General features: G+C 62.0%; 51 protein-coding genes and 1 riboswitch (2 of these 52 running past the window's edge). Of the genes, 18 read left to right on the top strand and 33 right to left on the bottom strand.

Annotation, left to right across the window (positions count from 1 at the left end; all coding sequences use genetic code 11):
• Positions 1-470, bottom strand: the 5' portion of a protein-coding gene (locus tag U5A58_RS22280; protein ID WP_321963038.1) for an aminoglycoside phosphotransferase family protein. Its footprint begins 604 nt before the window's first position; the window shows 470 of its 1,074 coding nt (coding positions 1-470); the start codon lies at positions 468-470; its stop codon lies off the left edge, out of view.
• A gap of 247 nt (positions 471-717) precedes the next feature.
• Here U5A58_RS22280 and U5A58_RS22275 point away from each other — a divergent pair, with 247 nt between their 5' ends.
• From U5A58_RS22275 to rsmA, 4 genes are all read left to right on the top strand, one after another.
• Complete coding sequence (locus U5A58_RS22275; RefSeq protein WP_321963037.1) at positions 718-3,102, top strand: LPS-assembly protein LptD; 2,385 nt, start codon at positions 718-720, stop codon at positions 3,100-3,102.
• Between the two features lie 101 nt (positions 3,103-3,203).
• A complete protein-coding gene (locus U5A58_RS22270) occupies positions 3,204-4,571 on the top strand; it encodes a peptidylprolyl isomerase (protein WP_321963036.1) in 1,368 nt (455 codons plus the stop codon).
• 22 nt (positions 4,572-4,593) lie between these two features.
• A complete protein-coding gene (gene pdxA, locus U5A58_RS22265; protein WP_321963035.1) occupies positions 4,594-5,616 on the top strand; it encodes a 4-hydroxythreonine-4-phosphate dehydrogenase PdxA in 1,023 nt (340 codons plus the stop codon).
• A 15-nt stretch (positions 5,617-5,631) separates the two neighbouring features.
• Positions 5,632-6,459, top strand: a complete 828-nt coding sequence (gene rsmA / locus U5A58_RS22260) for a 16S rRNA (adenine(1518)-N(6)/adenine(1519)-N(6))-dimethyltransferase RsmA (RefSeq protein ID WP_321963034.1) — start codon at positions 5,632-5,634, stop codon at positions 6,457-6,459.
• Positions 6,460-6,537: 78 nt separating this feature from the next.
• Here the strand turns inward: rsmA and panE are convergent, their stop codons facing one another.
• Positions 6,538-7,488 carry a 2-dehydropantoate 2-reductase gene (gene panE / locus U5A58_RS22255; protein ID WP_321963033.1) on the bottom strand — a complete coding sequence of 317 codons (951 nt, stop codon included), beginning with the start codon at positions 7,486-7,488 and terminating at the stop codon, positions 6,538-6,540.
• Between the two features lie 155 nt (positions 7,489-7,643).
• On the opposite strand from panE, the gene gloA reads away from it, so the two are divergent.
• Positions 7,644-8,027 carry a lactoylglutathione lyase gene (gloA, locus tag U5A58_RS22250; protein ID WP_321963032.1) on the top strand — a complete coding sequence of 128 codons (384 nt, stop codon included), beginning with the start codon at positions 7,644-7,646 and terminating at the stop codon, positions 8,025-8,027.
• A 293-nt stretch (positions 8,028-8,320) separates the two neighbouring features.
• Here the strand turns inward: gloA and U5A58_RS22245 are convergent, their stop codons facing one another.
• Positions 8,321-9,568 carry an SGNH/GDSL hydrolase family protein gene (locus tag U5A58_RS22245; protein WP_321963031.1) on the bottom strand — a complete coding sequence of 416 codons (1,248 nt, stop codon included), beginning with the start codon at positions 9,566-9,568 and terminating at the stop codon, positions 8,321-8,323.
• A 254-nt stretch (positions 9,569-9,822) separates the two neighbouring features.
• Here U5A58_RS22245 and U5A58_RS22240 point away from each other — a divergent pair, with 254 nt between their 5' ends.
• The 3 genes from U5A58_RS22240 (at position 9,823) to U5A58_RS22230 (ending at position 13,882) form a co-directional block, all read left to right on the top strand.
• Positions 9,823-11,004 carry an acyltransferase gene (locus tag U5A58_RS22240; RefSeq protein ID WP_321963030.1) on the top strand — a complete coding sequence of 394 codons (1,182 nt, stop codon included), beginning with the start codon at positions 9,823-9,825 and terminating at the stop codon, positions 11,002-11,004.
• A 388-nt stretch (positions 11,005-11,392) separates the two neighbouring features.
• Positions 11,393-12,616: an EpsG family protein gene (locus U5A58_RS22235; RefSeq protein WP_321963029.1), complete on the top strand. Its 1,224-nt coding sequence runs from the start codon at positions 11,393-11,395 to the stop codon at positions 12,614-12,616.
• A 21-nt stretch (positions 12,617-12,637) separates the two neighbouring features.
• Positions 12,638-13,882, top strand: coding sequence for a sialidase family protein (locus tag U5A58_RS22230; RefSeq protein ID WP_321963028.1), 1,245 nt, complete (start codon positions 12,638-12,640; stop codon positions 13,880-13,882).
• Positions 13,883-14,055: 173 nt separating this feature from the next.
• Here the strand turns inward: U5A58_RS22230 and U5A58_RS22225 are convergent, their stop codons facing one another.
• From U5A58_RS22225 to U5A58_RS22120, 22 genes are all read right to left on the bottom strand, one after another.
• Positions 14,056-14,991: a KpsF/GutQ family sugar-phosphate isomerase gene (locus tag U5A58_RS22225; RefSeq protein WP_321963027.1), complete on the bottom strand. Its 936-nt coding sequence runs from the start codon at positions 14,989-14,991 to the stop codon at positions 14,056-14,058.
• Between the two features lie 108 nt (positions 14,992-15,099).
• The gene (kdsA, locus tag U5A58_RS22220) at positions 15,100-15,945 is read right to left on the bottom strand and encodes a 3-deoxy-8-phosphooctulonate synthase (protein WP_321963026.1); all 846 of its coding nucleotides are present in this window, start codon (positions 15,943-15,945) and stop codon (positions 15,100-15,102) included.
• A 71-nt stretch (positions 15,946-16,016) separates the two neighbouring features.
• Positions 16,017-17,048, bottom strand: a complete 1,032-nt coding sequence (locus tag U5A58_RS22215) for a glycosyltransferase family 4 protein (RefSeq protein WP_321963058.1) — start codon at positions 17,046-17,048, stop codon at positions 16,017-16,019.
• Positions 17,049-17,196: 148 nt separating this feature from the next.
• Positions 17,197-18,156, bottom strand: coding sequence for a glycosyltransferase (locus tag U5A58_RS22210; protein WP_321963025.1), 960 nt, complete (start codon positions 18,154-18,156; stop codon positions 17,197-17,199).
• 127 nt (positions 18,157-18,283) lie between these two features.
• Positions 18,284-19,513, bottom strand: a complete 1,230-nt coding sequence (locus U5A58_RS22205) for a capsular biosynthesis protein (RefSeq protein WP_321963024.1) — start codon at positions 19,511-19,513, stop codon at positions 18,284-18,286.
• A complete protein-coding gene (locus tag U5A58_RS22200; protein ID WP_321963023.1) occupies positions 19,510-20,739 on the bottom strand; it encodes an oligosaccharide flippase family protein in 1,230 nt (409 codons plus the stop codon). Before U5A58_RS22200 ends, U5A58_RS22205 begins: the two co-directional genes overlap by 4 nt.
• Positions 20,740-20,769: 30 nt before the next feature.
• A complete protein-coding gene (locus U5A58_RS22195) occupies positions 20,770-22,995 on the bottom strand; it encodes a polysaccharide biosynthesis tyrosine autokinase (protein WP_321963022.1) in 2,226 nt (741 codons plus the stop codon).
• Positions 22,996-23,046: 51 nt separating this feature from the next.
• Entirely contained in the window at positions 23,047-23,475 is a 429-nt protein-coding gene (locus tag U5A58_RS22190; protein ID WP_321963021.1) for a low molecular weight protein-tyrosine-phosphatase, read from the bottom strand.
• Positions 23,472-24,617: a polysaccharide biosynthesis/export family protein gene (locus tag U5A58_RS22185; RefSeq protein WP_321963020.1), complete on the bottom strand. Its 1,146-nt coding sequence runs from the start codon at positions 24,615-24,617 to the stop codon at positions 23,472-23,474. The genes U5A58_RS22190 and U5A58_RS22185 overlap by 4 nt, the downstream gene beginning before the upstream one ends.
• Positions 24,618-24,763: 146 nt before the next feature.
• On the bottom strand, positions 24,764-25,834 hold the full coding sequence (locus tag U5A58_RS22180) for a sugar transferase (protein WP_321963057.1): 1,071 nt from the start codon (positions 25,832-25,834) through the stop codon (positions 24,764-24,766).
• 671 nt (positions 25,835-26,505) lie between these two features.
• The gene (locus tag U5A58_RS22175) at positions 26,506-27,405 is read right to left on the bottom strand and encodes a SprT family zinc-dependent metalloprotease (protein ID WP_321963019.1); all 900 of its coding nucleotides are present in this window, start codon (positions 27,403-27,405) and stop codon (positions 26,506-26,508) included.
• A gap of 178 nt (positions 27,406-27,583) precedes the next feature.
• Complete coding sequence (locus tag U5A58_RS22170) at positions 27,584-28,345, bottom strand: lysophospholipid acyltransferase family protein (protein WP_321963018.1); 762 nt, start codon at positions 28,343-28,345, stop codon at positions 27,584-27,586.
• Positions 28,346-28,386: 41 nt separating this feature from the next.
• Positions 28,387-28,950 carry a D-glycero-beta-D-manno-heptose 1,7-bisphosphate 7-phosphatase gene (gene gmhB, locus U5A58_RS22165; protein WP_321913700.1) on the bottom strand — a complete coding sequence of 188 codons (564 nt, stop codon included), beginning with the start codon at positions 28,948-28,950 and terminating at the stop codon, positions 28,387-28,389.
• Positions 28,951-28,980: 30 nt separating this feature from the next.
• Positions 28,981-31,080 carry a glycine--tRNA ligase subunit beta gene (glyS, locus tag U5A58_RS22160; protein WP_321963017.1) on the bottom strand — a complete coding sequence of 700 codons (2,100 nt, stop codon included), beginning with the start codon at positions 31,078-31,080 and terminating at the stop codon, positions 28,981-28,983.
• Between the two features lie 16 nt (positions 31,081-31,096).
• Positions 31,097-32,104 (bottom strand): glycine--tRNA ligase subunit alpha, encoded by a 1,008-nt coding sequence (gene glyQ, locus U5A58_RS22155; RefSeq protein ID WP_321913702.1) that lies wholly within the window; start codon positions 32,102-32,104, stop codon positions 31,097-31,099.
• A gap of 251 nt (positions 32,105-32,355) precedes the next feature.
• Positions 32,356-34,044, bottom strand: coding sequence for an apolipoprotein N-acyltransferase (lnt, locus tag U5A58_RS22150; RefSeq protein WP_321963016.1), 1,689 nt, complete (start codon positions 34,042-34,044; stop codon positions 32,356-32,358).
• Between the two features lie 209 nt (positions 34,045-34,253).
• Entirely contained in the window at positions 34,254-35,147 is an 894-nt protein-coding gene (locus tag U5A58_RS22145; RefSeq protein WP_321963015.1) for an HlyC/CorC family transporter, read from the bottom strand.
• A 180-nt stretch (positions 35,148-35,327) separates the two neighbouring features.
• Positions 35,328-36,017 (bottom strand): gamma-glutamylcyclotransferase, encoded by a 690-nt coding sequence (locus tag U5A58_RS22140; protein ID WP_321963014.1) that lies wholly within the window; start codon positions 36,015-36,017, stop codon positions 35,328-35,330.
• Positions 36,018-36,026: 9 nt separating this feature from the next.
• Positions 36,027-36,488 carry an rRNA maturation RNase YbeY gene (gene ybeY, locus U5A58_RS22135; protein ID WP_321963013.1) on the bottom strand — a complete coding sequence of 154 codons (462 nt, stop codon included), beginning with the start codon at positions 36,486-36,488 and terminating at the stop codon, positions 36,027-36,029.
• A gap of 35 nt (positions 36,489-36,523) precedes the next feature.
• Complete coding sequence (locus tag U5A58_RS22130) at positions 36,524-37,654, bottom strand: PhoH family protein (RefSeq protein WP_321913707.1); 1,131 nt, start codon at positions 37,652-37,654, stop codon at positions 36,524-36,526.
• A gap of 56 nt (positions 37,655-37,710) precedes the next feature.
• A complete protein-coding gene (gene miaB, locus U5A58_RS22125) occupies positions 37,711-39,084 on the bottom strand; it encodes a tRNA (N6-isopentenyl adenosine(37)-C2)-methylthiotransferase MiaB (protein WP_321963012.1) in 1,374 nt (457 codons plus the stop codon).
• Positions 39,085-39,365: 281 nt separating this feature from the next.
• Positions 39,366-40,337 carry a LysR family transcriptional regulator gene (locus U5A58_RS22120; protein WP_321963011.1) on the bottom strand — a complete coding sequence of 324 codons (972 nt, stop codon included), beginning with the start codon at positions 40,335-40,337 and terminating at the stop codon, positions 39,366-39,368.
• A 115-nt stretch (positions 40,338-40,452) separates the two neighbouring features.
• Between U5A58_RS22120 and U5A58_RS22115 the strand changes: the two genes are divergently transcribed.
• From U5A58_RS22115 to ribB, 4 genes are all read left to right on the top strand, one after another.
• Positions 40,453-40,869, top strand: coding sequence for a VOC family protein (locus tag U5A58_RS22115; RefSeq protein ID WP_321963010.1), 417 nt, complete (start codon positions 40,453-40,455; stop codon positions 40,867-40,869).
• 58 nt (positions 40,870-40,927) lie between these two features.
• Positions 40,928-42,115, top strand: a complete 1,188-nt coding sequence (locus tag U5A58_RS22110) for an MFS transporter (protein WP_321963009.1) — start codon at positions 40,928-40,930, stop codon at positions 42,113-42,115.
• A 188-nt stretch (positions 42,116-42,303) separates the two neighbouring features.
• Positions 42,304-43,005 carry an XRE family transcriptional regulator gene (locus U5A58_RS22105; protein ID WP_321963008.1) on the top strand — a complete coding sequence of 234 codons (702 nt, stop codon included), beginning with the start codon at positions 42,304-42,306 and terminating at the stop codon, positions 43,003-43,005.
• Between the two features lie 70 nt (positions 43,006-43,075).
• A riboswitch (FMN riboswitch) is annotated at positions 43,076-43,249 on the top strand.
• 165 nt (positions 43,250-43,414) lie between these two features.
• On the top strand, positions 43,415-44,134 hold the full coding sequence (ribB, locus tag U5A58_RS22100; RefSeq protein ID WP_321963007.1) for a 3,4-dihydroxy-2-butanone-4-phosphate synthase: 720 nt from the start codon (positions 43,415-43,417) through the stop codon (positions 44,132-44,134).
• A 92-nt stretch (positions 44,135-44,226) separates the two neighbouring features.
• On the opposite strand, the gene U5A58_RS22095 is transcribed toward ribB, so the two are convergent.
• The gene (locus tag U5A58_RS22095; RefSeq protein WP_321963006.1) at positions 44,227-44,913 is read right to left on the bottom strand and encodes an HAD family hydrolase; all 687 of its coding nucleotides are present in this window, start codon (positions 44,911-44,913) and stop codon (positions 44,227-44,229) included.
• A 199-nt stretch (positions 44,914-45,112) separates the two neighbouring features.
• Between U5A58_RS22095 and U5A58_RS22090 the strand changes: the two genes are divergently transcribed.
• Complete coding sequence (locus tag U5A58_RS22090) at positions 45,113-45,490, top strand: hypothetical protein (RefSeq protein ID WP_321963005.1); 378 nt, start codon at positions 45,113-45,115, stop codon at positions 45,488-45,490.
• A 293-nt stretch (positions 45,491-45,783) separates the two neighbouring features.
• On the opposite strand, the gene U5A58_RS22085 is transcribed toward U5A58_RS22090, so the two are convergent.
• A complete protein-coding gene (locus U5A58_RS22085) occupies positions 45,784-45,981 on the bottom strand; it encodes a hypothetical protein (RefSeq protein ID WP_028205977.1) in 198 nt (65 codons plus the stop codon).
• A 651-nt stretch (positions 45,982-46,632) separates the two neighbouring features.
• Here U5A58_RS22085 and U5A58_RS22080 point away from each other — a divergent pair.
• Entirely contained in the window at positions 46,633-47,466 is an 834-nt protein-coding gene (locus U5A58_RS22080) for a ferritin-like domain-containing protein (protein WP_415774274.1), read from the top strand.
• A gap of 66 nt (positions 47,467-47,532) precedes the next feature.
• On the opposite strand, the gene U5A58_RS22075 is transcribed toward U5A58_RS22080, so the two are convergent.
• The 4 genes from U5A58_RS22075 to U5A58_RS22060 all read right to left on the bottom strand — a co-directional run bounded on the left by U5A58_RS22075 (position 47,533) and on the right by U5A58_RS22060 (position 52,462).
• Positions 47,533-49,182, bottom strand: coding sequence for a DEAD/DEAH box helicase (locus U5A58_RS22075; RefSeq protein ID WP_321963004.1), 1,650 nt, complete (start codon positions 49,180-49,182; stop codon positions 47,533-47,535).
• 257 nt (positions 49,183-49,439) lie between these two features.
• Entirely contained in the window at positions 49,440-50,060 is a 621-nt protein-coding gene (trhA, locus tag U5A58_RS22070; RefSeq protein WP_321913716.1) for a PAQR family membrane homeostasis protein TrhA, read from the bottom strand.
• Between the two features lie 316 nt (positions 50,061-50,376).
• Positions 50,377-51,672 carry a cytochrome c gene (locus U5A58_RS22065; RefSeq protein WP_321913717.1) on the bottom strand — a complete coding sequence of 432 codons (1,296 nt, stop codon included), beginning with the start codon at positions 51,670-51,672 and terminating at the stop codon, positions 50,377-50,379.
• Between the two features lie 22 nt (positions 51,673-51,694).
• Positions 51,695-52,462 (bottom strand): c-type cytochrome, encoded by a 768-nt coding sequence (locus tag U5A58_RS22060; protein ID WP_321913718.1) that lies wholly within the window; start codon positions 52,460-52,462, stop codon positions 51,695-51,697.
• Between the two features lie 642 nt (positions 52,463-53,104).
• On the opposite strand from U5A58_RS22060, the gene U5A58_RS22055 reads away from it, so the two are divergent.
• Positions 53,105-54,031 carry a copper resistance D family protein gene (locus U5A58_RS22055; RefSeq protein WP_321963003.1) on the top strand — a complete coding sequence of 309 codons (927 nt, stop codon included), beginning with the start codon at positions 53,105-53,107 and terminating at the stop codon, positions 54,029-54,031.
• A 28-nt stretch (positions 54,032-54,059) separates the two neighbouring features.
• Here U5A58_RS22055 and U5A58_RS22050 read toward each other — a convergent pair whose 3' ends face one another.
• The gene (locus U5A58_RS22050) at positions 54,060-54,359 is read right to left on the bottom strand and encodes a hypothetical protein (protein WP_321963002.1); all 300 of its coding nucleotides are present in this window, start codon (positions 54,357-54,359) and stop codon (positions 54,060-54,062) included.
• Here U5A58_RS22050 and U5A58_RS22045 point away from each other — a divergent pair.
• On the top strand, positions 54,358-54,594 hold the full coding sequence (locus U5A58_RS22045; RefSeq protein ID WP_321963001.1) for a hypothetical protein: 237 nt from the start codon (positions 54,358-54,360) through the stop codon (positions 54,592-54,594). The genes U5A58_RS22050 and U5A58_RS22045 overlap by 2 nt on opposite strands.
• Positions 54,595-54,642: 48 nt before the next feature.
• On the opposite strand, the gene dgoD is transcribed toward U5A58_RS22045, so the two are convergent.
• Positions 54,643-55,791, bottom strand: a complete 1,149-nt coding sequence (gene dgoD / locus U5A58_RS22040; protein WP_158758581.1) for a galactonate dehydratase — start codon at positions 55,789-55,791, stop codon at positions 54,643-54,645.
• A gap of 100 nt (positions 55,792-55,891) precedes the next feature.
• On the opposite strand from dgoD, the gene U5A58_RS22035 reads away from it, so the two are divergent.
• Positions 55,892-56,605, top strand: coding sequence for a FadR/GntR family transcriptional regulator (locus U5A58_RS22035; protein ID WP_321935170.1), 714 nt, complete (start codon positions 55,892-55,894; stop codon positions 56,603-56,605).
• Between the two features lie 162 nt (positions 56,606-56,767).
• A protein-coding gene (locus tag U5A58_RS22030) for a sensor domain-containing diguanylate cyclase (RefSeq protein WP_321913721.1) crosses the window boundary here: on the top strand, positions 56,768-57,671 show its 5' portion. The gene runs 113 nt beyond the window's last position; the window shows 904 of its 1,017 coding nt (coding positions 1-904); the start codon lies at positions 56,768-56,770; its stop codon lies off the right edge, out of view.

Here is a 57,671-nt window from a genome sequence, read left to right as displayed (position 1 = left end):
TCCGGCAGCACGCCTGGCCGCGAGCTCGACTGCCAGCGGATCAACGCTTCGATAGCGTCGCGCATCAGCTCGCGCGAGCGTGTGCCGGGGCCGGCTTCCTGCAGCGCTTTCAGGTAGGGCGCGGTGCCGAGATCGGTCACGAGCATGAAGCCCGCGTCGAAATCGACCTCGAGCACGCGCGGTACGTGGACGCCGGCGGCCTCGAGCATCTGCGCGATCTGGGCGAATTCGCGGCTTTTTTCGGGCGGCGGTGCGTCGACGGCGATCAGCGTCGCGCCGTGCGCGCCCGCGCTCGCGAGCCGGAAATAGCGCCGAAAGCTCGCGTCCGCCGAGGCGGGGGCGAGCGTTGCGAGGTCGAGGGCGTACTGCCCGGCGTGGCTGCCGAGCCAGGCGGCGAGCAGGTCGCGGCGAGTGTCGGTCGCGGATGCGGCAGGTGAGGCGGCGGGAGAATGCGCGGCGGAAAAGGTCATGAAAGCCAGAGGCAAAATCAGTGGATCAACGTCTTGCCATATAATACCCCACGACTTTTTTGACGCGACTCGCGCCAAAGCCCGCATGACGGTTCGCTCGCCGCATTCATCGTCGCTCCAGGGTTCGATGAATTGTAATTAATTGTTTGCAGCCCCGGCCTCGATCCGGTTTATCGGGAGGCGGGTGCCCAGGCGGGCCACCATCAAGCAGAGGGCAGGCGGCCGGGCCGATTCGCCAAAACCATACATGCCGCCCAGACAGTTTTTCCAGACGATCTCCCTTAGTGACGACGGCGTGCCGGGTAAGCGGCGGCTCATCGCGGCACTCCTGGCCGTACCGGGTCTGGTGCCCGCGCTCGCGCACGCCCAGCTCTCGGGCGCGGCCGCGCAGCCCCAGCAGCTGGACGGCCCGTGGAGCCTGCGGCTCGCGCCGCAACTCGAGGATCACCCCAACGCGTCGGGCCAGCACCCGGCAACGTTCGTGCTCGGCGATTCGACGACCGGCACGATCGACACCGATCTCGCAGTGAAGGGCGCCGCAGAACTGCGCCAGGGTACGAACGTGGTGAAGGGCGACGCCCTGCACTACGACCAGGACACCGACATGGCCAATGCGTACGGCAATGTCGTGGTCGTGCAGAACGGCACGACGTTCACGGGGCCCGAGGCGCATTTGAAGGTCGAGGCGAACGAGGGCTTCATGCCCGCGCCGAAGTACCACTTCACGCTCACGGGCGGCTCGGGCAGCGCCGCGCGCGCCGACCTGCTGGACAGCGAGCGCTCGGTGCTCACGACCGGCACCTACACCGCGTGCCACTGCTCGACCAATCCGGCCTGGTACATCAAGGGCAGCGAGTTCGATTTCGACACCGGCAGCGACGAGGGCGTCGCGCACAACGCCGTGCTGTTCTTCCAGGACGTGCCGATCTTCGCGAGCCCGTGGCTGTCGTTCCCGCTTACGGGCGACCGCCGCAGCGGCCTGTTGCCGCCCACGTTCTCGGTCAGCTCGACGAACGGCTACGAAATCTCGCTGCCGTATTACTTCAACATCGCGCCGAACCGCGACTTCACGTTCACGCCGGAGATCATCTCGAAGCGTGGCGTGTTCCTGCAGGGCAACTACCGGTATCTCTCGACGAATTACTCGGGATCGATCACCGGCACCTTCCTGCCGGACGACGCGATCACGAAGACGAACCGCTACGCGCTGTTCATCCAGCACAACCAGAACTTCGGCAACGGGTTCGGCGGGTACGTCTACTACAACAAGGTCTCGGACAATACCTATCCGTCGGACCTGTCGTCGCCGGCCAACCAGTTCCTGAACGGTACGCAGACGCTGTACCAGCAGGAAGCCGGCCTCACGTACAACAACGGACCGTGGTCCGTGCTCGGCCGCTACCAGCACTGGCAGGTGGTCGAGTCGTCGACGCCGCCGTACGGCCGCGAGCCGCAGTTGAACGTGAAGTACGCGAAGTACAACGTCGGCGGCTTCGACTACGGCATGGAAGCCGACTATTCGCGCTTCCGCATCACGGAAGACAACGCGACCGAAGGCGACCGCGTCGTCTTCAATCCGTACCTGTCGTATTCCTTGATGGGGCCGGGTTACTTCGTCACGCCGAAGGTTCAGTGGCACTTCGCGTCGTACAACCTGAGCAACATCGGCCCGGCGGGCACGACCTTCGGTTCGCCCGTCGGCACGCCGAAGAGCTTCACCGAATCGATCCCGACCTTCAGCTTCGACACGGGCCTCGTGTTCGACCGCTCGGTCCACCTGTTCGGCCAGGACTACATCCAGACGCTGGAACCGCGGCTGTACTACGTGTACACGCCGTACCACAACCAGCAGTTCGCGCCCCTTTTCGATACCGCAGAGTCGGACTTCGGCCTCGCGGAAATCTTCACGCCGAACACCTTCGTCGGCAACGACCGGATTGCCGACGCGAACCGCATTACGGCCGCGCTCACCACGCGCTTCATCGACCCGGCTTCGGGCGACGAGCGCGCGCGCTTCGTGATCGCGCAGCAGTACTACTTCCAGGATCAGCGCGTCACGCTGAACTCCGGCGAAAGCACGAGTCAGGCGACGCATTCGGACCTGATTGCGGGTGCTGCGCTGAAAATCGGGGCTGGTTTCGCTTCGGAAACGGCGTTCCAATATAATGCCGACAACAACCAGCTCACGAAGGCGAGCATCGGTTTCGGGTACAGCCCGGGAACGAGCCGCGTGCTGAACGTGGCCTACCGCTACACGCGGGCGAACACCACGCTGGACTTCCAGCCGATCAATCAGGTTCTGATCTCGGCTCAATGGCCGTTCTCGCACCGGGTGTACGCCGTGGGCCGCTTCAACTACGATCTGAACGGCCATCGGATCGTCGACGGCCTGGTCGGCATGCAGTACGACGCCGACTGCTGGGTGCTCGGGATCGGCCTGCAGCGTTACGCGAACGGGCTCAATACGTCGGGTACGCCGAATTCGTCAACGCGGTTTCTCGCGCAGCTCACGCTCAAGGGACTCTCGAACGTCGACAACGGGCTGGTGGCGGCGTTCAGGACGGCAGTGCCGGGGTACACGCAGCTGCCGGCCCAGTCGCCGCCGGATTCGCGCTTCACTGATTATCAATAACGCGTGATCCGGAGCGCATTGTTTGCACAAGGCGCCTCGGGGCAACGCGGTGTCGGTTGCATAGAGACGGGCGAAGCGTGCCCGCCAACATTGGAGTATCTGTGGGAATCATGAAAAAGCTTCGCCTGGCAGCGTACGCTGCGAGTCTCTTCGCCGTCGCAGGCGTGTTGCCGGCCGCGCCGGCGCAAGCTCAAGGTCTCCCGGCTGGCAACGGCCAGACGGTCGACACGATCGCCGCAGTCGTCAATGACGGCGTGATCACGCAGCGCGAGCTAGACAGCCGCGCCGAACTCATTTCGCATCGCCTTCAGCAGCAAAACGCGCCGGTTCCGCCCGCGGACCAGTTGCGCGCGCAGGTGCTCAACCAGATGGTGCTCGAGCGCATCCAGCTCCAGAAGGCCAAGGAAGACGGTATCACTGTCGACGACGCCTCCGTGCAACGCACGCTCGAGCGTCTTGCGCAGGCCAACGGCATGGATCTCGCCACCTATCGCGCGCGCATCGAGGCGGCTGGCGTGCCCTGGACCACGTTCATGAAGGACGCGCGCACCGAACTCACGCTCTCGAAGCTGCGCGAGAAGGAAGTGGACAGCAGGGTCACCGTGTCCGACGCCGAAGTCGCGAACTACATCGCGAGCCAGCGCGGACCGAACGCAGGCCAGTCGAGCGATCTGCACTTCCAGCACATTTTCATCAAGGCGCCGCTGAACGCCTCGGAAACCGACATCGAAGCCGCGCAGGCGAAGGCCAACGCGCTGCTCAAGGAAGCCCAGTCGGGTAGCAAGTTCGAGAGCCTCGCGAAGTCGAATTCGCAGGCGAGCGACGCAAGCAAGGGCGGCGACATGGGCTTTCTGGCGCAGTCGAAGCTGCCGCCCGAGTTCGTGACGGCCGCTTCCACGCTGCGTCCGGGCGAAGTGAACCCCACGGTGATCCGCACCAACGACGGCTTTGAGATCGTCCGCCTCGTCGAGCGCCGCCAGGGCCAGGGCACCGCCGCCGACGCGCCCAAGCTCGTGCAAACGCACGTGCGCCACATCCTGCTGCGTGTGGGCGACGGCATGTCCGAGCCCCAGGCGCGCCAGAAGCTGCTCGAAATCCGCCAGGAACTCGCGGCAGGCGGTGACTTCGCCAAGTTCGCGCGCACTTACTCGCAGGACGGCTCGGCCTCACAGGGCGGCGATCTCGGCTGGATCAGCCCGGGCGAAACCGTGCCTGAATTCGAGCGCGCCATGAACACGCTGCAGGACGGCCAGTTGAGCGAGCCGATTCGCACCGAGTACGGCTACCACTTGATCCAGGTGCTGGGCCGCCGCGACGCCGAAGGCTCGATCGCGCAGCAAATGGAACTCGCGCGCCAGGCCATCGGCCAGCGCAAAGCGGAGCAGGCTTACGCCGACTGGCTGCGGCAGCTGCGCGACAGCGCCTACGTCAGCTACAAGATCGCGGGCATGACGCCGCCGCACAACTAAGCAGTCACCCAGGGATCGAGCCATGAACGCCTCCGCATCGTCGTCGCCGGCTCCGCGGAGGGCGGGGCCGATCCGCATCGCCATCACCACGGGTGAGCCGGCCGGCGTCGGCCCCGAACTGACCGCCGCTGCACTCGCGGGCGCGTCGGCCCACTGGCCCGACGCGCAGTTCATCGTGCTAGGCGACAGCGCGTTGCTCGAAGCGCGCGCGAAGGCCGCAAGCGTAGACTGGGCCGCCGTGCTGGCGCACCAGCCTGTGCAGGTCGAGCATATCGCGCTCGCGACGCCAGCCAAGCCCGGCAAGCTCGACGCCGCCAACGGCCGCTATGTTCTCGCGCTGCTCGACCGCGCGATCGACGGCGCACTGGCGGGCGAATTCGACGCGATCGTTACCGCGCCGCTGCAAAAGAGCACCATCAACGACGCCGGTGTGCCCTTTACCGGCCACACCGAATATCTCGCCGAACGCACGCATACGCCGCGTGTGGTCATGATGCTGGCGGGCACCGGCGCGCGCCCGTTGCGCGTGGCGCTCGCCACGACGCATTTGCCGCTCAAGGACGTTTCCGCGGCGCTCACGGTCGAGGGGCTCGTTGAAACACTTGGCATCATCGATCATGACCTGCGTCATCATTTCGGTGTGCCGCTGCCGCGGATTCTGGTGACCGGCCTCAACCCGCATGCGGGTGAGAATGGCTACCTGGGGCGCGAGGAAATCGACACGATCTCCCCGGCGCTGGCCGCCGCCGCCGCGCAGGGCATCGACGCGCGCGGCCCGTATCCCGCCGACACGCTGTTCCAGCCGCGCTACCTGAAGGATGCGGACTGCGTGCTGGCGATGTTCCACGACCAGGGCCTGCCGGTCCTGAAATACGCGACGTTCGGCGAAGGCATCAACGTCACGCTCGGCCTGCCGATCGTGCGCACCTCGGTTGATCATGGCACTGCGCTCGACCTCGCCGGCACTGGCCGCGCGGACGCAGGCAGCCTGATCGCCGCCCTCGACACCGCCGTTTCGATGGCGCGCCACCGGCGCGCTGTCTGATTGAATCCAGAGAAGATGTCCAACAGCAGCAGACAGCACCAGGGCCACTTCGCGCGCAAGCGCTTCGGCCAGAACTTCCTCGTCGACACGGGCGTGATCGACTCGATCGTCGACGTCATTCGCCCGCAGCGCGGCGAGCGCATGGTCGAGATCGGGCCCGGTTTGGGCGCGCTCACCGAGCCGCTCATCGAGCGCCTCGCCACGCCCGAATCGCCGCTGCACGCGGTCGAGCTGGACCGTGACCTGATTGCGCGCCTCACGAAGAAGTTCGGCCCGCTGCTCGAACTGCACGCGGGTGACGCGCTCGCGTTCGACTTCGGCTCGCTCGCAGCGCCGGGCGAGAAGCCCTCGCTGCGCATTGTCGGCAATCTGCCGTACAACATTTCGAGCCCGCTGCTGTTTCACCTGACCACGTTTGCAGGGCGCGTGATCGACCAGCACTTCATGCTGCAGAACGAAGTGGTCGAGCGCATGGTGGCGGAGCCCGGCAGCAAGGCGTTCGGCCGTCTCACGGTGATGCTCCAGTACCGCTACGTGATCGACAAGCTGATCGACGTGCCGCCCGAATCGTTCCAGCCGCCGCCCAAGGTGGATTCAGCGATCGTGCGCATGATTCCCTACGCCCCGCACGAACTGCCGAAGGTGAACGATGCGCTGCTCGGCGAACTCGTGACGGCCGCTTTCTCGCAGCGCCGCAAGATGCTGCGCAATACGCTCAGCGACTACCGCGAACGCCTCGACTTCGACGCGCTCGGCTTCGATCTGGCGCGCCGCGCCGAGGAAGTGCCCGTTGAGGAATATGTGAGTCTCGCGCAGGCGCTGGAAGGGGCAGGCGGCGCTTGATGAGCGCGCGATGCGCCGCCTTGCCGGTGCGTTAGCCGTTTTTCAGACTGCTTCTCAGGCCGCTTTTCGGGCCGTTTTTCAGGCCGCCTCGCTGTGCTGCGCCTCGTAGGCCTTGAGCTGGCTATAGACGACACGCAGCACCGATAGCTCGTTCGATGCGTGCTGCACCGCGCCGCCGCGCCGGATCAGGTCGCCGAGCACGTGATCGGCCTCGATGCGCGAACCGTTCTGCACGTCGCGCAACATCGAGGCGGTGAGCGACGAACCCTTGGCGAACAGCATCGAGCGTGAACGTTCGAGGAAGCTGTCGCGCACGGCGTGGCCATGCTCGGCTGCGATCGCGCGGCATTCGGCAAAGAGACGCTCGATGGTCGCGGCGCCGTCGGGCGTGGCGAGAATCACGCCAACGGGCGCACGGAAAAGACACGTGCTGCCCGCGAGCGACGCGAGAAACACCCACTTCTCCCACATCTCCTGAAGGATGTGATCGCTCGCCTTCACGTGGAAGCCGGCATTGCCGAACTGATCCGCTACGGCTTGCACGCGCGGCGAAACGCCGCCGCCGAGCTCGCCGAACGTGATGGCGTGCACATCGTTCAGATGCACGATCTCGCGTTTGTCGTTGAGCGTGGACGCGATCAGGCACACGCCGCCCAACACCCCCTGCGTGCCGAAGCGCGCCTGCAGGACTTCCAGATGGCGCATACCGTTGAGCAGCGGCAGGATCAGAGTGTTCGGCCCGACGGCCGCGGCGAACGAATCGATGGCGTTGTCGAGGTCGTAGGCCTTGCAGCTCAGCAATATGAGATCGAACGGTTGGCTGCCTTGCGACTCGAGCGCTTCGCGCGTGACGGTCTTGACATCGCGCAGCGTGAGATCGCCCGCCGGACTGCGGATGACGAGGCCCGCTTCGCGCAGCTGCGCGGCGCGCGCCTCGCGGACCAGAAACGTCACGTCACGCCCCGCAGCGGCGAGCCGGCCGCCGAAATAGCCGCCCGTCGCACCCGCACCCACTACCAGAATTCGCATGTCTACTCCTAGTTGCTTGCGTATAGCGAAATTGCCGGGGGCAATTTCAGGATCGCGTTCATGCTAGAGCAAATCGGCGCATCTTGCCGGGCCCGGCAGGGCTGGCGCGTTTTTGGTACAGTCCGGTTTTTGACGACGGCAAAACGGAGTACACCATGCGCCTGCTGCACACGATGATCCGGGTCGGCGACCTCGATCGCTCGATCAAGTTCTATACCGAACTGCTCGGCATGAAACTGCTGCGCCGCGAAGACTACCCCGATGGCAAGTTCACGCTGGCCTTCGTCGGGTACACGGACGAGCGCGACGGCACCGTAATCGAGCTTACGCATAATTGGGATACGGCTTCTTACGATCTGGGCGCTGGCTTTGGCCACCTGGCGGTTGAGGTGGACGATGCCTACGCCGCCTGCGCGAAGATTAAGGAGCAGGGCGGGACGGTGGTGCGTGAGGCGGGTCCGATGAAGCATGGGACGACGGTGATCGCGTTTGTGACCGATCCGGATGGGTACAAGATCGAGTTTATTCAGAGGAAGTAGTCGCTAGGCAAGGGCAGAAATCTGAGATTGTGTGGGCAAATGCGAGCGGAGGGCGTTAATGGCCATGCTCGTTTGGCGCTTGCACGCGAAGGCGGCCCTCTTGCAGTTCTGATTCGGTGGTAGACGTTGACTGCGGGCGATTCCAAGGAGTACAAGGCGCAATACCTTGCTGGCCTCCTGAAGTCTCTACCGCGGTCGATACGCTTGGGCAAACGCCCGGACGTCACGCTCACTGCCCGACGTGTACTGCGTACCGTCGGCGCAGTCTCTTGCAGCTGATTGCACAGGCAGACCTACAACGGCGCAAGTTCAAATCGATGCCACACCGGCAGGGCTGCACTAAGTTGCAGCGCGATGACTTGATCTTCAGCCAGATCCAGCGCATCCAATGCCGACTTGAGTTGGTCGGAATGCTCTGTCGTTTTCAACATCTGGACGCGACGCCAGCGCGTCGCCCTGATTGCATTGTGTGCAAGCGTCAGCCTATGTACGTCGGCCGCTTGAGCGGTCATTGGCGTTGGATATGCAGCGAGATTGATACCTTGTGCCAACGCGTCTGCGTCAAAGACTGCAATCACCTGATTGTCGATCGAGAGTCGGTAGCGCTGGCTGGGGAGCCCCGAAACAACCAGCCGTTGTTCACTTAATGACTCGAGAATATCTGTGTGCTCGACAACGAACTTCGTGAGGTCATCATCGGGCAACGGCATCGGCAACGTGCGATCGAGCGATTCCCAACTCAATCCCCTTTCCGACTGCAGATTACGCACCTGAGCGTCATTGCTGACCCACGTGGGATGTGAACCCACATGGATCGACACCGAAGACACGACCGCTTTTGCATACCACGCCTTTAATAGCGCCTTCGCGAACAACAGGCCACCTGCTGCAACCGGATGAATACGGTCGGGTATGAGTCGTCGCGCGTTCTCTGGATCAATTTCCGTGAGTCGGCGCAAATCTTTCACGACGGGGCCGTTCAAGTCGACGACCTCCGCACGCGAGTCTTTCGCAATACTGCTTAGACCTTCGCCGTAACGCACCAGGACGTCGTTGTAGCCGCTACCCCATAGAGCCGGGCGGGTGACGTCGTCGTAGGGCGATGGCCTGATCACCGTGATGCGCGTATCGGGCGCGAGCTTGCGCAGGGTCGTCATCGCTGTCTGATAGCCCGCAAGGTATGTGTCATAGCCGGTCTGATCGTACGGATGAAAATGGGCATCGTTCATGCCAAACATCATCGATACGACGTTAGGGTGAAACGGAGCCACATCGCGAATGAGCCGCTCGTCGATCGACCCTGCTAGTCCGCCACGGATCGTATCCCTACCGACGCCCGAATTGACGAAGCGGACTCGCATTTCAGGGAAGCGTGTTACCACGTAGTCCTCGACCGTTGTCGTATACGCGCCGCCCTCGGTGATGCTATCGCCGAGAAATACGACGGTGTCGCCAGCGTGTAAATAGAACTCCGAGGAATATGCAGCCGCGGACGCAAACACCGTGAATGAAGCCAGTACTTGCAGGTGACATCTCTTCATGTTTGTGGGATTGCGGTCAAAAGGAAATCGCTATGGGAGGCTACACCACGGAGTTCCCAGGCGAAACTTGACTATCCCAATGGAGATCCGGCCCGCACTTCGCTCCATGATGCGGGTCAAATTTGAGCGATTCTCCCAGATGCTCAGCTCTACGCCTTGATATTCTCCGCGCAGCCTTTACAGCAAGGCATATCCCACGATGCGGATCGTGTGCTCAACTGCAGATCGAATATTCAAGTCACGACTACACGGAAATGATGAAAGGCGATGTCTCAATAAGATCGTTCGAGGGCATACGAGGCGTCGCAGCGCTGTCGGTCGCACTCTATCATTTCAACGGTTTTTTGCGAGATGGCGGGACGATTGTCAATAGTTTCTATCTGTTCGTTGACCTTTTCTTTATTCTGAGCGGGTTTGTCATATTTCGTGCCTATGGCGAACGATTGTCGACTCGAGCGCAATTCGGGAATTTTGTCACACGAAGAATTGGTCGCCTTTATCCATTGCACGTTTTCGCGACCATCTTCTTTGTCGTTGTTGTTGCTGCGTCAAGGCTGTTGAAAAGCGCAATGATCCACGTGGGATTCGGTGCTGGGCTAGGTGGACTTGGCTCGGAACCTTTTGCGTTCCCGACGTGGTCAGCTATTGCGATTAATTCTTTACTACTGCAAGGCATCGGCCCGTTCTCCCACTACACCATCAACGGTCCGAGCTGGAGCATTAGCACGGAATTCTACGCGTACCTGGTTCTCGGCCTCAGCGTTTATTTTCTTAAGGGGCGAGTACTCGTCGTTCTACTTACTATCATCGCGTGTTCAGGAATGGGATTTGCGTGGTACGGGTCGGTCTATGTTGACCATTGTTTGCAAGTGAGTCATTGTCTCGACTCCCATCTCGACTACGCGTTTCCTCGATGCATCGCGAGCTTTATTCTCGGCGCATTCGCGGAATGGGTCGCTAGCAAACTTTATTGGAAGAGGCTGCTGACGATTTCCTTTGTCCAGTTGATGGCAGCGGTGCTCGCTGTCTGTGTCATGTGGAAGTCGATCTCTGCGCCAGCTTGGGCGTTCACGACGCCTTTGTGCTTTCTGCTCGTCGTAGTGGCTCTGGCAAGCGATCGCGGTGTGCTTGCGACGGCGCTTCAGACGCGTCCATGCCAGTATCTCGGCAAGGTCTCGTATTCCATCTATATGGTCCACGCCCCGCTTGTGTTTGTGGGCCATATTACGCTAAAACCTATTCCGTTCGCCGCAAAGCTCGGCGTTCTCGCTGCATACGTGTTGCTTGTTTTGCTAATCTCCGCGCTAACTTTCCGCTTTATCGAAACTCCAGGTCGCGAGTTCGCGCGTAAGCTGTCGAACCAATGGTTCGATCCGAATATCGTTCCGAAAGACGGAATGGCTAAAAAGTCACTTTCGAGCGCAGCGCGTTCATAGGCTCGCGATCAACCGCATTGCGTGTCGGGATCAAGCAACTGCGAAGCGGGACGCGTACCACCGGAATTTTTTGATACGGACCTTAGCCGCCCCGGTTACTTTGAAGGGATGCCGGCGCGATGGTGCCACGTGGGCGTCCCTTCAAATATAGCTGAGCGAAAGACGTTCGTTCTATCACGCGGCGTGTATGAGAGAGAGTTGTTAAAAAAATGAAAAATAAGCATCGTATTTAATGAGATTAAATACGGATTTATAATGATCGATTGGATTCATTGTGTTCCAGCTCGGTTGCTGCCCTTATTTACGATATGTGAAGGGGGTGACGCGAAATTTAGTTATAGGACGTGCGGCTGGACGAGTTGTACTGTATTTGGTCGACCATATATAAATGTTGATAGATAAACTGCGGAGCTTTTCTTGGGACAGGCGCGGGATTCTAGCCGGCCTGATCCTGGTGATTGGCTTTTTTCTGGCATTCCCTTTTGCATCATTCCTCCTCCTGCTCGCTATAGTAGTGTTGACATCCAGTCTATATCGAACTGATAAGTGGGTTGTTCTGATACTCTGTGTGTATTCTGTTGTCGCTGTGGGACCGCTCCTGGCGTTGAAACTACCCATTGAGGCATTCGGAAACGACAAGTCACAGTATCTGGATTTTATGTCTACAATGGGTGCCGCTGGTGCCGATCATTTCATTAAAGTTCAGCCAGAACTGGTTTCCTTTTTTTCCTTGTATTGCGCCTGGAAGTTATTTGGTGCAACTGACGCTGCTTTTCTTTTTTTATTTGTTGCGTCGTTCACGTTGGCTATCGCGACAATCTGGAAAGGGGGGTATCAATCACTTCCTTTATTCATATTGTTGATTTTATCGTCCTCGGCATTCTACGCGTCTTATGGAAATGTAATTCGGCAGGCAATGGCGTTTCCATTTATATTTTTGCTGATATTCGAGGAAAGAAAGAGGCGGCTCCCATTTTATATGATCCTGGCGATGCTGGCTCATATACCAAGTCTGATCATAACTGTGCCATATTTCTTGTGCAGAATTCTTGGTCGCTACGCTTTTCCAATAATTGGTGTCGTGACAGCAATAGCTTTTATAGCGTTTCGGTACATTGGAACGTCGATCAATTTTTTATCAAGTGACGACGGATATGTATCAAAAAAGATGGCTCTTTATACAAATTGGGAGAGCTATAGCATAGTCTCTGTTGCAATCGTTGCATTGACCATTGCGGTGATTGTTAATATTGCCGCTCGGCAGCTGCTGCAAAAAATAAAAGTCGGTGAAAAGATGGACGGTGCTCGTTATATTGGATACGCGATCGTGATGTCTAATATATGCGTTCTTGGAATGATGGCGGCGTATAGTATCCCAAAAGTCTTTGAGAGAATATATATATATTTTTTCGTAATCGCGATGCTGACTTTGTCAATGGTGATTAGTCGGATGGCTGCGGGACAGAAGAAAGTCGTTCTTTGTTGTGTGATTGTTATTTATTCCACATTTGGAATTTCAAAGAATATAGCCGCGCAAAATCTTCTCTATCACGGAAATTCTCTGAATTATTTTACTGATAATTTATTTGATATCTATAATTTCTTATTTTGATGTCTTTTGTAAGGATATAGTGTGAAACAGCGCGATGACCCTGAAGTTGAAAGACGGAATGCGATTCGGGTGAGTAACGCATCGACTCAAGGAAAATCTTGGGCGCTTCGTCTCATCGCGGCGTTCATCGTTGGTTTATGTGCCATAGCGAAAGCTTCGTCTGCAATAGACTTAACGCAGGTCGAACAGGCGTTCCACGGGACCGTCGTTGCCCACAGCCCGGCAAGCACGGGGATCTATCTGGCTACGCCGTCTATTGCGATTCTCGATGACGGTTCCTACCTGGTTTCTCATGATTCATTTGGTCCACGGTCTACGCAAGATACGGTTGACATATATCGATCTAGGGACCGAGGCGAGACTTGGAGCAGACTCGCAGAACTGAAAGGCCTGTACTACGCTTCACTCTTCGTTCATCGTGGATCGATCTATGCTTTGGGCATCTCCCGGTTCGAAGGTGTTCCTGTCATTTGGAAGTCGAGCGATCAAGGCCGAACCTGGTCAAAGCCAAGTGGCCCGCAAGACGGCGTTCTAGCCGACGACGGAAAATACTTTTCAGCGGCCGTTCCAGTTATCATTGCAAATGGACGGATTTGGCGAACGATAGAGAGAATCCAGAAGAACGGAGTTTGGGTAGGTATGATGTCCGCCGATCTCAATGGCGATCTGACAAAGGCGAGCAGTTGGACCTTTAGTGAGACATTGGGACCGAATTCCCGGTGGCTTGGCGGGATGTTCAATGGCTGGCTTGAAGGCAATGCGGTGGTGGCTCCCTCCGGTAAAGTGGTTGACCTCTTGCGCGTCTACTTCAATGCCGAGCCAGAAAAAGCGGCGATCGTAACACTGGACAATGACGGTCGCCACATGGCGTTCGATCCACTATCTGGTTTCGTCGACATGCCCGGTGCTGGCAAGAAATTTACCGTTCGGCTCGATCAGGAATCCGGTCACTACTGGTCACTAACGAACGCGGTATTCAAGGACAGCTATCGAGGGAGTAATCTCGAAAGAGCACGGAACACACTCGCCTTGATTAGTTCGAAAGATCTTCGTCATTGGAACGTTTGCCGGATAGTGCTACATAGTAACGATTCGACGAAACACGGATTTCAGTACGTAGACTGGGTATTTGACGGAAGCGACATCGTGTCTGCAATCCGTGCGGCAGATGACGATGAGGCCGGAGGAGCGTATTCTCAACACGATTCTAATTTCATTAAATTTTTGAGAATTCCAGATTTCCGGAAATCTAGCGATTGTCAATGAAACAAACATGTCATCGATGCTACGACTTTCTGTGACTGTTCATCGATGGTTGTAGTTGCTAGCGGTACATTGCGGCCGCTAGCGGAAATGAACATTCAGGGGTGACAAACCGGAAGCAACTTCATAGTCGTTGCCTGATCTCCCGCCGGACCGCGTTGCTACTCGGGACGCACCTACTTCTTGAACACCCCGACGACCTCGCTGCCGTCGGCCACAAGCAATGCGCCAATACGACGGTTCTCCATCAAGTTCAGCGCATCGCCCACTCGTGTCGATGCTGATACCGTCACCGGGGAGTCCGTCATGAAATCGCGGGCGCACCGATCGAGTAGCCTATTGCCGAACTTCTCGATGGCGCGACGGATGTCTCCGTCTGTGACGACGCCCCATCCTTGCGCACGCCTCACGATCGCGAGTCCCAGACGTCCCTGAGTCATCGCACGGAACACATCGAGTGCGTTCACATCTTCGGTGATAAACGGCAATTGCGTGCTTACCATTTCGTCGCCTACGGTCGCCAATAAGCGACGCCCAAGCGTGCCACCGGGATGAAAACGGGCAAAGTTTTCGGGGCGGAATCCACGCGCGTTCATTAATGTGATCGCGAGGGCGTCGCCCATGGCAAGCGCTGCGGTTGTCGACGCGGTTGGCGCCAGCTGGTGCGGGCAAGCCTCCATCTCCACCGCAACATCGAGATGACAATGTGCCGCTTTGGCAAGCGTCGACTCTCCGTTGCCTGTCATGGCAACTACGAAGTTCTGGTTGCTTCTGAGAAAGGCCAGCAGTTTGACGATTTCGTCCGTCTGCCCGGAATTCGAGATCGCAAGGAAAACATCGTCGTTGGTAACCATGCCAAGGTCGCCATGATAGGCCTCGCCTGGATGCATGAAGAAGCTTGGCGTACCGGTGCTTGCGAACGTCGCCGCGATCTTGCGTCCCACAATTCCCGACTTGCCCATTCCGCACACCACGACGCGCCCCTTGGAGGCCAGGATTGCATCGACCGCCTGCCCGAACTCCGGACCGATGCGCGAGGCCAACGTTGCGACAGCGTTTGCCTCGATCTTCAGCACTTGCTGTGCCATAGCAATATATTCCTGCAAGGTCATGCAAATACTCCGAAAAGGCCAGACTCGTCGTGCGCGCAAGTACCAGCGCGCACGCTGTCGAGTCTTGACACGTTGTGCCTCAAGAAAATTGGATCAATAGGAGGGGGATCAACGGATCTCTATGGCCGGCAGTTTCTTGACGAGGTCGTCGATCTGCTTCATCTGCGCAAGGAACGGTCGCAGAAGTGAGAGCGGAAGCGCGCTAGGCCCGTCGCACAGCGCTTGGTCCGGGTTCGGATGTGCCTCGAGGAACAAACCGCCGATACCGGTCGCGAGCCCCGCTCGTGCGAGTTCCACGATCTGGCTTCTGCGGCCACCGGACGCAGCATCAAGGGGATTGCGGCACTGAAGGCTATGAGTGACATCGAAGACAAGAGGAACGCCTCCTGTTGCGTCTGCCATCTGGCGAAAGCTCAACATGTCTACCACGAGGTTGTCATAACCGAACGATGTTCCACGTTCGCAGAGCATCACCCGCTGATTCCCCGCCTCATGGCATTTCGCTACAAGATGCTTGACTTGGGGCGGGCTCATGAACTGAGGCTTCTTGAAGTTGATGGCCTTACCGGTCCTCGCAGCAGCGACAACCAGGTCGGTTTGCCGTGCCAGGAATGCCGGGATTTGAAGGACGTCTGCGACTTCGGCCACTTCTTGGGCCTGCTCCGCTTCATGAATGTCGGTGATGATCGGCACGCCATGACGCGATTTGATGTCAGCCAGGATTTTGAGGCCTTCCTCGAGACCCGGGCCACGATAGGAGTTGATCGACGAACGATTCGCCTTGTCGAATGACGCTTTGAAGACATACGGGATACCAAGTTCATTCGCAACTGTCTTGAAGTGATCGCATACCTCCATCGCTTCATCGCGCCCCGCGAGGACGTTCAGTCCGCCAAATAAAACAAAAGGAAGTTCATTTCCTATTTCAATCTGCTCTGTAATACGTGTTTTCAAGTTCGCCCCTTGTGAAATACGTTGATAAGGAAGAGTCACGCCGGCTGGTGACAATGTTCACGGCAGTGGCCTCAGCCACGGATAGCCCCTCGATATATCGCTAGCAATTCAGACAGAAAGCGCTCTTCGGAGAAGCGCGCACGGGCTTCCATTGCGGCGTTGTCCGACATGTGATCGTAGAGCCCCTTGTTCTCGACGATTTTCCCAATGAGATCTGCGGCTTCGCTTGCGTTGTTGTACACGGCACCGTTATGCATATGCCGAACCACATCGATATTGCCTGCGCAAGAAGAGACAACGACTGGCTTACCGACAAGCATCGCTTCGATCACCGAGACTGGCATGCCTTCCCACGACGAGGTAGACAAGTAAATTCCGCATTGTCGGACGCGTTCGACTACGTCTTCGCGGCTCATCCAACCGGTCACCTCAACGTCGGCTGCCCGCAGGGCGTCCTTGTATTGCGCGTCGCCATCCCCAATCCAGACAAACTGGAAGTCGTGGCCAGCGAGTCGATGCGCAATCTCTGCAAACAGATTTGGATTTTTCTGTCGCCGAATGCCTCCGACGCTCACGATTGTGCGCTGTCCTCCCCGGCTTGCACCGCTGACGCTTGTCGTACGCAGATTTCGAGTGTCAACAGCATTTTCAATCACCTTTGTTGGTTGACGAAGATGCGACACGATCTCAGCGGCTTCACTCTCGGAGCAGGCGATATAAAGCGTGGGCTTGATGCAGCCGATTCGTTCGAGTAGAACGTACACGTACTTTTTCCACACCGGGATATCCCGGCGCATGAATGAAATGCAATGCGGGCTGTAAAGACACGCTGCGTGGGCACGTAGTCCAATCATCGCGAGCCGGCCAAGGAAGCCCGCAAACGAAGAATGCAGGTGCACCACGTCAGGTGCAAAAGAGACAAGTTGCTTTCTCAGGCGCGAAATGGCGTTGAGCGTACCACGGCCTTTCATCTGCACATGAACCAGTTGAACACGCTCGTCGAACATCTCCCGCAGATCGGATGGAGTGTCAGGGCGGATAGAGTAGATCACCCTGACCTCGTGACCATCACGAGCGAGTTGATTCGCTATCAGACACACCATCGATAGCGTACCGGTTGCCGTAGATTCGACAATTTGCGCGACTCGCAAACAGCGTTTTGATGGATTCCTACGCATTAGTAGTACAAAGTAGTCGATAGAAGCTGCCGCATCCGTAAGTGATCGTCAGATCAAGGCACGCAATGACGCCTCAGTGGCCACGAATAGTGTCGCGAATCAACTGCTCGATGCCGGATTTTTCGATGACGGCGTCCCAGCGGAGCTCGTTCAAGCGAGATGGATCGTTCCTGGGCAAACTCTCAAGAGCCTCGCGCTCAAGCGAATGAAAGATGCGCGGACCCGTCATATGGAACTGAATGCCATGGGCTTTGGCCGCAAGCAGATTCGAAGGCGAATCGTTGCCAATGATGCGCATCCCGAGTGCGGCATATTCGAGCAGCTTCGTAGGAGCTTGAACGCCATACGGGCGCGTGTAGGGAACGGTTGACACTGCGAAGTCGCATTGCTTGACGACGGAAAGTGCGCCGGCCTGGGGAAGTCTGCCTGTGAAGACGACGCCGGGTTCAGATGCGAAACGCCTGGCAATCGCTTCCTCAACCTCTCCTACGAGCACCAGGGACTCTTGCGGCTGGCGAAAGCTGACGAAGTCGCTCAGCAGTACGTCGATCCGGCGTTCCTGGGTAATCTCCCCAATGTAACAGTAGGTGCCTCTAATGGACGGGGTCCCGGCGGGAGCCTCAATGGCTGAGAAGATCCAGTCGGGTACGCCCATCGGAAGAATTCGCGTGCGGTGATCAAGGTGCATACCGACGACCTTGGCCATCTCCACCGTTTGGAAGATTCGGATATCAGGGCGTGCCTGACAGTAGCGCTTGAGCATGTCTTTGACAACGACATGTTTGCCCACGGAAAGCGAGCGGTAGTCGTGAATGACGCAACGCGCCACCAGTCGGCGGACATAGAAACCCATGATGCACCATAAAATGGTGCGCCCCTTTTGCTCGAAAGAGAGCGCGGCGTAGTCGGTCTCGACTCCGGCCGAAACGGAAAAGCCACGCGCGGTGAAGTAGGCTCGATATGCCGCTATCTCGGGATAGTTCGCTCGCCCCGGATGGAGGATAAAGATCGGCGGTTTGTGATGCTCGGTCATGCAAGATAGCAAAGCTTAAAAAATGGTAGGCGCGCAGCGCGCTGCGTCCGCTATCGTTCTCGCGTACGGCGGTGGCGCATAGGTTCCACGAGGCGGCCTTCAGACCGGCCGCCTGGAGAATCGGCGGTTATTGTGCCGGGAGCCCCAGTAGTCGGGCAACGGCGAGTTTTGCAATCGGTGCCTTACCGAAGTAATCGATGTCAGCAATCAGATAGCGATGGATATACTTGAGTAGCCTTGTTTCGTCGAACGTCGAATAGAGCGCACGGCCGAGGCATACTACTGGCTTTCCGTAAAGCAATCCCTCGAGACCTACAGTTGAGTTGATCGTGACGATCTTTTTCGCACCTTTCAGCAAATCTGTCGTGGGGTTTTCGACTATATCGAATTCGAGATGTTCGCTTAGCGCGGCGATGTCTGCAAAAGAAGCGCTATCCTGCTCGGCAGGATGCATCTTCACGAGCAGTCTAAGGTTTTCCGAAAGTGCAATCTCTTGCGCGAGCTGAATAGCCCGGAGATTGTCGACATCGGAATTCAGTTTGATTTGCGTGTCACCCGAAACCTGCAAGGGCAGAAAGAGATAGCCGGACGCACGCAGTTCGAGGTCGGACATGCGCCGTCCTGCCTTCATGCAGGTGCCGGCGCGTCGGAAGGATTGAATCGGTTTGCGACGAGCTACGCCCATCGTCAAGGTCTTGAGCACGACATTCACCCGCGATGACAGTCGCCGTAAGCCCGCATTCGCAGCTTGCGGGACAGGCCTCGCCTTGTAGGACTCGTATTCGACGAGCCAGGCTTCGTGCTCGGCGCGGGTAGGCAGATCCAGACGGTCGAGTTGCGCCGGATCATTCGCGATGCTGGATCGCGCGTTTACGCCAAGACCGTCGACAAACAGCTTGTCGGGAAGATTTGATATTTCGAGAAAGCGGATCGGTATATTGAGCCTCCGGCAGACCTGACTTACGGCGAGTCCAATCAATTGCTGGCCGTTCCAGATGAGGCAGGTCGAGACTGGAAACCTCCGAAAGACAGTGGCCGCGATTTCCATTGTCGCCGCGGCGTCCGCCCGGGCACGGGCCGCGGGGATATCGCCATTCAGTACCTCAATGGCCGACTCATGGAGTTCATCTGAAACTCCTTTCGCCGCGCTACGAGCCAACACATGTGCACGGTGAAGATAAACTGAATGATATCCGGCTGCGAGGATCCTGATATGCGCAACAGGCTCGCTTGTCAGGAATATAAACGATCCAAAGTCATGGGCAGCATTTGCCACACGCAGGAAGAATCGTGCGCGCTCAAGTGAGTCAACGACTGCCGCGAACGTTGGACGTGTTGCTGGAGTATTCTGCTTCATGTCAGTGCGGTGGGCCGGTCTCGGGCGACCCGTTTCGTAAGTGCGAGGCCAAAAAGCGTCGTGAGTGCGCCTGTGATTGAAAAGATAAGCACGCTATTTTGCGAAGCCAGGTTGAGCAATCTGCAAGCGCCTAGTGCACCGATCAATGTGACACCCGACTGAAGTTGGAACAGGAAATCTGTACGCTGCTGTTTTCTCACCAGAAAAATCTGTGATAGCGGAACATAGACTAGCTGGAGCGCAAACAGAGGAGCAAGACGGCGGAAATAGTCTGCTGCACTATTCCATTGCGGACCAAAGAGGAGGGCGACCAATGGCGAAAACAGAAGCAGACCGCCCGCGAGATAAGCGACCGACAGTAGGGCAAGGGCGCGGGCGTAGGTTCGGTAAACCCGGGTCAATTCACTTTCACTGTTTGATTTTGAGCTTGCGACAGCGGACAGGGCGTCGCGTCTGAAAACGCCTCCAAGGCTCTGGCCAATCAGGGATACCGGGAAGAATCCGAGCCTGTAGGCTGCCGCGAAGTACCCCGCGTTCATCGGTCCGAACCAGAGCGGGAAGACAATAGCCAGTGAATAGGTGAGGACCGACCCGCACAAGGTCGATGGCAGGATGTACTTGGCGAAACGGCGATTGGTCAAAAAGAATTCACGAGACAACCGCAACAAATAATCTGCGCGTATGCCATTTCGAAATATGACCGTCGTATTGAAAAGTGAGGCAAGCAGATTGAGTACTGTGTAAATTCCAAAATCGCTGGTAGCGGAGAGTACCGGCACACGTGGGCGTATGAAGATCGCAACGAGAAAGGCGAGATTGATGCCGACTCGGCTTAGCGTTATCCAACCATATCGACGCAAGCTGTTGAGGTAGAAGCTCGACGCCTGTTGAAGAAAGAACGCGAACGCAAACAGGCCGACGGTCAGATAGTTGGCGCACCCCGAAGCGAGCGCGACAACTTCGAGCGTCACGAATAGCACCAGCGACAGTGCGACCACATTGACATACGCGGAAAACGCTTGCCGGGGATCGTCGCTTACGCAGGCAAGTTCGAAGCGCAGCCCAAGCAGCGTGCCTATGAACATGCCCGCAGCCAGCGTCGAATTGAAACTCCCGAGCGCATGCGGGCCGCTATGGCGGCCAATCAGTGAAATGCACAGAAAGAAAATCAACTGGGCGGTCAGCACGCCCGCCAGTGATATGACTGAGTCGCGCGCGCGGATCATGTTTGCGTCGTGCTGTCGCAAATGGGCACGTCAGTCATCGCTTTCGCTTCCGTATTCGTACGCAACATAGCGGTAGGACCCGTACTTCGATCCATAGCGCGAGCGGGGCGACTTCGGATTGACACCATTGAAGACAACGCCTCTCAGCCGCAGGTCGCTTGCGAACAGTCGCTTGACGCACTCGACGATTTCGCCGAGACGTGTGATACCGGAATGGGCTACGAGCAATGTGTCGCCGGCAAGCGCGACGAGCGCGGCGGTGTCGGAAACCGCCAGTACCGGCGGTGAGTCGATCAATACGACATCGTATTCACTAGCTAGACCCGCGATTAGCTGCGCGACGCTTCTTCCAGCAAGTAACTCGGACGGATTGGATGGACGTTTTCCTGTAGAGATAAAGTCTACCCGGTCTACGACATTGCTATGGATCACGTCCTTCGCGGTGAGCGCTCCGGTGACTACCTCCGTGAGTCCGCGACTTCGTTCCAGACCGAATGCACTGTGCAGATGCCCTTTTCGAATGTCGGCGTCGATGAGCATCACGCGTTTGCCGGATTGCGCGATGACGCAAGCAAGGTTTGCGGATATGAATGACTTGCCGATGCCAGGTGTCGGGCCGGTTATGAGCAAGATATTGTTGCGAGCGTCGGCCATGCCGAGCACGATCGACGTACGCAGACTACGTAGACTCTCAATCGCAGGATCGTCCGGGGCCGATATCGCGAGTAACTTTGGCCGCCCGTGGATCTTCTCCAGCTTGCGTTGAACCGCGCTCCGCGGGATCGTGGCGCAAACGGGGATGCTCAAGAATTGCTCGATTTCGTGAGGATCTGAGATACCTTTGAACAAGGTCGAACGTACGACCGCTGCTGCACATCCAGCGATAAGCCCAAGCATCAATGAGGCGAGGCAGATCAACAGGCGCTTCGGTTTGACCGACTCCTCTGGAACGGCTGCCGTGTCGACAAGGCGCACGTCTCCCACCTTGCCGGCGTGAATCAACTGGAGCTGGGCAATATTGTTGAGGAGTGCAGTGTAAAGGTCTGTATCAAGTTTCACGTCCAGCATCCGGCGCACCGACTCCTGCTGAAGGGCCGGGAGCGTACGAACAGATTGATTGGCCTCGTCTCGATACGTATTGAGTGTGGCGATCTGTTCGTCAATGGCCACTACAGCGGGATGCTGGGCGGTGTAATGCGCGAGTAAATCCTGCCGCTTTTGACGCAATTCAAGCAGACGTGTTTCAGCGTCGGTCGTTCGTGCCAACGTGAGCTTGGCCTGTTCCGATAGATCAATCGCGCCGTGCGCGGTGTTGAAGTCCGTGAGCCGATTTTCGGCCTGCGTTAGCTGGTCGCGCAAATGGGGGATTTGCTCGTTCAGGAATTTAAGAGACTGAGCGGCCTCGGCGGATTTACGCTCGACGTTTTGCTGGAGGTACTGCCGACCGATTTCATTCATGGTGTCGGCAGCCCGCTTTGCGTCGGTGTCGTCGAGGCTGGCAACCATTACATCGGACTGTTTGATGCGCTCCTGAACGTCCAACGCGTCCTGAATGGTTTGGATGGTTTTGAGGCGGGACTTACGAATGAGCTTGAATGTTGCGCCGGGCTTCGCGTCCCACCCTTGAACGGAGAGGATGATAGGGCCATCTGCTGTTTTGAACGTTTCGATCTTGCCGGCCAACCCTTCGAGCGGCGCATCAAGATCGGATCCGGTGAGCGTGTAACGGCCACCCTCCAGCACGGTTAGCCAGAATTTGTCGCCTTCGAATTTCAAGGGCACATCGAATCGGGTCACCTGGATCGCTTCTTGACCCCAGGTGAAACCACCTAGTCCAAACAGGCCGGGGGTAGACAACCCGTGGTTCAAGCGCCCGATCCATTGGCCGATCACGGGCAGGCGCTGTGGTTCGGCTTTAATGAAGAGATTTAGATTGTCGACTGTGCGTGAGACTACGAGACGAGAGGCGAGAATCTGCGTTTCGGCGGCGGCAGACGATTTGACGTCGAAGATGGACGATACGTCACCCAGCAATCCCTGTGCTGCGGTTGCTCCGGTGGGGTCCTGAACCTGGACCAGAATATCGGCCCGGTAGACCGGCTCGGCGAGAATGGCATATGTGGCGCCTAGCAGGACCGCTATGCACGTGATGGTCGCGATCAGCCAACGGTTCTCGAAGAGCAAGTCGAGTACCTCAACGAGTTCGGTGCCGTCGGTTTGGGCGGAGTTCTTCGGATTTTCTGTTGGCAAGTGCATGAGTTTGGGCAGGCATCAACAGCGCGCGTAGCGCCACTTAGGCAATCGAAATCACAGGTGGGCGAGGCGCGAGACCCAGTCAGCCACACCAGAGGCGATGGTTTGTGCGCAACGATCGAAGGCTGATCGAGATTGGCGAAAGGGATCGGCAATATCGATATTCGTGTGTTCGCCAATGCGAAATACCTTGCCCCGAGTGCGCGGAAAGCGGCTTTCGACGTTCCGTTTCTGTCCGTTGTCCATCACGAGAATCAGATCGGCGTCAGTGCACAATGCTTGCGTTATTTGTTGCCCGCGGTGCTTGCTGATGTCTATTCCGAAAACCTGCATGGCCTCCCGGGCGTCCTCAGGTGGCGCTTTGCCAACGAGCGCGTTCAGCCCTGCGGAGATTGCATGGTGTCCACGCGTGCGGAAAAGTGCTTCGGCCATCGGGCTGCGGCAGATGTTGCCTTCGCAGACGACAAGAATTTGTTGAATCATTTCGCCAATACCGCCGCACCTACACCAGTGTTGATTGCCGGCAGCAGTAGATTCAGGATACGGCTGAAGCGAACAAGGCCGTTGCCATCGACATACACGATGTCCTTTGGTTGAAGCTGAAACTGATTGGCCAGCACCATTGCGACGGGCGAGCGCGCGTCGAGCCGGTATACCTCAGGGGTCGCGCCTTGCGCGCCACGAACCACGTAGAGTTGCGCGGTGTCTGCTGTGGCGCTGTTGAAGCTTCCGGCCTGGGATATTGCGTCGCTCAACGTCAAGAGGCCGTTACGTCGCGGCAATGCAGTGGTGGGTTTGACTACCTCTCCCATTACATACACGCCGTTTTCTTCCCTCGACGGAACATGGATGAGGTCGCCGCCCTTGAGGATGATTCGTCCGCCACTTCCAGTTTGTGTCCGGTTGTCCGCGAGATTGAATTCGTGCTGTGCGCCATCTCGCACGAGTACGACGCGGCTTTGGTCGGCACTGTCGAGAAATCCACCGGCACGGCTCACGGCGTCATAGAGCGTCATAGGCACGTCGTTCACCGACAGGGAGCCGGGTCCGTGGACGTCGCCTTCGATATACACTTGCCGCGCACGGAACGATGCAACGCGGACGGTCACCTGCGGACTTCGGAACATCTTTCCGAGGGCTTTGGTGAGCGCTGCCTGAACCTGTTCGGGCGGAAGGCCCGCTACATGCAACTGCCCAACGTAAGGGAATTGAAGACCACCATTCGGATCGACGACAAAACCCGCTGGCGGATCGGAGGGCCGGGCAGCCGGCCCCGCTTGAGAACCCGCGGCCTCGGCGAACTCCGGATGATCCCAGACAGTGATCTGCAGGACGTCGCCAGGCCCAAGCCTATAACCGGACGTTGTTGTATCGAACGTTGCCGGGGTCTCAGCCCGGAGGGGCGGGCGCGTAGCTAGATCGCGTATCAAGGCCGGGTCAATATCCTGAATCTTGACTTGCGATTCCGTCTCTGATGCGCCAGTCGAAGTCTCGGCACTGTTGCCTTGCTGCGCGGATGCAGGTCCGGGAGTGATCATGCGCATACCGGGCGCGAACGCGCAGCCGCCGATAAGCGCCGATGCAGACAACAGCACTGAAAGGCGTGCGAGCGATACGGGTTTCATGGGGCTGGCCCCACGCTGGGACTGGGTAACTGTCTTGTGAATCATGGCTAGCTTACTTCGGCAGATGGATGCAACACCGCCAATGGAATTGGGTGTACGCGTTGCACTTTCCCCACCAGATAATCCTTTTACAACTTTGATTAGTTTCAATAGGCACCACGGCCGTTTACGACGACATCAACGGTCTTGAGCAGGATCCGTAGGTCGACGAGAAACGTCCAGTTTCGGATATAGGTCACGTCGAGTGAGACACGCGTCGGATAGTCTGTATCGTTGCGGCCGCTCACTTGCCAGAGCCCGGTCATACCCGGCTTGACTGCGAGGTAATAGGTTGCGTCTTGCCCGTAGCGCGCCAGTTCATCGGTCACGATTGGCCGAGGACCGACCAGACTCATTTCGCCGCGCAGGACGTTGAGCAACTGTGGCAATTCATCAAGACTGGTGCGGCGTAGAAATTGTCCTACTGCTGTAATCCGAACATCGTTTTTGAGTTTGTGTTCGCGCTCCCATTCCGCGCGAGCAACTGGGTCACGTGCCAGCAACGTCTGTAAGACGATGTCGGCATCGGGAACCATGGACCGGAACTTTAGACAGCGAAACAGCTTGCCCTCACGCCCAACGCGGAGATGACCGAAAATCGCCGGACCGCCGTCTCGCACGATCAGGAGAGCGATCAATAGAAAGACGGGCGACAGGATGACGAGCAGCAGCGAAGCCACGACGAGGTCAAACGTGCGCTTGAGGCGGCTAGACGCTGCCTGAATATGTGAGACGGAGGCCAATGTCGAAGGAGAGTACGACATCGAATTAGCCTCTACAGGCACGCGAATGACGGAGCCCGAAAATCGAATAGCTGCGCGAGCCATGGCGTGAACCGCCACCAGGGCGATGCCGCTCGCGATTGTCCAATCCAGGAACCAACTGCTCAACAGTACGTCGTGCCGCCCGAGGAGGTGAAGCAGAAGGATGCTGCCGCCTTGGACCACGCTCCAGCTTAGTAGCGTCTTGACGAGGAGCCGCAGGAACGAACTCCGCTGGATCGACCGGTAGATGCCGCACGCCGGAAAGACTGATAAGGCTAGCGCTGCTGCGAACGCGACGAGCAATCCGTCGAACGTGCGGTCATACGACTCGTTCGACGTATTGATCCAAAGGGGGAGAAGGGCGCCTAGCACAACGAGCGAAACGTCAACTACGCGGGGCAATATCCTTGGCACTAGCGCGACTCTCGATGCTTGCAGCGGCATATTCATTTCAGTTCGATTGCAAATCAAGATGGTTAGGCAGATTTTTGAATTGATTTGAATCAAATCGTAGGGCATTTCTCATTGCGATTAGTAGTGCTTATCTAATCGAATGTCGTCAAATCACAGAGAAATCAATTCAAATCCGCTGACGGTGTCAGGTGCGGCATAGATCAACGGCCGAACGTGACGACAATCATCACTAGGACGGCTTTTTCGTGATACTGGGAGGGGTGGAGGAAGCCCATAGAGAAGCATGATTTTCAAGAAAATCAAACGCTTCTAACCGCGATTCTGTGCGGCAATCCCGCTTTTTCCGCTTGGTGCCCAGTGTTGCCAGATCTCAATTCTGGTCTTCTTGTCGTTGGAGAAGAATCGGAATCGTCTGAAATTGAAATATAGTTTGTTCGTCGTATTGATTTGTTAGATTAAACTAAAACAATTCTTAGGCGCAAATTCGATATTATTTGACGTTTTATCTGGCGACGCAGTATCGGTCAATTTCGGCAGCGCGGAGAATAGGCGCTCGGCGTGAGTCCGCGGGCAAACGAAGCGTGCGAGCGCGTGTTCTCTCGATGTCGCAGCAGGGCAGTTGTAATAAAAACAAGAATACATGCCCGCGCCAGCGGGCAGAAATGGAGGTCTCACACCTCCGGCATCATCTCCGGCGGATGCTGCTTCAACTGCTTCCTCGCCTCCCGGAACTCCGGAAAGATCGACTCGACCGTCTGCCAGAACCGCGGGCTATGATTCATCTCGCGCAAATGCGCGAGCTCATGCGCAACCACATAGTCCACCACCGAAAGCGGAAAATGAATCAACCGCCAGTTCAAGCGAATCCTGCCTTCGCTTGAACAGCTCCCCCACCGCGTGGCAGCCGAAGAAAGCGCATAAGACCGAAACGTAACCCCAAGCCTCTCCGCATAAACCTCAAGTCGCTCACCAAAAACCCGTGTCGCTTCACCCTGAAGCCACCCAGTCACGCGATCCTTGATCTGCTGCGCTTCAGCATGCGGCGGCAACGGCAACGCAAGAACACGGCTCGCTTCATCAAACGCGAGCACAGAAGCCCCAAGCCTCACCGTAATCGGTTTGCCAAGAAAGGGCAGTTCAGCCCCATCGCGCCATTCCACGCGAGGCAACGCGCGTTGCTCCGTGCGCGTCTGCCACTCCGCGAGCTTCGCAAAAATCCACCGCTGCTTCTCAGCGATAGCGGTCTCGATATCGGCGATCGTGACCCACCTGGGCGCGGTGATGCTAAGCCCCGTTCCATCGATCACAAACCCTATCGATTTACGCGAAGAGCGCTTGAGCCGGTAATGCAGCGTACGCGCGCCAAGCGCGACAGTTCGCAGGCGCGTGCCATCGGGCGCGAGCGGTGCCTTGCCGGGCTTTTCAGGCGATAGCAAAGGAGCGGGCTGCGGAGTGAGTGAGGGAGAGGACGCATCAGGCGCCACAACAGGCGCCGGTTCAGCAAAGAGCGGCAAGTCGAGCTGCCGGTTGTCGAGTGCCGCGTTTGGGCGCGGCGTGGGGGACTTCTGCATCGTCAGGCCTGGTGCGGATGGGCGTGCGCGGCGTGGGCGTTTGCCGCTTTTCGCGGGGCGCGTGCGTGGGGCTTCTGGCTCAATGTTGCTCGGCGCGCTCAGCCGTGCGCCGAGCAGCGCCAACACTCGCGTGCCAATCCTCCGTGCAACGCGAGCCAGCACGTCAAGCGCCGACGCCTCAAATCCCCGCTGCTTTCGCCGCTGCGCCATCCGTTTCGCGATACGCCTCAGGATCGATGCGTCGCATTTCCGTTTCGATCCACTGTTCCACGCGCGTGTTCACTTCGTCGGGCGTGAGTCCGGTCGTCTCGATCGGCTTGCCGATCGACACTGTGACTATACCCGGATATTTAATGAACGAGTTTCGCGGCCAGACGTGGCCCGCATTGTGCGCGATCGGCACCACGGGCGCGCCGGTTTCGATGGCAAAGCGCGGGCCGCCGGTCTTGTACTTGCCCTGCTTGCCCACCGGTATGCGCGTGCCTTCGGGGAACATGATCACCCACGCGCCTTCGGCCATGCGCTGCTTGCCCTGGCGAATTACCGAGGTGAAGGCGTTCTTGCCTTCCTTGCGGTTGATGTGAACCATCTTCAGCATGCCGAGTGCCCAGCCGAAGAACGGCACGAACAGCAGCTCGCGCTTGAACACGTAGCACAGCGGTCGCGGCATGAGCGCAGGGAACGCCAGCGTTTCCCATGCGGACTGGTGCTTCGAGAGCAGCACGGCCGGCCCGTTGGGCAGGTTCTCCATGCCTTCGATGCGGTAGCGAATGCCATTGAGGTGGCGCGCGACGAACAGCGTGGAGCGGCACCAGCCCACGGCCATCCAGTAGCGTCGCGTCGCGTTCAGGAACGGGAACGCGATAAAGCACGCCGTTGCGTACGGCATCGTGTAGACGATGAAGTAGATGAACAGCAGCAGGGAGCGGAGAAAGCGCATCGGTCGAGCCGGGTTAATGTACGCGGGAACTGCCTGCGCCTTCACGCAGTGGCGTTCGCGAGAAAATCGAGCGCGAAAGCGCGCAGGTCGTCGTGGATCATCGTGCCTTCAGGCAAGCCGCCGGCGGCGAGCGTTTTCTCGCCCTTGCCCGAGCGCACGAGGTGGGTGCGGAAGCCGAGCGCCGCGCCCGCTTGCAGGTCGCGCAGCGAGTCGCCTACCACCGGAGTATCGGCGGGCTCGATCTCGAAGCGCTCTGCGATCATCTTGAGCATGCCCGGCAGCGGCTTGCGGCACTCGCAATGGTCCTGCGCCGTGTGCGGGCAGAAGAACACGGCGTCGATGCGCCCGCCCACGGCCGCAGCCTGGCGGTGCATCTTCGCGTGCATGGCGTTGAGCGCGGCCATGTCGAACAGTCCGCGCCCGATGCCCGACTGGTTCGACGCCACCGCAACGCGATAGCCCGCCTGGTTCAGGCGCGCGATCGCTTCGAGGCTGCCGGGAATCGCGATCCATTCGTCCGGCGACTTGATGAACGCGTCGGAGTCGACGTTGATCACGCCGTCGCGGTCGAGGATCACGAGTTTTCTGGTGGTGCTGTTCGGCATGGCGTCTTGCTCAGTTCCGCTTTTTTCCGCTTATGCAGCGAGTCGCGAGATGTCCGCGACGCTGTTCATCTGGCGATGCAGCGCCTTGAGCAGCGCGAGGCGGTTCGCACGCAGCGCCGGGTCTTCGGCGTTGACCATCACGTCGTTGAAGAACGTGTCCACGGTTTCGCGCAGCGCCGCGAGCGCGGTGAGTGCGCCCGTGTATTCGCGTGCGGCGAGTTGCGTTTCCACGCGCGGCGCGACCTGTTCGAGCTGCGCGTAGAGCGCCTTTTCGGCGGCTTCGACGAAAAGGGCGACTTGCACGCCGGCGTCTTGCGCACCCTCGGACTTCTTGAGGATGTTGGAGATGCGCTTGTTGGCCGCCGCAAGCGACGCCGCTTCCGCGAGCGCTGCGAATTCGCGCACCGCGTCCAGACGCGAGACGATGTCGTCGAAGCGCGTGGGGTTCAATGCGAGCACGGCGTCCACTTCAGTCGCCGCAAAGCCGCGTTCGCGCAGCATGCCGCGCAGGCGGTCCATGCAGAACTCGTAGATGGCCTGGGTCGATTCCGTCACCGCCTCGATGCCGGCGAATTGCGCGTACGTGGCGCGCAGCAAGTCGACGAGGTCGAGCGGCAGTTGCTTCTCGACGAGAATGCGCAGCACGCCCAGCGCGTGGCGGCGCAGCGCGAACGGGTCTTTCTCACCCGTGGGCGCGAGGCCAATGCCCCAGATGCCGACGAGCGTTTCGAGCTTGTCCGCGAGCGCGACGATCGTGCCCGTGGTGGTAGCGGGCAGGGCGTCGCCCGAGAAGCGCGGCTGGTAGTGCTCGGAGCACGCAATCGCCACTTCTTCGGGTTCGCCGTCGTGGCGCGCGTAGTAGGTGCCCATCGTGCCTTGCAGCTCCGGGAACTCGCCTACCATGTCGGTGAGCAGGTCGGCCTTCGCAAGGCGCGCGCCACGTTTCGCGAGCGCGACGTCGGCGCCGGAAAGTTCAGCGATCTGGCCGGCGATCGCTTCGAGGCGCTCCACGCGCTGAAGCGTCGAGCCGAGCTTGTTGTGATACACGACGTTCGCGAGCAGCGGTACACGGTCGGCCAGCGGCTTCTTCTTGTCCTGCTCGAAGAAGAACTTCGCGTCGGCCAGACGCGGGCGCACCACGCGTTCGTTGCCTTCGACGATCTCGTCGGGCGTTTGTGTCGCGATGTTCGAGACGATCAGGAAGCGCGAGCGCAGGCGGCCCTGGTCGTCGGTGAGCGCGAAGTACTTCTGGTTCGTCTGCATCGTGAGGATCAGGCATTCCTGCGGCACTTGCAGGAATTCGTCCTCGAACTTGCATGCATACACAACCGGCCATTCGACGAGCGAATTCACTTCGTCGAGCAGCGACTCGGGCATCACGACCTTGTCGCTGCCGGCCTGTTCGATGAGTTGTGCGCGAATCGACTCGCGGCGGTCGGCGTAGCTCGCGATCACGAAGCCCTTGTGCTGGAGCGTGTGCGCGTACTCGTCGGCGTGCTGAATGGCGATCAGGCCTTCCGAGAGGAAGCGGTGGCCGCGCGTGGTGTCGTCGGCGTCGACGCCGAATGCCGTGACCGGCACGATCTGGTCGCCGTGCAGCACCGTGAGGCGATGCACCGGGCGCACGAACTGCACGTTGCTGCCGTCCGGGCGCTGGTAGGTCATGACCTTCGGGATCGGCAGCTTGCCGAGCGCTTCGTCGAGCACGGCTTGCAGGCCGTCGGCGAGCGTGGCGCCAGGCGCCGAGTAGCGCAGGAAGAACGCTTCGTTCTTGCCGTCGCTTGCGCGTTCAAGGTCGCTAACCGGGAAATCGGGGAAGCCGAGCGCCGCGAGCTTCTTCGCGAGCGGCGCGGTGGGCTGGCCGCTCGCGTCGAGCGCGACCGAAACGGGCAGCACTTTTTCGCGCACCTGCTTTTCGGGCGCGACGCTGCGCACGTTCTTGATCGTGACCGCGAGGCGGCGCGGCGTGGCGTAACGTTCGAACGAGAGATCGCCTTCGATCAGGTCGCGCGCGGCGAGGCGCTGCGCGATGCCTTCGGCGAACGCGTCGCCCAGGCGCGCGAGGGCCTTGGGCGGCAGTTCCTCGGTCAGCAGTTCGACGAGGAGAGTGGCGTGATGAGCTTGCGTCATTGTTCTGGAGATCCGGTCATGCCTCGTCGAACTTGCGTTCGACCTTCAGCGGCGGCGCCCAGGCGGGCATCGCGGCGTCCTGTTCGTCGGTGGTGAGGCCAGGCACGCCGTGCACGGGGTTGCCGAGCATCGGGAAGCCGAGCTTCTCGCGCGACTCGTAGTACGACTGCGCCACGCTGCGCGACAGCGCGCGAATGCGGCCGATGTACGCTGCACGCTCCGTCACGGAAATCGCGCCGCGCGCGTCGAGCAGGTTGAACGTGTGGCCGGCCTTGAGCACGAGTTCGTAGGCGGGCAGTGCGAGCTGCAGATCGATCATGCGCTTCGCTTCGCTTTCGTACGCATTGAAGAACGTGAACAGCAGGTCGACGTTCGCGTGCTCGAAGTTGTAGGTCGATTGCTCGACTTCGTTCTGGTGATAGACGTCGCCATACGTGAGGCGGCGCAGTTCCGGGCCGTTCGGGCCTTGCTCTTCCCACTCGGTCCAGACGAGGTCGTAGACGTTCTCGACCTTCTGCAGATACATGGCGAGACGCTCGAGACCGTAGGTGATTTCGCCGAGCACCGGCTTGCAGTCGATGCCGCCCACTTGCTGGAAGTAGGTGAACTGCGTGACTTCCATGCCGTTGAGCCACACTTCCCAGCCAAGGCCCCAGGCGCCGAGCGTGGGGTTCTCCCAGTCGTCTTCGACGAAGCGCACGTCGTTCTGCTTCAGGTCGAAGCCGAGCGCCTCGAGCGAGCCGAGGTACAGGTCGAGAATGTTTTCCGGCGCGGGCTTGAGCACCACCTGGTACTGGTAGTAGTGCTGCAGGCGGTTCGGGTTCTCGCCGTAGCGGCCGTCCTTCGGGCGCCGCGAGGGCTGCACGTAGGCCGCGCGCCACGGCTCGGGGCCGATTGCGCGCAGGAAGGTGTGGACGTGCGAGGTGCCGGCGCCGACTTCCATGTCGATCGGCTGGAGCAGTGCGCAGCCCTGCTTGTCCCAGTAAGACTGGAGCGTCAGGATGATTTGCTGAAACGTGAGCATGTGTGCCTGCAGTGTCTTTCGGGCTTTCGGGAGCGGAATGCGGCGGGCCCGCCTTAAGCGAGCGCGCCGGCGGGGCGGCGATTCTCCGCCTTGCCCCTTCCCCTTGCGTGGCCCGGGCCGGGAGGCGGCCAGGTGCTAAAACGTTGAATTTTACCGGATTGCCGGAGCCTTGAGACCTGGACGGGGTTCCGGCGGCCGGCAGCGGTGTGGTTGCGTCGTCGGCGCGACGTTGCGTGTGCCTTGCGCGCGCCTTATTTTTCGTCCGCCGGCTTGCGCGTCTTCGCGCCCTTGAAGGCCGGTCCGAACGCAAAGCCGAGCGCCAGCAGCAGCATCGAAACGGCGATCACGGTGTTGTTGCCGCTCGTCACGTAGGGCGTGAAGCCGCTCGTGCCTTCCACCTTCACGTCGAGCGAGCCCGCCGTGAACGTAGGCAGACGCGCGATCACGCGGCCTTTCGCGTCGATGGCGGCGGTCGCGCCCGTGTTGGTCGCGCGCAGCATCGGCCGGCCGGTTTCGAGCGAGCGCATGCGTGCGATCTGCAGATGCTGGTCGAGCGCGATGGTGTCGCCGAACCACGCGAGGTTCGTCGAGTTGATGAGGATGCCCGGCGAGGTGGGGCTCTCGCGCACAATGCGCGCGATTTCCTCGCCGAAGATGTCCTCGTAGCAAATGTTCACGGCCACGAGTTCACCGTGCACGCGGAACGGCGGCTGCACAGGCGCCCCGCGCGCGAAGTCACCGAGCGGGATGTTCATGAGATTGACGAACCAGCGGAAGCCCCAGGGCACGAACTCGCCGAAGGGCACGAGGTGATGCTTGTCGTAGCGATAAAGACCGTTCTGGCCCGGCGTGATGCCGAAGAGGCTATTGGTGTAGTCGGTCACGCGTCCGTCGGGCGTGATCGTGCCGCCCACTGCGCCGAACAGGATGGCCGTGTTCGTGCCGTCGGCGAAGGCGCGGATATCGCGGCCGAACTTCTGGGGAATCTCCTGCACGAGCACCGGCACGGCGGTTTCGGGCGTGACGACGAGATCGGCGGGTTTTTCGGTGATGAGCTTCTGGAACTCGTTGAGCGCGTCGGTAAAGCCGGCCTCGGAGAATTTCATGTCCTGCTTGACGTTGCCTTGCAAGAGACGCACGTTGAGCGGCGTGCCGGACGGTTGCGTCCACGAGACGAGCGAGAGCAGCATGCCGGCTGCGATCACGGCGACAGCGAGCAGCGCCGGCGTCGCGACCGCGCTGCGCGAGGGCGCTGCGGGCTGGCGATTCACGTCGCGCACGCGCAAAAGCGCCTGAGCGATGAGCGCCGCAACGAGCGCGAGCACCCAGCCCACGCCATACACGCCGACGATCGGCGCGAAACCGGCGAGCGGGCCGTCCACCTGCGCGTAGCCGCTCGCAAGCCACGGAAAGCCGGTGAACACGTAGCCGCGCGCCCATTCGCCGAGCGCCCACGCGCTTGCGAACGCGAAGGCGCCGTGCCACGTCGGCGAAAACGGCAACTCGCCGCTGCGTCCATTTTTCGCATGTCCCGCGCAGAACGACCAGATGAGCGCGGCGAGCGCCGGATACACACCGAGATAGAGCGAGAACAGCACGAGCGCCGCGCCCGCGAGCACGGCGGGCATGCCGCCGTAGAAGTGCATGCTCACGTAGAGCCACCACACGCCGCTCACGAAGTTGCCGAAGCCGAATGCCCAGCCGGTGAAGAGCGCACTCTTCCAGCCGGTCGTGCGCGTGAGCCAGCAGTAGAACAGCGCGAAGATCGCAATGGCGAGCCAGCCGCCGTGCGGCGTGGGCGCGAACGACAGCGTGTTGAGTGCGCCCAGCGCGGCGGCCGCGAGATAGTGCCAGAAGGGCAGCGCGCGGCGCGCGGCGCCGTTGGTGGTGGCGGTCGCGCGCGGCTCGGTGCGCGTGCGGGTATCGATCGGTTCGGCCATGCGGTGCTGTGGAATGCGATGAAAAGCGCGATAAGAGGCGCGATAAAACGCGCGAGCGCGGATTGCGCGACGAGCGCAACGATAGCACTTTCGTGCGTCGTTCCCGGGAAGCTCTGCTGGGGACGGATCGGGACATCCGCGCGCTCGAAGCAAAAACGCCAGCCCAAAGGCTGGCGTCATCGGCGCATACGAGGCGCGCTCGCGCGAGCTCAGGTGCCCGGCGGCTGCAGCGCGGCTTCGCGCTGTCCTGCCATCGGGTCGCGGCGCACGAGCAGCATGTGGACCTGGCGCGCGTCGGCGCGCAGCACCTCGAAGATCAGGTCGTCGATGCGGACCTTCTCCCCGCGATGCGGCACGTGCCCGAAGTGGTTCGTGACGAACCCGCCGATCGTATCGACTTCCTCGTCCGAATAATGGGTGCCGAACGCCTCGTTGAACTGTTCGATTTCGGTGAGCGCGCGCACCCGGAAGCGCCCGTCGGGCGAGGCGATGATGTTGCCGCTTTCCTCGTCGAAGTCGTACTCGTCTTCGATGTCGCCGACGATCTGCTCCAGCACGTCCTCGATCGTGATGAGACCGGCCACGCCGCCGTACTCGTCCACGACGATGGCGATGTGGTTGCGGTTCTGGCGAAAGTCGTGCAGCAGCACGTTCAGGCGCTTGGACTCGGGAATAAATACGGCCGGGCGCAGCATGCCGCGCACGTCGAACTCTTCTTCGGCGTAGTAGCGCAGCAGATCTTTCGCGAGCAGCACGCCGATCACGTTGTCGCGATTGCCGTCGTACACGGGGTAGCGCGAGTGCGCTTTCTCGAGCACGAACGGAATGAATTCGTCAGGACTTTCGGCGATGTTGATCGCGTCCATCTGGGCGCGCGGGATCATGATGTCGCGCGCGCAAAGCTCGGATACCTGGAACACGCCTTCGATCATCGAAAGCGAATCGGCGTCGATCAGGTTGCGCGCGTGCGCGTCCTGGAGGATTTCGAGAAGCTCGGCGCGCGAGTCGGGCTCGGGCGAGATGAAGTCGGTCAGCCGCTCGAGTAGCGAGCGCTTTTCCTGCGGTTTGTCGGTCTGGCGTCGACTGGGATAGGAGTCGTTCATGGTGGTGCGCCCTTTGCCGCTTGGGGGCAGGGCGCGCTGTTGCGGAGGGTTAAGGATACAACATGCCGGTGGCGCGACCGTGTCATGGCACACGTACGTTACACACCGGCAGATCAATCCTATCGCAGATGCGGTGTGGCCGCCCGGTGGAAGAAAAAAGCCGGGGCAGTTACACGAGGCTTACGCGCAGCGCGCGAGCAGCCGCTCCAGCGCGCGGTCGCGCATACCGCTCTCGCGCAGCGCGTCCACGGTGCGGCGCACGTAATCGAGCGTCGTGCCATAGCGGCCCGACGCGCAGCCGAACACGGTGCGCACGGTCGCTTCGGAAAGCTTGCCGGTGTAGGACGCCACATCGCGCCGCATGACGAAGGCGAGCGCGTCGACATGGCGGCCGTCGGCGAGCACGCAGGGCAGCCAGGCCGGGCGGTACGAGCCCATCGGCATTTCGCGGCGCCAGAGCGCTTCGAGGTGCGGCATCACGCCTTCGGCGGCGAGACGGAACGCGACGCCCGCGCACGAGCCGCCGCGGTCGAGTGCGAGCACGAGGCCCGGTTGCTCGGGCGTGCCGCGGTTCACGCGCGACCACAGGTAAAGCCCGCGATGGTAGCCGTGCACGCGCGAACGCACGTTCTCGACGGTGGGCAGGCCTGGGTTCCAGATCAGCGAGCCATAGCCGAAGAGCCAGATGTCGCTTGCGCCGTCCCAGCCTTTCGATTTCAGTGTGCAGTCGAGCGAGGCGCGCAGCTCGTCTTCGCTCAAAAGCCGCGACTCGCCAAGCACCGGCGGGTAGCCGGGGCAGGGCACGCTCGCTTCGCCCGCCTCGGGCAGGACTGGGAGTTCGGCGAATTCGGGCGTGCGCTTGTCGTTCATGGCGGGGGCTTACTTGTACGGATCAGGAAAGCCTAGCGAGTTGAGCACTTCGGTCTCGATGCCTTCCATCTCTTCGGCTTCGGCCTCGTCTTCGTGATCGTAGCCCTGCGCGTGCAGCGCGCCGTGCACGAGCAGGTGCGCGTAGTGCGCGGCGAGCGGCTTGCCCTGCTCGGCGGCTTCCTTCTCCACCACGGGGCAGCACAGAATCAGATCGCCCGTGACCGGATCGTCTTGGCTCTCCGCATAAGCGAAGGTGAGCACGTTGGTCGCGTAGTCCTTGCCGCGATACGTGCGGTTGAGCGTGCGGCCTTCCTCGGCGTCGACGAAGCGCACGGCCAGCTCCGCGTCCGCGAAGAGCGCGGCCTTGAGCCACGCCGCCACGGTGGCGCGCGGCAGCGCGGCCTTGTGCTCGGGGAACGCCTTCGCGGCGGGGAACTGCACAGTCAGTTTGAGTTTCGGTGCACGGGGCATGGGGCTAAAGCAGTGATACGACGCAGGCGGCGGCGTTAGCGCGCGTCGCCCACGCCTTCGTCCTTTTTCGAATGCGCGTCATAAGCCTCGACGATACGCGCGACGAGCGGGTGGCGCACGACGTCCGCACTCGTGAAGTGCGTGACGGCGATGCCGCGCACGTCCTTGAGCACATGCTGGGCTTCGATCAGGCCGCTCTTGTGGCCGCGCGGCAAGTCGATCTGCGTGGTGTCGCCGGTCACGACCGCCTTCGAGCCGAAGCCGATACGCGTGAGGAACATCTTCATCTGCTCGGGCGTGGTGTTCTGCGCCTCGTCGAGAATGATGAACGCGTGATTGAGCGTGCGTCCGCGCATGTACGCGAGCGGCGCGATTTCGATCATCTGGCGCTCGAACATTTTCGCGGTCTTGTCGAAGCCGAGCAGATCGTAAAGCGCGTCGTACAACGGGCGCAGATACGGATCGACCTTCTGCGAGAGATCGCCCGGCAGGAAGCCGAGGCGCTCGCCCGCTTCCACGGCCGGACGCGTGAGCACGATGCGCTTGACCTGATCGCGTTCCAGCGCGTCCACGGCGCAGGCCACGGCGAGATAGGTCTTGCCGGTGCCCGCGGGCCCGATGCCGAACGTCACGTCGTGCGAGATGATCTGCTTGAGGTACTCGCGCTGCGCGGGCGTGCGGCCACGCAGGTCGGCGCGGCGCGTGTAGAGCTTCGGGCCCAGTTCTTCGACATCGACGCCTTCGCGCGCGGGTTCGTCGAACGGATGATCGGGGTCGCCGCGAAAACGCGGGTCGATCTCGGTGGCGTCATTGTTGCCGTTGCCACCACCGGCATTGCCGCGCACGCCGCCGTTGCCATTGCCGCGCGGATCGTTGGCCGAGTTGCCGCCGAAGCTCGCCGGGTGTCGTGCTTCGACGAGCGCGAGCTGAATGTCGTCGACGGAAAGCGGATCGCGCGCCCGGTTGTAGAAGTTTTCGAGCGCCGTGAGCGCCAGCCTGGCGCCGCGCCCGCGAATGCTGATGCGATGGCCGCGCCGTGCGAGCGTCACGTCGAGCGCTTGCTCGATCTGCCGCAGGTTTTCGTCGAGCGGGCCGCAGAGGTTGGCAAGCCGCGCGTTGTCGTCGCGCGGCGCGGTGAATTCCAGATGCTGCTGATTGGGCTTCAAGGTGTCTCTGAACTCCTGAATTCCTGGCTGGGTGCGTCGAGCCGATTAATGCACGATTAATGCGCGAGCGTCGAGGCTTCTTCGTGCGCGAGCACGATTTCGCCGCGCAGCGAGTGCGGGTACGCGTGGTTGATCTTCACGTCGATCATCTGGCCGATCAGGCGCGCGTGCGAAGCGAGCGGCGCCGGGAAGTTCACCACGCGGTTGTTTTGCGTGCGGCCCGACAGTTCGCTCGGGTCCTTGCGCGAAGGGCCTTCCACGAGAATGCGCTCGACTCGGCCAACCATCGACTGGCTGATGCGCGCGACGTTCTCTTCGATCGTGGCCTGCAGGTGCTGCAGGCGCTTGAGCTTCACCTCGCGCGGCGTGTCGTCTTCGAGATTCGCGGCGGGCGTGCCCGGGCGCGGGCTGTAGATGAACGAGAAGCTCGTGTCGTAGCTCATCTCCTCGACGAGCGCCATCATCTTCTGGAAGTCCTCTTCGGTCTCGCCGGGGAAGCCGACGATAAAGTCCGTGGAGAGCGACAGGTCCGGGCGGATCGCGCGCAGCTTGCGGATGATCGACTTGTACTCGAGCACGGTGTAGCCGCGCTTCATCGCCATGAGCACGCGGTCCGAGCCGTGCTGCACCGGCAGATGCAGGTGGCTCACGAGCTTGGGCACCTTCGCGTAGGTGTCGATCAGGCGCTGCGTGAATTCCTTCGGGTGCGAAGTCGTGTAGCGGATGCGCTCGATTCCGGGGATGTCCGCGACGTATTCGATGAGCGTGGCGAAGTCGGCCACGTCTTGCGCGCCATTGGTCAGCGCACCTCGATACGCGTTCACGTTCTGGCCGAGCAGCGTGACTTCACGCACGCCCTGGTCGGCGAGACCGGCGATTTCGGTGAGCACGTCGTCGAGCGGTCGCGAGACTTCTTCACCGCGCGTGTACGGCACGACGCAGTAGCTGCAGTATTTCGAGCAGCCTTCCATGATCGAGACGAACGCGCTCGGGCCTTCCACACGTGCGGGCGGCAGATGGTCGAACTTCTCGATTTCGGGGAAGGAGATGTCCACCTGCGCGCGGCCCGAGGCGCGGCGCGCGTCGATCATCTGCGGCAGGCGGTGCAGCGTTTGCGGGCCGAACACGAGGTCCACATACGGGGCGCGCGCGACGATCGCCGCGCCTTCCTGGCTCGCCACGCAGCCGCCCACGCCGATCAGCAGGTTCGGGTTCGCTTCCTTCAGCTCGCGCACGCGGCCGAGGTCGGAAAACACCTTCTCCTGCGCCTTTTCGCGCACCGAGCAGGTGTTGAAGAGAATGACGTCCGCGTCTTCGGGGGTGTCGGTCTTCACGAGACCTTCGGCGGCGCCGAGTACGTCGACCATCTTGTCGGAGTCGTACTCGTTCATCTGGCAGCCAAAGGTCTTTACATAAACTTTCTTGGTCATCGGGTTTCGCCGTTCGCAGTGGTTGACCTGGGGGCGTCGTCCGCTTGATGCACGTGCGTGAGGCACGGTCTGCACGTCAGGACTACGGTGTTTTATGGGGCCGAATCGGGGTGCGGGGAGACCGGCTAAGAGACCGGCGTTGGCACCCTGTTTCTGGCAATGCGCGTTTTGCCATTCCTGGGACGTTCCGCTTTGCTTTTCGCGTCATTTTGCCGACGCGCATTGGCCAACGATTGGCCCATGCGGTTGCGGCTGCGGATCGCTTTCTGCGCAATGCAACATTATATCCGCTTGCGCCTTCGGCTTTGCGTCGCTTCGGCCGGATCGCTGCAAGGCACCAGCGCCTCCAGTTCGCCCGAAGTCTGCGCGAAACGCTCGGTGAGGAAGTCGAGCAACGCCCGCACGCGCGGCGCGAGAAAACGGTTGCGGTGATAGAGCGCGTGCAGCGGCGCGTTGGGGTAGCGCCACTCGGGCATCACCGTCTTGAGCCGCCCGGCGCGCAGGTCGTCGGCGACATCCCAGATCGACTTTACCGCCAACCCATAGCCGCAGAGCGCCCACTGGCGCGCCACTTCGCCATCGGTGGATTCGAGCGCGCCGTCGAGCGGCACCGTGTAGGTCTGCGTTTCGTCGCCGCGCGTGAAGCGCCATTCGTTCACCGGCCCCGCCGCCGAGCCGATCACGATGCAGTCGAAACGGGCCAGATCGTTCGGCTCACTCGGCTCGCCGCAGCGCGCGAGGTAGGCGGGCGAGGCGCACAGCACGCGGCGGTTCGGCGCGAGCCAGCGCGCGACGAGCGAGCTGTCCTGCGGCGTGCCGAAACGAATGGCGAGGTCGATGTCTTCGAGCACGAGGTTCGAGAGCGAGTCGGTCAGCATCAGCGCGAAACGCACGTCGGGGTACAGGGCGCGGAATTCGTCGAGCCAGGTCATCAGCAGGTTGCGGCCGAAATCCGAGGTCGCCGAAATACGTACCTTGCCGCGCACCGCGTTCTGGCCCTCCTGCAAGGCCGCCTTGGCGTCGTCGAGCGAGCGCAGCGCGTGCTCGCTGCAGGTGAGGTAGATACGGCCTTCGTCGGTGAGGCGCAACTGGCGGGTGGTGCGGTCGAACAGACGCGCATGCAGCTCCGCTTCGAGCCGCGCGAGCCGGGCGCTGGCCGCCGCGGGCGTGAGGCCGAGCTTGCGCCCCGCCGCGGAAAGGCTGCCGAGGCGGGCGGCTTCCACGAAAAGGCGCACGTCACCGAGGTTGTCCATCGCGCGATTATTAGAAAGCGATTGAAAATGATTCAAATGCTACGCCAATTATCAAATTTGAGCGTAGCCGCGACAATGCGCGTGTTTTCAGGACAACCGCCCCGGCCCGCACGCCATGCAACTCGATCACGTCACCCTCGTCACGCCCGACCTCGAAGGCACATGCCGCTTCTTTCGCGACATCGTCGGCCTCGACGACGGCCCGCGCCCGCCGTTTCGCGTGGACGGTCACTGGCTCTACGCGAACGGCCGCGCGGTCATCCATCTGGTCGATGCGACCGTGCCCGCGCACTTGCCGGCGCAGTTGCCAGGTGCCTCGTCCGCGCTCGTGGCGCCGCGCATCGATCACGTGGCGTTTCGTTTGGCGTCCGGTGCTGAGTGGCACGCGCTCGTCGAGCGGCTTGCCGCGCACCGCGTGCCTTACCAAGTGGCCGAGGTGCCCGCGAGCGCGGAAGTGCAGCTTTTCGTGGCGCTCGCGCCGGGCGTGGTCGTCGAGTTCGTGACGTCGATGCCCGCTGGCGCGGCGGTCTAGCCGTTGCCTGATTTGCCCTGAAGCCAACTTGAATCCCGGCTGATTTTTGGAGATTTCGATGCCTATCCCCTTGCTCGCGCTGGCCATCAGCGCCTTTGCCATCGGCACCACCGAGTTCCTCATCATGGGCCTGTTGCCCGACGTCGCGCGCGATCTGCACGTGACGATTCCCGCCGCGGGCCTGCTCGTGACCGGCTATGCGCTCGGCGTGGCGGCCGGCGCGCCGCTGCTCGCCGCGCTCACGAGCCGCATGCCTCGCAAGCTCGCGCTGCAACTGCTGATGGGCGTGTTCATCGTCGGCAACGTGATGTGCGCCGTCGCGTCGAACTACTCGCTGCTGATGGTCGCGCGCGTGGTCGCTTCGTTCGCGCACGGCTCGTTCTTCGGCATCGGCGCCGTCGTGGCGGCCTCGCTTGTGCCGCAGGAAAAGCGGGCGAGCGCCATCGCGCTGATGTTCACCGGGCTCACGCTCGCCACCGTGCTGGGCGTGCCGTTCGGCACGGCCATCGGCCAGCAGTTCGGCTGGCGCGTGGCGTTCTGGATCGTGAGCGGCTTTGGCGTGATTTCGCTGATCGGCGTGACCGCGCTGGTTCCCAACCATCACGACAGCGGCCCCGCGGGTCTCGGCCACGAAGTGCGCGTGCTGCGCGACCCGCAGGTGTGGCTCGCGCTCGGCATGACGGTGCTGGGCTTTGGCGGCGTGTTCGTCGTGTTCACCTACATCGCGCCGATTCTCGAACAGGTCGGAGGCTTCTCGCCGCGCGGCGTGACGCTGATGCTCGTGTTGTTCGGCGTGGGGCTCACGCTGGGCAACACGCTCGGCGGCAAGCTCGCGGACCGCGCGCTGATGCCTTCGCTGATGGGCATTCTCGTGATGCTCGCCGTGGTCATGGCCATCTTCACGAAGACGAGCCACGCCATGTGGCCCGCCGCGATCACGGTGTTCGTGTGGGGCATCGCCGCGTTCGCGACCGTGCCGCCCTTGCAGATGCGCGTGGTCGCGAAAGCGGCGGCGGCGCCGAATCTCGCATCGACGCTGAACATCGGCGCGTTCAACGTCGGTAATGCAATGGGTGCGTGGATGGGCGGTCTCGCCATCGCGCACGGCGTGGCGCTCGACTCGCTGCCGTGGGTGGCCGCGGCCGTTTCGGTGGCGGCGCTCGTGCTGACGTGGGCGGCGGCGCGGCTCGATACGCGCAACGTACCGGTGCGCCATGCGAGTGTGCCTCAGCAGCAAAATACGTGAGCGCCCGCGAGGGTAATGCGCAAGGCAATGCGCCTTATGCGCAGGGCGCGAAAGCAATCCCGGATTCACGCTCTGCAATGCTGATAACAGTGTGAAGATAACTTCGTTGGGCGCGGCAAATCGTGATGCTAGTCTTGCCTCCATTCATGCTCTTGCGCCGCAATGACGCGGCGCGCCTGGAGGCAGCCATGCATTCACCCCTCGCGCTCGTGCGCGACGCGCAGCCCAATATTGCGCACACCGAAGGATCTCACGAGGCGCTCGAGCATCTCGTGGGCGTGAACCTCGCCCGTCTGCGCGCCGAACGCCAGCTATCGCTCGATGCGCTCGCACGCGCCTCGGGTGTCTCGCGCGCGATGCTCGCTCAGGTCGAGTCCGCGCGCAGCGTGCCGTCGATCAAGGTGCTGTGCAAGGTGGCGGCGGCGCTCAAGGTTTCGGTCTCGGCGTTCCTGCGGCGGCATGCGGTGAACGGCTTCGAGCATTTGCCGGCCGAGCGCGCGTCGCGCCTCGTTTCCGCCGACGGCCGTTATTCGGCGCGGGCGCTCTATCCGGAAGGGGAGCCTGCCGCAGCCGAGTTTCACGAGTTGCGCATTGCGCCACTGCACACCGAGCCCGGTGTGCGCCGCCCGCCCGGCACGACGGTGAACCTCGTGGTGAGCGAGGGCACGCTCGAAGTGAGCGTGCACGATCGGCGCCAGCTGCTCGCCACCGGCGACGCGATTCTTTTCGACGCCGACCAGCCGCACAGCCTGCGCAACCCGGGCGACACCGAGGCGCGCGTGTTTCGCGTGACGCTCAACGCCGAGACGCCGCCGCGCTGGGACGTGCCCGCCGCGCCGGCTGGCGGCGATGCGGCGTCGCACAAAACGCGTTTCGAGCACGTTGTCTAGTCGTACTTTTTCGCGCTGCACGGTTTTGCAGCCTGTTGTATCCTTTGCCCGCCGGTTAATCCGGTAATCAGTGCGTCTTCAGGGCGGGGTGAAATTCCCCACCGGCGGTATGCCGGCCGCGCCGAAAGGCAACGCCGACGAGCCCGCGAGCGCCTGCGCGAGCTTCATGATGTGATGCGCGGGGTCAGCAGATCTGGTGTGAAGCCAGAGCCGACGGTCATAGTCCGGATGGAAGAAGATGTGCAGATGGTCATGTTTGCCCATCCGCCGCGGTATTTCGGCCGATGCGCGTGCGTCCCCATTTTTTGGGGCGTGCCGCGTGCCTGCCGAATCACGCGTGCCGGGGATTCCTGTCTGTTTGCAATGCCCTGAAACGTTTTTCGCCTAACTCTCGCGAGGAGCGTTTCACATGTCCAGTAATACTCTCGCTGCATCCCAAGGCGCGCCGCTCGACGCCGCCGCCGATCTCCCGTTCATCGATTCCGAGCCGGTGCCGCCGCGCATTGCCGCCGCGTTGCAAGCCATGCGCGAAGGCCGCCCGGTCGTGCTGCAGGACGACCACGACCGCGAGGACGAAGCCGACCTGATCGTCGCCGCCGAACGCCTGACGCCCGAAACGATGGCGCTTTTCATCCGCGAATGCAGCGGCATTGTGTGCCTGTGCCTCTCCGACGAGAAAGTGCGCGCGCTCGAGCTGCCGCCGATGGTGGCCCACAACGAAAGCCGCAACCGCACCGCGTTCACGGTCTCGATCGAAGCGCGCGACGGCGTGAGCACGGGCGTTTCGGCCGCCGACCGCGTGACGACGATCCGCGCTGCGATCGCTCCAAACGCGAAGCCTGACGATATCGTGCGTCCCGGCCACGTCTTCCCGCTGCGCGCGCAGCGCGGCGGCGTGCTGGCGCGTCGCGGCCATACCGAAGGCACCGTCGATCTGGCGGTGCTCGCGGGCCTCGCGCCAGCCGGCGTGCTGTGTGAGCTGATGAACCCCGATGGCACGATGGCGCGCGGCAAGCAGGTCGACGACTTCGCGAAGCTGCACAACCTGCCGATGCTCACGATTGCCGAGCTGGTGGCGTTCCGTGAATCGCTCGCTGTGGCGCGCGAGCGCTGCGCCGAACCGGCCTAAGGGTCGCTGAAGTAGCGAGATGAGAGACGCGGCGCCGACAGGCGCCGAGTCTCGCTCTCTTTAAGGCTCGTGCGGTCTGCGCACGCGCCGCCTCAAGACTGCACGTCGCCGAATTCGCCGCGCACACCGGCCTCGACGAGCGCCGGCAATTCTTCCATGTGCGCCATGATGCGCGTAATGCCCATCTCGCGCAGCACGTCGGTGTAGCCCGAAGGAATGTGGCTCGCGCCGACGAACGCGATCGTCTTCATGCCCGCCGCGCGCGCGGCGTTCAAACCCGAAATGCTGTCCTCGACGACGACGCAGCGCGCCGGCTCCACGCCGAGCTGCTTCGCCGCGTGCAGGTACACGTCCGGATAAGGCTTGGGCCGCGCGACCTGCTCGGCGCTGAAGATACGCTCGCCGAAGATCGTGTCGAGCCCGGCGCGCCGCACCGAAGCGTGCACGCGCGTGAGCCGGCTGTTCGACACGACGGCGGCGGGCAGCGTCACCTGGCGCAAGGCGTCGCGCACGCCGTTGATCGGGCTCACCGACTCGGCAATGGCCGCTTCGCAACGATGTTCGATCGTCTCGAGAAAGTCCTCGGGCATCGTGAGGTCGAAGCGGGCGGCCACATCGGCGAGAAAGCGCGAGGTCTGCTGGCCGAACGCCGCGTTCACGGCGGCGTGAAAATCGATGCCGGGAAAGGTGCTGCTGAGCGTGTCGAAGAGAACGCGGTCGGCAATGACTTCGCTGTCGACGAGCACGCCGTCACAGTCGCAGATGAGATGGTCGATCATGCGTGAAACGAGAGGCCGGGTAACGCGCGGCCAGGGCCGATGCGCGCGCCCGAGCCAGGCAGGCGGGAAGGTGGAAACCCCCAATCATACGTGCTTTTGCTTTTTGGCCGCAGCGCACTCGCGGTACACGGCGCGGTGCGAGAATAACCGAGTCGGAATGCAGTCGTTCCAACCAGTCGAAAACGATAACGAGGCAATCATGCGTGCAATTGCAATGATCGGTGCGGCCATGCTGCTCGCGGGGTGCGTGGGCGCGCCGCCGGGCCCGGAAGGCGGGGGGCGCGCACCGTCGCTGGCCGCCTTGCAGCAGATGTGCGGCGGCCAGGCGGTCGATTTCGGCGTGTATGCGCCGGGCGTCTACGCGGCCATGTTCGACGCCTGGGTCGCCAATCGGCGCGGCAGGCTGCCCCAGGACCAGTTTTGCGGCTTCCAGGCTCAACTCGCGCAGCAATACACCACGCTCGGCAAGAGCGGTAACGCTCAGGCGCGGGGCGAGTGGGTGAACTTCCTCAATACCCAGCGCGCGCAGGCGCTGAGCTGGCGCTCGGCGGTCGACCCTACGCTGCGAGCGGGGTAGGCGGATAGCGGTGTGGCAGGGCGCGTGTCTACGCGCGTGCGAAGAAGCACGCGTCGCGCGAAACAACGCGCGCCGTGCGGGAGGGCGTGCAAGGGCGCAAAAAAATGGTCACGCGGGCATGAAGCGCGCGGGTCCGCGTGACCATGCACTGCAGGCGCGTACGTCTACTGCCGTGCGCCTGCATCGGGGACGTGCCCGACAAGCCGGGCTGGCGGACGATCCATACGTCCGCGCAAATCGATAGAGGGCAATGGAGCCTGTGGCTGGGCGGGCACCGGGCCCGCCGGATCAGGCTACGAACACCGTTTGATGGCGCGCAACGCAGAGTCGCCGATTTCGGTTAGTCGCCATTGCTGAAGGCCGGATGCAAGGCGCTCCAGTTGGACGAGCTGTCGTTCGAGCAAGGCGTCCAGTTCTTCTCGTTCCATGTCGAGCTGGTTGGGGGCGTCCTGTACTAGCAGCAGGGTGGCGAATTCATGCGGACTCAGCATCGTTCTCTCCGTGTTGCCGCATCAGAGGTCGCCGGTTGCAGCCCGCAGGGCGGCGCAGCGACAGGAATGCGGTGGTGTGAGCGAAAGCCTGCGACCGGGGAGAATCGTCTGGCCGGAGGGACCGGCCGCCCGGGCAGCCTGTGCGCGGCCCAAACGGCATCCAGCCCGGGATCTACCTCGGGGAACTGGAGTGTAGTCAACGCCGCTGCGTTGTACAAACCACGCCCCAAAAATATTCCCTTTGACATTCGAACCCGCTTGCAGCGGTGGCACGAGCCGTCCTGATTCGCGAAATCACTTGAAGTTCGTACTGCATCGCGGCACGCCGCGGGCGAGTGCGCCTCGATCCGCCACGCATCGCGGGCCGGTATTTCCAGTGGGTATTCCGTTTGCGCCGCGGCCGGTCCCGGTCAGTCGCGGCCAATGCGCGTCACATGACGTAATGTGGAGAAGTCGTCTATTCCCGGAACTGTGAGGGTCGGGCCCGGTCTGTGCTGTGTGACTGCAGCTACGCGAAACTACGGCTAAGATTGAATTAGGGATGGCTGGTAATGTTCGCCGCGCGTGACTGGCGCCGCCCGCCGGGCCTCGGGGCTTCCGGCTTCGCGCTGCGCGTCGTGAGCGAAGATACCGCTTCGGGAGTAGGACACAATGCGTAACGAAAACGAGCCTTGCCATGAGATGCCCTGGCGCATCGAAGACATCGATCTCACACGTATCGACCGTCAACGTGCCGCCGCCAACGAAGACCTGATGCTGCTCCTCGCCGCCTCGTCTTTCATCGAAAGCGGTTCTGACCTTTACACCAGTAACCTGAACGTGTTCTTCAAAGGCGACCCCGAGGTCTCCGAGTGGCTCAACCGCGAATGGGAGCCCGAGGAGCTTCAACATGGGCGTGCGCTGAAAACGTACATCCAGTACGTGTGGCCCGAGTTCGATTGGGACGCGGCGTATGCAACCTTCATCGAAGAGTATTCGAAGACCTGTTCGTTCGAGGAGTTCGAGAAAACGCGCGCGCTCGAAATGGTCGCGCGCTGCGTGGTCGAAACCGGCACCGCCACGCTCTACCGTGCGATTGGCGAGTATTCGGACGAGCCCGTGCTCAAGGAAATCACCGACAACATTCGCAGCGACGAAGTGCGTCACTACAAGCACTTTTTCAGGTATTTCAAGAAGTACAACCAGATAGACGGGCACGGGCGTCTCGCCGTGCTCGGCGCGCTCATGCGCCGCGTGATGGAAATCAGGAACGAGGATTCCGCGATCGCGCTGCGCCACGTGTACGCGGGCCGCTACCCCGACCGCGTGCGCGACGAGGCCTATAGCCGCGAACTCACCGCGCGCGTGAACAAGCTGGTGCGCCACAATCTTTCCGCCGACATGTGCGTGAAGATGCTGCTCAAGCCGCTCAATCTGCCCGCGAAAATCCGGCCGGGCGTGCACTATCCGCTCGCGAAGATCACGGAACACGTCTTCTTCCGCTAAGACGTTAGCGCGTGAAAACAAAAAGCCCGCTGCTAGAGCGGGCTTTTTCGTTGCTGGACGCGAAGATCAGCGATCGCGCTGACCGTTGCCGTCGCGGCGCGAATTGCCGCCTGGGCGGCCACCGAGCAGCGCGCCCGGGTTGCCCTGCGGCTTGCGTTGTTGCGGGCGGCCCAGCGCGCTTTCGTGCGAAACGCCGCGCTGGCTTTCGCGACGCGTATGCTCGCCGCGCGCGCCTTGTGCGCCGTGATTCGCGCCTTGCTGTTTCACGGGCTTGGCGGTGCGCACGCCGCCGCCATTCGATGCCGGCTTGGCCGGGCGCTGGCCGTTGTTGCCGCCGCCGTTGGCTGCATGCGCGCGGTTGTTTTCACGGCCACCGTCACGGTTGCCTTCGCGGTTGCCTTCACGGCCACCTTCGCGATTACCACCGCGCGGCTCACGCGATTCGCGCGCCTGCGCGGGGCGTCCGCCGTTCGCGGCATTTGCGCCATTCGACGCACCGCGGCCCTGGCCTTGCCCCTGGCGCGGCGAGCGGCCTTGCGGCTGGCTGCGGCGCTGGATCGGCTCGGGCTTTGCGTTCGGGTCCGGCTCGAAGCCCGCAATGACCTCTTGGGGCACCGCACGCTTGATCAGCTTTTCGATGTCCTTGAGCAACTGATGCTCGTCCACGCACACGAGCGACACGGCTTCGCCCGTCGCGCCCGCGCGGCCCGTGCGGCCGATGCGGTGCACGTAGTCCTCGGGCACGTTCGGCAGATCATAGTTGACGACGTGCGGAAGCTGGTCGATATCGATGCCGCGCGCGGCGATGTCCGTGGCGACGAGCACCTGGAGCGTGCCGTCCTTGAACTCGCTCAAAGCGCGCGTGCGTGCCGACTGGCTCTTGTTGCCGTGAATCGCGAGCGCGCTGATGCCGTCCTTCGTGAGCTGCTCGGCGAGGCGGTTCGCGCCGTGCTTGGTGCGCGTGAACACGAGCACCTGAAACCAGTTGTGCTGGCGGATCAGATGCGTGAGCAGGTCGCGCTTGCGGTCGCGGTCGACGGGATAGATCTTTTGTGCCACCGTTTCGGCCGTGGTGTTGCGGCGCGCGACTTCAATGAGCGCGGGCGAGTCGAGCAGGCTGTCGGCGAGCGCCTTGATCTCATCGGCGAAGGTGGCCGAGAAGAGCAGGTTCTGGCGCTTGGGCGGGAGCTTCGCGAGCACGCGCTTGATGTCGTGGATGAAGCCCATGTCGAGCATGCGGTCGGCTTCGTCGAGCACGAGAATCTCGAGCTGCGAAAGGTCGATCGTCTTTTGCTGCATGTGATCGAGCAGGCGCCCCGGCGTCGCGACCACGATATCCACGCCGCGCTTGAGTGCGTCGATTTGCGGATTGATGCCCACGCCGCCGAACATCACCGTGGACTTGAGCTTCAGATACTTGCCGTAGGCGCGCACGCTCTCTTCGACCTGCGCAGCCAGCTCACGCGTGGGCGTGAGGATCAGCGCGCGCACCACGCGCTTTCCGTTCGCAGCCGGCGGCATGTCCGTCAAGCGTTGCAGGATCGGCAGCGTGAAGCCGGCGGTCTTGCCGGTGCCGGTTTGCGCGCCGGCGAGCAGATCGCCGCCGCCGAGCACGGCGGGAATCGCTTGCGCCTGGATCGGCGTGGGCGTGCTGTACCCAAGTTCGTTGACTGCGCGGACCAGCGGTTCGGACAAGCCGAGAGAATCGAAAGACATAAACACCTGTTGTATTGCAGTAGCGCGGGCGTCGCTTCGCGGCCCGAGGGCGCGCTGCGCAGCCAAAGCGGTGTTGCCGGGTTCACATGCGCCCGGCGAAGCCGCTTCTTCGCGTTGTTCGGACGGCGCGCCAGTGCGCGCGCCGCGTTTTTTCTTCATGGAACGGACGGGTCCAGGAAGACACGTCGTCTGGCGTTAAGTTGCATCGTGCGGCCGCGGACACTGCGGCGGCCGTGCGATGCCTTCGCATTGACGCGTCACGCGACGTAGCGCGCGACGCTCACGAATTGACAAACGCTCCCGGCGAGCACGAACAGATGCCAGATTCCATGTCCGTGCCGGATGCGCTCGTCATTGACGAAAAAATAAATGCCGACGCTGTATATGACGCCGCCGGCCAGCAACCACGCCGTGCCCGCTGCCGGCAAAGCCTCGACGAGCGGGCGAACCGCCACCACCGCGAGCCAGCCCATCACCACGTAGAGCACCATCGACAGCACTCTCGTGCGCCGCCCGAGCGTGAGTTCCTGCACGATGCCAAGCGCCGCGAGCCCCCAGCTCACACCGAAGAGCGACCAGCCCCAAGGCCCGCGCAGCGTCACAAGCGTGAACGGAGTATAGCTTCCCGCGATGAGCAGATAGATCGCCGCGTGGTCGCACTTTTGCAGCACTGCCTTCAGACGGATGCCGCGCACGCCGTGATACAGCGTCGAGATCGTGTACAGCGCGCACAACATCGCCCCGTATACCGCAAAGCTCACGACCTTATACGCGTCGTGATCCAGCGCCGCGAGCGTCACGAGCGAGACGAGCCCCGCTACCGACAACATCGCGCCCACGAGGTGAGTAATGCTGTTCAGACGCTCACCGGCGTGCATGACGACCACTCCTTGTTCTTCTTGAGCGCAACGCGCACCGTTGGAACACGGTTCCACCCCGTACGGCGCCGTGCTCGAGCGCAGCGTTCAAAACCCGGCCTGACGGGCCACGGAACCGTTTTCACCACACGGCCCGGCGCCAAATAGCGAAGGGCGCAGCCCGCGCTTTCGCGGACTGCGCCCTTATCAGGCAACCGCCACTATAACAGTAACCACTTGCGTGGGACCGCCGTAAGGGCTGAAGCCCTAACGGCGGTGGGCTGCTCTGCATGGGACCAGAGTAAGCGCTGAAGCGCTAACTCTGGTCGACAGTGCGTCAGTCGAGCGGAGACGACCGCAGGTCGGCAACCTGCTGCGGGGACACCGGCGTGCCCTTGTTGCCCCAGGACATGCGGATGAAGGTCACCACGGCCGCCACCTCCTGGTTCGAGAGCGACTGCGCGAACGGCGGCATGCCGTACGGGCGCGGGTTGCCCCCCGTGCTCGGCGGATAGCCGCCGTTGAGCACCATGCGGATCGGATTCACGGCCGAATGCATCTGGATCGACTGATTGTTCGCCAGCGGCGGGAAGTTCGGCGGCATGCCCAGACCGTTCTCCGCGTGGCACTTTGCACACTGGTCATGGTAGATCTTCTGACCTTGCTGCAAGAGTTCGCCACCGAACGCCTCCGAAGTCTCCATCTGCATCGTTTCGGGCGCTTCCTTCTTCTGCGGGATGGTCTTCAGATACGAGGCCATCGCATGGATATCGTCGTCCGAGAGGTATTGCAGGCTGTTGTGGATCACGTCCGCCATCGGGCCGAACACGGCGCCGCGCTGGGAAACGCCGGTCTTCAGGAGGCTCGCGATGTCCTTGATGTCCCAGTCGCCAAGACCGCCTTCACTGCCCGTGAGCGACGGCGCGTACCAGTTCTGCAGCGGGATCAGGCCGCCCGCGAAGGCCGCCGAGTTGACCGGGCCGCCCACCGCGTTGATGGACGTGTGACACATGCCGCAGTGGCCGAGGCCTTCGACGAGATACGCGCCACGGTTCCATTCGACCGACTTGGTCGGATCGGGCTTGTACTCGCCTTCGCGGAAGAACAGCGTGCGCCAGCCGATCAGCAGGTTCCGGTTGTTGAACGGGAACTTGAGCTCGTGCGGACGGCTAGGCACGTTGACCGGCGGGACCGAACGCAGATAGGCGAAGATCGCGTCGGCGTCGGCGCGCGTGACCTTGGTGTAGCTCGCGAACGGGAAGGCCGGATAGAGCAGGCTGCCGTCTTTCGAGCGGCCCGTGTGCATGGCGCGATAGAAGTCGTCGGCGCTCCACTTGCCGATGCCGTACTGGTCGTCGGGCGTGATGTTGGGCGTGTAGAGCGTGCCGAACGGCGTAGCCATCGGCAGGCCGCCCGCGAACATCTGGCCGCCGCGCACGGTGTGGCAGGCGATACAGTCGCCGGCGCGCGCGAGATACTCGCCCTTCTTGATGAGATCGGCCTGATCGACGGGCGTCGCGGCAAGCGCCGCGCCATTTTGCAGATAGTGGGTGCCCGACCAGAGCACCGGCACGAGGGCCGCCGCGGCGGCCACGACGACGGCGGAAAGTGCGAACAGGGACTTGCGGTTCATATTGGCTGTCTCCCCCGGCGCCTTATTGCGGTTCGCTGCCGCAGGCAAGCGGCGTCTTGAGTGAGCCAGCCGGCGCCGGCACGGGGTTCTGCGGCGCGCTCTGCGTCGAGAGCCAGGCCGCGACCGCGTTCACGTCTTCGTCGGTGAGGCGTGTGGCGATCGTATGCATGCAGTCGGGCGCCTTCGCATGCCGCGAGCCCGAGCGCCAGGCGCCGATCTGCGCGCTGATGTAGTCCATGTGCAGACCGACCAGACCCGGAATGGCCGGCTCCATGCCGGTGAGCTTTGCGCCGTGGCAGGCCGCGCAGGCGGGCACCTGCTTGGCCGGGTCGCCGTGCAGCACGATCTGCTGGCCGCGCGCGAGCGTGTCGCTGCCGACCGAAGGCTTCGCGGGCGCCGGGTAGGGCGGCCGCTGCTGCGAGAAGAACGTCGCGATCTCGTGCAGGTAGTCGTCGGAGAGATAGGTGACCAGATAATTCATCGGAGGGTACTTGCGGCGACCCTCGCGAAAGTTCATTAGCTGGTTGAACAGGTACTCGGCCGGTTTGCCGGCGAGACGCGGGAAGTAGTCGTTGTCGGTGCCCTGCCCGTGCGAGCCGTGGCACGCGGTGCAGCCTTGCACGCGCGAGGCGATCGTGTCGGGGGCGCTGGGCTGCGGGGCCGAGGCCGCCGTCTGGGCATAGGCAGCGCTGAGAACGCTGGTCGACCCGAGCAAAAGTGCTGCTGCCAGAGGCGCGACGAGCGGAATGAGCGGTCGGAAGATACGTCTTGGGGACACGCGTAACTCCATCTTTATCGTGGACCTGACCAGGCTTCGAACGGCCCGGCTTCCAGGCTGCGCGCGATGAAAGCAGAAGACCGGGCGCGCTGCGGCGACGCAGCAGATTCTAGCATCGGGAACTTATAGTGACCATTTGCCGCATGCGCCACAAGAGCCCTCCGACACCTTCGTGGCGACATCGCGACGTGCTTGCGGCCGATCGTCGCGGCGGCGCCGGTTATGATTCTGCACCTGTTCGCCGATCGGTGACACGGGGTTGTCCCGCACCCGCGCCACACTCGCCGAGCCGCTCGCTGCTGGGTTCGTGTACGAGTTCATGCCGGGCGCATGCGGAAGCCGCATTCCGTCGCGTGCGCGGACTCGATGCTCGCGCATGGAATCCGCGTTGAACCGGCTTCGAACCAGTGCTAAAGCCGCATTGAACCGATTGGTGCGGCGGCTATCGAACGAGGCACGCTTGCGGGCGTGCGTAGCGTTGCGATGTGCTGCGTCGGTGTCCTGCCGTTGCTGTTTTCATGTTGTTTCCTTGCCACTTGTCTCGATGACTCCAATTGCACTTTCCCTATCGTTGCATCAAGCGTTGCATCAAGCCGACCGATCCACTCCGCGCGAAGTCCGCGCGACCCGCAACACGCGGGAGGGCGAGGTCCGATGAAAGCTGACTGGCTCTGGATCGGGCAGGTCGCCATGGCGGCCATTGTCAACATTGCTTACGCCTTCGCGCTCGGCTCGGCGTTCTACAGCGCGTGGCTCGACAAGGACGGCCGCACAGCCGTCGCGCCCGCGCGCCTTGCATGGCTGCGTGCGCAACGCTCGCTTCGCGCCTCGGCGGTCGTGCTCGTCGCGGCACTCGTCATGTGGATGCTTTACGAAAGCGCGTCGGTCAGTGGCGAGTCATTGCCGAGCGCGTTCGGCGTGGTCGGCACGGTGCTGTCGCAAACGCATGTCGGCCACGCGTGGTCCGTGGCTTTCGCGGGCGCGCTCGTGCTGCTCGGCTGCGCGTTCGCGGCCTCGAGCGTGGCGCGTGACGGCGTGCTGTGGCTCGCGCTCGTCGCCATCGCCGCGGGGCGCGCGGGGCTCGGGCACGCCGCCGACGCGGGCTTCGCCTCGGCGGCGCTCGGCCTTCATACGTTGCATGTGCTGAGCGCCAGCGCGTGGAGCGGCATTGTCATGGCGGGCGGCCTGGCTGTCCTGCCGGCACTCGGCGCGTCGACGGCGCGCGGCGTGCTGATCCGCACGGCGGGCCAGGTCTCGAACGTGGCGTTCTTCGCGGTGGGCTTCGTGATCGCGACGGGCGTATTCAACACCCTGCGCGGCAGCGGCGGCTCGCTCGAGGCCATCATGAACAGCGAGTGGGGCCGAGTGCTGTTGCTCAAGACTGCGCTCGTCGTGCTCGCGCTCGCGATGGGTGGCTTCAACCGGCTCGTCGCGATGCCGGAGCTGCGGCGCGCGGCGTCGACAGCGGCGGCGCGACGCTTCGTCAACGTGATCCATCTCGAAGCGATCGTGATGATCGGCGTGCTGGTGACTGCCGCTGCGCTCGCGCACACCGTGCCGGGCTACGTGTTGCAGGGCTGAAACGTAGCCGCTGCGGCTGCGCTGTCACTTACTCGTAGCCGAGCCGGTGACTAAGGATCGGTGCGAAGAAGAGGGCGATGGCGCAGCCCGTGGCGTTGCCTTCGAGTTCCGCGAGCGCGGCCACGGACGACGGATTCGCGATCAGCGCGAGCAGCTGCGGCGCGCACCACAGCGCTGCTGCGCCGATCGCGGCGTACTCCACCCAGCCTATGCGCCAGCCGCGCATGAAGGCAATGGCGCCAGCGAGCACGCGCATGAAGCCGAAGGCGACGAGTGCGCCGACGGCGGCTTGTTCGCGAATGAGATAGTCGGGAAGCGACGCGTCCATGGAAACCTTTGCAATGCCGGAATTGGGTTGCAAAGGAATCAGCAAGGAGCAGGCCAGCGAGTGGCGTTCGCTGGCGGCGTATGCGCGCGATGATGGCCGCGCCTTGAGTGGCGCGGTTTTCCATGAACTGGCTGTGTGCGCAAACGACAAAAGCGGCTCGCGCGATTCGCTAGCCTGCGCGCCGGAGCGCGCAAAGCCGCGCGAAATGTTACGCCGCCGAAACGCGCGGCGTTAAGCGCATCACGTTACGTTGCGTGCCGCGCGTTCGACGTTCATCCGCGCATCACCATTCGGCGACGCTGCCATCCTCGTGACGCCACACCGGATTGCGCCAGCGGTGACCGGTCTTCGCCATCTCGCGCACCTTCTCCTCGTTCACGTCGATGCCAAGACCCGGGCCTTGCGGAATCGAAACGAAGCCGTCTTCGTACTTGAAGACTTCGGGATTCCTGATGTAGTCGAGCAGGTCGTTGCCCTTGTTGTAGTGAATGCCGAGGCTCTGCTCCTGGATGAACGCGTTGTAGCTCACCGCGTCGATCTGCAGGCAGGTGGCGAGCGCGATCGGGCCGAGCGGGCAGTGCAGCGCGAGCGCGACGTCATAGGCTTCGGCCATGGCGGCGATCTTGCGGCATTCGGTAATGCCGCCCGCGTGCGAAGCGTCGGGCTGGATGATGTCGACGTAACCGCCCGCGAGAATGTGCTTGAAATCCCAGCGCGAATAGAGACGCTCGCCCAGCGCGATCGGCGTGCTGGTCTGGTTGACGATGTCGCGCAGCGCCTCGACGTTTTCGGAGAGCACCGGCTCTTCGATGAACATGAGCTTGAACGGATCGAGTTCCTTGGCGAGCACCTTGGCCATGGGCTTGTGCACGCGGCCATGGAAGTCCACGCCAATGCCGACGTTCGGCCCCACGGCCTCGCGCACGGCTGCCACGTTGTTGATGACGCCTTGCACCTTGTCGAACGTGTCGATGATCTGCAGCTCTTCGGAGCCGTTCATCTTCACGGCCTTGAAGCCGCGCTCGACCACGGCGCGCGCATTGTTGGCCACGTCGCTCGGACGGTCGCCGCCAATCCACGAATACACCTTGATCTTGTCGCGCACCTGGCCGCCGAGCAGCGCGTGAACGGGCACGCCATGATGCTTGCCCTTGATGTCCCAGAGCGCCTGATCGACACCCGCGATGGCGCTCATCGAGATCGGGCCACCGCGATAGAAGCCCGCGCGATACATCACCTGCCAGTGGTCCTCGATCAACAGCGGGTCCTTGCCGATCAGATAGTCGGCGAGTTCATCGACGGCGGCAGCGACCGTGTGCGCGCGGCCTTCGACGATCGGCTCACCCCAACCGACGATCCCCTCGTCCGTTTCGATCTTCAGAAAGAGCCAGCGCGGCGGGACGACGAAGGTTTCGAGCTTGGTGATTTTCATGCGGTGTCTCCAGATAGGGCGCACGGCACGGACGGATGCCCGGCGCGTCTCGGAGCACATGCTACTGCAAAATTCGCCTTAAAGTGCTATTAATAGTATTATTTCGCGTCGATTCCCAATATCCAGGAGAACAGCCATTCAGCGCGATCTGCACGGCACGGTGGCCTTCGAACTCGGCAGCGCGATCCTGCGCGGCGACCACGCGCCCGGCGCGGTCCTGCCGCGCGAGGCTGAGCTCATGGCGCGCTTCGACGTGAGCCGCACGGTGCTGCGCGAGGCGCTGCGCACGCTCACGTCCAAGGGCCTCGTGGAGTCGCGGCCGAAAGTGGGCACGCGTGTGCGCGAGCGCGCCGCATGGAACCTGCTCGATGCCGACGTGCTCGACTGGTACGCGCGCGTGGCGCCGCCGCTCGCGTTCGCGCTCAAGCTCCAGGAAATGCGCGAAATGATCGAGCCATTCGCGGCCGGGCTGGCCGCGAGCGCGCACGATGCCGATGCGCTGGCGTCGATCGCCGCCGCGCACGCGGCCATGGCCGAGGCGCGCAATGTGGACGAATGGGTGCGCGCGGACCTGCGCTTTCACCTTGCGGTGCTGGGGGCGTGCCGCAACGAATTGCTGGTGCCGCTCGGCACGCTGATCGAGCGCACGCTCGAAGGCCAGTTGCGCGTGAATGCGAAGCGCGCCGACGTGTTCAACGCGGCGCTGCCCGACCACACGCTCGTATACGACGCGATCGCGCAGCGCGACGCGCTTGCGGCGAGCCGCGCGATGGCGGCGCTGTTGCGCGTGACGCGCGAGCGTATCGAAGGCTGAGTGGATGCGCCCGCAACGAATTGCAGCAAGGCGCCGCGAACCGAAGATGTGAAACGTTTGCGCTGGCGCAATTAACAACGTTTGCTATGCTTTAGCACGATCCAACGGCGCTTCGGCTTTCAGCGCCGTCAGCAAGTCAAAGGCACGGCTAACGGTCAAGCGATGAAGAACAACGAAGCGAAAGACACGCAACTGGACAACGCAACCCTGCTGGAAATCATCAAGGCGCAGTCGGACATCGCGAAGCTCGGGCTCGATCTCGGCGGCGTGATGGCCTACGTGGCCGAGCGCACCGAGCAGCTCACAGGTGCGCACGGTGCCGTCGTCGAACTCGCCGAAGGCGAGGACATGGTGTACCGCGCGGCTTCGGGCAGCGTCGCGAACCTGCTCGGTTTGCGCCTTGCACGCGAGACGAGTCTGTCGGGCATGTGCGTGCGCGAGGGCGAGATCCTGCGCTGCGACGACGCCGAAACCGACCCGCGCGTGGACCGCGAAGCCTGCCGCCGCGCCGGCCTGCGCTCGATGATCGTCACGCCGCTCAAGCACCTCGAGACGACCGTTGGCGTTTTGAAAGTCACGCATGCGGAAGTGAATGCTTTCAACGACGAGGACATCCGCACGCTCTCGCTGATGTCCGAGCTCATCGCCGCGGCCATGTTCCATGCCGCGCGGCACGAGACGAGCGAGCTTTATTTGCGTGCAACGCACGACGCGCTCACAGGGCTGCCTAATCGCGCGCTCTTCTACGATCGCTTGCGCCAGTCGGTGGATCTCGCCGTGCGTTCGTCGGGCGGACTCGGCGTGCTCAATCTCGACATGGATGGCCTCAAGCCGATCAACGACTGCTACGGCCATCGCGCCGGCGACGCGGCGATCCGGGAGACCGCGACGCGCATCGCTCGCCACAGCCGCCGCGTGGACACGGCCGCGCGCGTGGGCGGCGACGAATTCGCAGTGATCTTGCCCGGCATCGCGGGGCGCGGGGATGCGGAGGCATACAGCCGCCGGCTTGTGGACACGGTGGGCGAGCCATTCGAGTTTGAAGGGAACCGCATCGATCTCGGTG

Origin of the sequence: Paraburkholderia sp. J7, from assembly GCF_905220155.1 — a bacterium.
Taxonomy (GTDB): Bacteria; Pseudomonadota; Gammaproteobacteria; order Burkholderiales; family Burkholderiaceae; genus Paraburkholderia.
This window is presented reverse-complemented; position numbering and strand designations above follow the sequence as displayed.

Bases quoted from the DNA above. Each gene is read 5' to 3' on its own strand.
- U5A58_RS22085 (WP_028205977.1), bottom strand. From the start codon at position 45,981: ATGCTGAGTCCGCATGAATTCGCCACCCTGCTGCTAGTACAGGACGCC.
- U5A58_RS22065 (WP_321913717.1), bottom strand. From the start codon at position 51,672: ATGAACCGCAAGTCCCTGTTCGCACTTTCCGCCGTCGTCGTGGCCGCC.
- glyQ (WP_321913702.1), bottom strand. From the start codon at position 32,104: ATGCTCACGTTTCAGCAAATCATCCTGACGCTCCAGTCTTACTGGGAC.
- trhA (WP_321913716.1), bottom strand. From the start codon at position 50,060: ATGCACGCCGGTGAGCGTCTGAACAGCATTACTCACCTCGTGGGCGCG.
- dgoD (WP_158758581.1), bottom strand. From the start codon at position 55,791: ATGAAAATCACCAAGCTCGAAACCTTCGTCGTCCCGCCGCGCTGGCTC.
- lnt (WP_321963016.1), bottom strand. From the start codon at position 34,044: ATGGCCGAACCGATCGATACCCGCACGCGCACCGAGCCGCGCGCGACC.
- gmhB (WP_321913700.1), bottom strand. From the start codon at position 28,950: ATGCCGAACAGCACCACCAGAAAACTCGTGATCCTCGACCGCGACGGC.
- U5A58_RS22075 (WP_321963004.1), bottom strand. From the start codon at position 49,182: ATGTCTTTCGATTCTCTCGGCTTGTCCGAACCGCTGGTCCGCGCAGTC.
- U5A58_RS22120 (WP_321963011.1), bottom strand. From the start codon at position 40,337: ATGGACAACCTCGGTGACGTGCGCCTTTTCGTGGAAGCCGCCCGCCTC.
- U5A58_RS22095 (WP_321963006.1), bottom strand. From the start codon at position 44,913: ATGATCGACCATCTCATCTGCGACTGTGACGGCGTGCTCGTCGACAGC.
- U5A58_RS22145 (WP_321963015.1), bottom strand. From the start codon at position 35,147: ATGAACGACTCCTATCCCAGTCGACGCCAGACCGACAAACCGCAGGAA.
- U5A58_RS22115 (WP_321963010.1), top strand. From the start codon at position 40,453: ATGCAACTCGATCACGTCACCCTCGTCACGCCCGACCTCGAAGGCACA.
- U5A58_RS22055 (WP_321963003.1), top strand. From the start codon at position 53,105: ATGAAAGCTGACTGGCTCTGGATCGGGCAGGTCGCCATGGCGGCCATT.
- U5A58_RS22225 (WP_321963027.1), bottom strand. From the start codon at position 14,991: ATGACCTTGCAGGAATATATTGCTATGGCACAGCAAGTGCTGAAGATC.
- panE (WP_321963033.1), bottom strand. From the start codon at position 7,488: ATGCGAATTCTGGTAGTGGGTGCGGGTGCGACGGGCGGCTATTTCGGC.
- U5A58_RS22245 (WP_321963031.1), bottom strand. From the start codon at position 9,568: ATGAAGAGATGTCACCTGCAAGTACTGGCTTCATTCACGGTGTTTGCG.
- U5A58_RS22140 (WP_321963014.1), bottom strand. From the start codon at position 36,017: ATGAACGACAAGCGCACGCCCGAATTCGCCGAACTCCCAGTCCTGCCC.
- pdxA (WP_321963035.1), top strand. From the start codon at position 4,594: ATGAACGCCTCCGCATCGTCGTCGCCGGCTCCGCGGAGGGCGGGGCCG.
- ybeY (WP_321963013.1), bottom strand. From the start codon at position 36,488: ATGCCCCGTGCACCGAAACTCAAACTGACTGTGCAGTTCCCCGCCGCG.
- U5A58_RS22080 (WP_415774274.1), top strand. From the start codon at position 46,633: ATGCGTAACGAAAACGAGCCTTGCCATGAGATGCCCTGGCGCATCGAA.
- ribB (WP_321963007.1), top strand. From the start codon at position 43,415: ATGTCCAGTAATACTCTCGCTGCATCCCAAGGCGCGCCGCTCGACGCC.
- U5A58_RS22175 (WP_321963019.1), bottom strand. From the start codon at position 27,405: ATGCAGAAGTCCCCCACGCCGCGCCCAAACGCGGCACTCGACAACCGG.
- U5A58_RS22185 (WP_321963020.1), bottom strand. From the start codon at position 24,617: ATGAAACCCGTATCGCTCGCACGCCTTTCAGTGCTGTTGTCTGCATCG.
- U5A58_RS22240 (WP_321963030.1), top strand. From the start codon at position 9,823: ATGATGAAAGGCGATGTCTCAATAAGATCGTTCGAGGGCATACGAGGC.
- U5A58_RS22105 (WP_321963008.1), top strand. From the start codon at position 42,304: ATGCATTCACCCCTCGCGCTCGTGCGCGACGCGCAGCCCAATATTGCG.
- U5A58_RS22235 (WP_321963029.1), top strand. From the start codon at position 11,393: ATGTTGATAGATAAACTGCGGAGCTTTTCTTGGGACAGGCGCGGGATT.
- U5A58_RS22170 (WP_321963018.1), bottom strand. From the start codon at position 28,345: ATGCGCTTTCTCCGCTCCCTGCTGCTGTTCATCTACTTCATCGTCTAC.
- U5A58_RS22050 (WP_321963002.1), bottom strand. From the start codon at position 54,359: ATGGACGCGTCGCTTCCCGACTATCTCATTCGCGAACAAGCCGCCGTC.
- U5A58_RS22215 (WP_321963058.1), bottom strand. From the start codon at position 17,048: ATGGTGTGTCTGATAGCGAATCAACTCGCTCGTGATGGTCACGAGGTC.
- rsmA (WP_321963034.1), top strand. From the start codon at position 5,632: ATGTCCAACAGCAGCAGACAGCACCAGGGCCACTTCGCGCGCAAGCGC.
- U5A58_RS22200 (WP_321963023.1), bottom strand. From the start codon at position 20,739: ATGATCCGCGCGCGCGACTCAGTCATATCACTGGCGGGCGTGCTGACC.
- glyS (WP_321963017.1), bottom strand. From the start codon at position 31,080: ATGACGCAAGCTCATCACGCCACTCTCCTCGTCGAACTGCTGACCGAG.
- U5A58_RS22110 (WP_321963009.1), top strand. From the start codon at position 40,928: ATGCCTATCCCCTTGCTCGCGCTGGCCATCAGCGCCTTTGCCATCGGC.
- U5A58_RS22205 (WP_321963024.1), bottom strand. From the start codon at position 19,513: ATGAAGCAGAATACTCCAGCAACACGTCCAACGTTCGCGGCAGTCGTT.
- U5A58_RS22045 (WP_321963001.1), top strand. From the start codon at position 54,358: ATGGAAACCTTTGCAATGCCGGAATTGGGTTGCAAAGGAATCAGCAAG.
- U5A58_RS22190 (WP_321963021.1), bottom strand. From the start codon at position 23,475: ATGATTCAACAAATTCTTGTCGTCTGCGAAGGCAACATCTGCCGCAGC.
- U5A58_RS22060 (WP_321913718.1), bottom strand. From the start codon at position 52,462: ATGGAGTTACGCGTGTCCCCAAGACGTATCTTCCGACCGCTCATTCCG.
- U5A58_RS22210 (WP_321963025.1), bottom strand. From the start codon at position 18,156: ATGACCGAGCATCACAAACCGCCGATCTTTATCCTCCATCCGGGGCGA.
- U5A58_RS22275 (WP_321963037.1), top strand. From the start codon at position 718: ATGCCGCCCAGACAGTTTTTCCAGACGATCTCCCTTAGTGACGACGGC.
- U5A58_RS22090 (WP_321963005.1), top strand. From the start codon at position 45,113: ATGCGTGCAATTGCAATGATCGGTGCGGCCATGCTGCTCGCGGGGTGC.
- miaB (WP_321963012.1), bottom strand. From the start codon at position 39,084: ATGACCAAGAAAGTTTATGTAAAGACCTTTGGCTGCCAGATGAACGAG.
- U5A58_RS22195 (WP_321963022.1), bottom strand. From the start codon at position 22,995: ATGCACTTGCCAACAGAAAATCCGAAGAACTCCGCCCAAACCGACGGC.
- gloA (WP_321963032.1), top strand. From the start codon at position 7,644: ATGCGCCTGCTGCACACGATGATCCGGGTCGGCGACCTCGATCGCTCG.